This is a genomic window from Dyella subtropica, assembly GCF_026283965.1.
GTDB classification, from domain to species: Bacteria; Pseudomonadota; Gammaproteobacteria; order Xanthomonadales; family Rhodanobacteraceae; genus Dyella_D; species Dyella_D subtropica.
Genome location: NZ_JAPDPD010000024.1, coordinates 1 through 54,275 on the forward strand (window position 1 = coordinate 1; position 54,275 = coordinate 54,275).

At 63.4% G+C, this 54,275-nt stretch carries 61 protein-coding genes, 6 tRNA genes and 1 pseudogene (1 of these 68 running past the window's edge); 28 read left to right on the top strand and 40 right to left on the bottom strand.

Annotated features, from left to right (window positions below):
* Positions 1-164: 164 nt before the first annotated feature.
* Entirely contained in the window at positions 165-923 is a 759-nt protein-coding gene (locus OUZ45_RS17910) for an MBL fold metallo-hydrolase (protein ID WP_266171663.1), read from the bottom strand.
* A 48-nt stretch (positions 924-971) separates the two neighbouring features.
* A complete protein-coding gene (locus OUZ45_RS17915; protein ID WP_266171547.1) occupies positions 972-1,721 on the bottom strand; it encodes a 3-deoxy-D-manno-octulosonic acid kinase in 750 nt (249 codons plus the stop codon).
* A gap of 58 nt (positions 1,722-1,779) precedes the next feature.
* Here OUZ45_RS17915 and OUZ45_RS17920 point away from each other — a divergent pair, with 58 nt between their 5' ends.
* The gene (locus tag OUZ45_RS17920; RefSeq protein WP_266171548.1) at positions 1,780-2,820 is read left to right on the top strand and encodes a glycosyltransferase family 9 protein; all 1,041 of its coding nucleotides are present in this window, start codon (positions 1,780-1,782) and stop codon (positions 2,818-2,820) included.
* Here the strand turns inward: OUZ45_RS17920 and OUZ45_RS17925 are convergent.
* Positions 2,805-3,203 (bottom strand): DUF6165 family protein, encoded by a 399-nt coding sequence (locus tag OUZ45_RS17925; RefSeq protein WP_266171549.1) that lies wholly within the window; start codon positions 3,201-3,203, stop codon positions 2,805-2,807. The genes OUZ45_RS17920 and OUZ45_RS17925 overlap by 16 nt on opposite strands.
* Before the next feature lie 129 nt (positions 3,204-3,332).
* Between OUZ45_RS17925 and OUZ45_RS17930 the strand changes: the two genes are divergently transcribed.
* The gene (locus OUZ45_RS17930) at positions 3,333-3,842 is read left to right on the top strand and encodes a glycine zipper 2TM domain-containing protein (protein ID WP_266171550.1); all 510 of its coding nucleotides are present in this window, start codon (positions 3,333-3,335) and stop codon (positions 3,840-3,842) included.
* An 82-nt stretch (positions 3,843-3,924) separates the two neighbouring features.
* Here OUZ45_RS17930 and lpxK read toward each other — a convergent pair whose 3' ends face one another.
* The 14 genes from lpxK to OUZ45_RS18000 form a co-directional block, all read right to left on the bottom strand.
* On the bottom strand, positions 3,925-4,914 hold the full coding sequence (gene lpxK / locus OUZ45_RS17935) for a tetraacyldisaccharide 4'-kinase (protein ID WP_266171551.1): 990 nt from the start codon (positions 4,912-4,914) through the stop codon (positions 3,925-3,927).
* 9 nt (positions 4,915-4,923) lie between these two features.
* Positions 4,924-6,699 (bottom strand): lipid A export permease/ATP-binding protein MsbA, encoded by a 1,776-nt coding sequence (gene msbA / locus OUZ45_RS17940; protein ID WP_266171552.1) that lies wholly within the window; start codon positions 6,697-6,699, stop codon positions 4,924-4,926.
* Entirely contained in the window at positions 6,696-7,127 is a 432-nt protein-coding gene (locus OUZ45_RS17945; RefSeq protein ID WP_266171554.1) for an ExbD/TolR family protein, read from the bottom strand. Before OUZ45_RS17945 ends, msbA begins: the two co-directional genes overlap by 4 nt.
* 6 nt (positions 7,128-7,133) lie before the next feature.
* Positions 7,134-7,784 (bottom strand): MotA/TolQ/ExbB proton channel family protein, encoded by a 651-nt coding sequence (locus OUZ45_RS17950; protein ID WP_266171665.1) that lies wholly within the window; start codon positions 7,782-7,784, stop codon positions 7,134-7,136.
* A gap of 153 nt (positions 7,785-7,937) precedes the next feature.
* On the bottom strand, positions 7,938-10,259 hold the full coding sequence (locus OUZ45_RS17955; RefSeq protein ID WP_266171556.1) for a DNA internalization-related competence protein ComEC/Rec2: 2,322 nt from the start codon (positions 10,257-10,259) through the stop codon (positions 7,938-7,940).
* Positions 10,260-10,402: 143 nt separating this feature from the next.
* Complete coding sequence (lolD, locus tag OUZ45_RS17960; protein ID WP_266171558.1) at positions 10,403-11,113, bottom strand: lipoprotein-releasing ABC transporter ATP-binding protein LolD; 711 nt, start codon at positions 11,111-11,113, stop codon at positions 10,403-10,405.
* Positions 11,106-12,350, bottom strand: a complete 1,245-nt coding sequence (locus OUZ45_RS17965) for a lipoprotein-releasing ABC transporter permease subunit (RefSeq protein WP_266171560.1) — start codon at positions 12,348-12,350, stop codon at positions 11,106-11,108. Before OUZ45_RS17965 ends, lolD begins: the two co-directional genes overlap by 8 nt.
* A gap of 105 nt (positions 12,351-12,455) precedes the next feature.
* Positions 12,456-12,893 carry a protein YgfX gene (locus OUZ45_RS17970; RefSeq protein ID WP_266171561.1) on the bottom strand — a complete coding sequence of 146 codons (438 nt, stop codon included), beginning with the start codon at positions 12,891-12,893 and terminating at the stop codon, positions 12,456-12,458.
* Complete coding sequence (locus tag OUZ45_RS17975; protein WP_266171562.1) at positions 12,865-13,113, bottom strand: FAD assembly factor SdhE; 249 nt, start codon at positions 13,111-13,113, stop codon at positions 12,865-12,867. Before OUZ45_RS17975 ends, OUZ45_RS17970 begins: the two co-directional genes overlap by 29 nt.
* Positions 13,114-13,207: 94 nt before the next feature.
* Complete coding sequence (locus OUZ45_RS17980) at positions 13,208-13,993, bottom strand: succinate dehydrogenase iron-sulfur subunit (RefSeq protein ID WP_266171564.1); 786 nt, start codon at positions 13,991-13,993, stop codon at positions 13,208-13,210.
* Between the two features lie 23 nt (positions 13,994-14,016).
* A complete protein-coding gene (sdhA, locus tag OUZ45_RS17985; protein ID WP_266171566.1) occupies positions 14,017-15,804 on the bottom strand; it encodes a succinate dehydrogenase flavoprotein subunit in 1,788 nt (595 codons plus the stop codon).
* 5 nt (positions 15,805-15,809) lie between these two features.
* Complete coding sequence (sdhD, locus tag OUZ45_RS17990) at positions 15,810-16,205, bottom strand: succinate dehydrogenase, hydrophobic membrane anchor protein (protein WP_266171568.1); 396 nt, start codon at positions 16,203-16,205, stop codon at positions 15,810-15,812.
* Complete coding sequence (gene sdhC / locus OUZ45_RS17995; protein WP_266171570.1) at positions 16,202-16,597, bottom strand: succinate dehydrogenase, cytochrome b556 subunit; 396 nt, start codon at positions 16,595-16,597, stop codon at positions 16,202-16,204. The genes sdhD and sdhC overlap by 4 nt, the downstream gene beginning before the upstream one ends.
* A gap of 81 nt (positions 16,598-16,678) precedes the next feature.
* Positions 16,679-16,846, bottom strand: a complete 168-nt coding sequence (locus OUZ45_RS18000; RefSeq protein WP_266171572.1) for a DUF1674 domain-containing protein — start codon at positions 16,844-16,846, stop codon at positions 16,679-16,681.
* Positions 16,847-16,985: 139 nt separating this feature from the next.
* On the opposite strand from OUZ45_RS18000, the gene ygfZ reads away from it, so the two are divergent.
* Both ygfZ and OUZ45_RS18010 read left to right on the top strand, forming a co-directional pair.
* Complete coding sequence (gene ygfZ, locus OUZ45_RS18005) at positions 16,986-17,780, top strand: CAF17-like 4Fe-4S cluster assembly/insertion protein YgfZ (RefSeq protein ID WP_266171574.1); 795 nt, start codon at positions 16,986-16,988, stop codon at positions 17,778-17,780.
* A 461-nt stretch (positions 17,781-18,241) separates the two neighbouring features.
* Complete coding sequence (locus OUZ45_RS18010) at positions 18,242-18,676, top strand: cell wall hydrolase (RefSeq protein ID WP_266171575.1); 435 nt, start codon at positions 18,242-18,244, stop codon at positions 18,674-18,676.
* An 83-nt stretch (positions 18,677-18,759) separates the two neighbouring features.
* On the opposite strand, the gene OUZ45_RS18015 is transcribed toward OUZ45_RS18010, so the two are convergent.
* Positions 18,760-19,248, bottom strand: a complete 489-nt coding sequence (locus tag OUZ45_RS18015; RefSeq protein WP_266171576.1) for an outer membrane lipoprotein — start codon at positions 19,246-19,248, stop codon at positions 18,760-18,762.
* 35 nt (positions 19,249-19,283) lie between these two features.
* Positions 19,284-19,865 (bottom strand): glycine zipper 2TM domain-containing protein, encoded by a 582-nt coding sequence (locus OUZ45_RS18020; RefSeq protein ID WP_266171577.1) that lies wholly within the window; start codon positions 19,863-19,865, stop codon positions 19,284-19,286.
* A 137-nt stretch (positions 19,866-20,002) separates the two neighbouring features.
* Here OUZ45_RS18020 and OUZ45_RS18025 point away from each other — a divergent pair, with 137 nt between their 5' ends.
* From OUZ45_RS18025 to OUZ45_RS18125, 21 genes and pseudogenes are all read left to right on the top strand, one after another.
* Positions 20,003-20,770, top strand: a complete 768-nt coding sequence (locus OUZ45_RS18025) for a TatD family hydrolase (protein WP_266171579.1) — start codon at positions 20,003-20,005, stop codon at positions 20,768-20,770.
* Between the two features lie 114 nt (positions 20,771-20,884).
* Positions 20,885-21,412, top strand: coding sequence for a MarR family winged helix-turn-helix transcriptional regulator (locus OUZ45_RS18030; RefSeq protein WP_266171580.1), 528 nt, complete (start codon positions 20,885-20,887; stop codon positions 21,410-21,412).
* Complete coding sequence (locus OUZ45_RS18035; protein WP_266171581.1) at positions 21,409-22,926, top strand: efflux transporter outer membrane subunit; 1,518 nt, start codon at positions 21,409-21,411, stop codon at positions 22,924-22,926. Before OUZ45_RS18030 ends, OUZ45_RS18035 begins: the two co-directional genes overlap by 4 nt.
* Positions 22,913-24,115 carry an HlyD/EmrA/EmrK family protein gene (locus OUZ45_RS18040; RefSeq protein WP_266171583.1) on the top strand — a complete coding sequence of 401 codons (1,203 nt, stop codon included), beginning with the start codon at positions 22,913-22,915 and terminating at the stop codon, positions 24,113-24,115. The genes OUZ45_RS18035 and OUZ45_RS18040 overlap by 14 nt, the downstream gene beginning before the upstream one ends.
* A 13-nt stretch (positions 24,116-24,128) precedes the next feature.
* On the top strand, positions 24,129-25,682 hold the full coding sequence (locus OUZ45_RS18045) for a DHA2 family efflux MFS transporter permease subunit (protein ID WP_266171585.1): 1,554 nt from the start codon (positions 24,129-24,131) through the stop codon (positions 25,680-25,682).
* A gap of 101 nt (positions 25,683-25,783) precedes the next feature.
* Positions 25,784-26,281 carry a polyhydroxyalkanoate synthesis repressor PhaR gene (gene phaR / locus OUZ45_RS18050; protein WP_266171587.1) on the top strand — a complete coding sequence of 166 codons (498 nt, stop codon included), beginning with the start codon at positions 25,784-25,786 and terminating at the stop codon, positions 26,279-26,281.
* Positions 26,282-26,474: 193 nt separating this feature from the next.
* Positions 26,475-26,603, top strand: a pseudogene (locus tag OUZ45_RS18055) (acetoacetyl-CoA reductase); the annotation flags it as partial.
* A gap of 85 nt (positions 26,604-26,688) precedes the next feature.
* On the top strand, positions 26,689-28,101 hold the full coding sequence (locus OUZ45_RS18060; protein WP_425601713.1) for an FAD-dependent oxidoreductase: 1,413 nt from the start codon (positions 26,689-26,691) through the stop codon (positions 28,099-28,101).
* Positions 28,094-28,537 (top strand): DUF3293 domain-containing protein, encoded by a 444-nt coding sequence (locus tag OUZ45_RS18065; protein ID WP_266171589.1) that lies wholly within the window; start codon positions 28,094-28,096, stop codon positions 28,535-28,537. The genes OUZ45_RS18060 and OUZ45_RS18065 overlap by 8 nt, the downstream gene beginning before the upstream one ends.
* The gene (gene ccmA, locus OUZ45_RS18070; protein ID WP_266171591.1) at positions 28,534-29,172 is read left to right on the top strand and encodes a cytochrome c biogenesis heme-transporting ATPase CcmA; all 639 of its coding nucleotides are present in this window, start codon (positions 28,534-28,536) and stop codon (positions 29,170-29,172) included. The genes OUZ45_RS18065 and ccmA overlap by 4 nt, the downstream gene beginning before the upstream one ends.
* Complete coding sequence (ccmB, locus tag OUZ45_RS18075) at positions 29,169-29,855, top strand: heme exporter protein CcmB (protein WP_266171593.1); 687 nt, start codon at positions 29,169-29,171, stop codon at positions 29,853-29,855. Before ccmA ends, ccmB begins: the two co-directional genes overlap by 4 nt.
* A gap of 6 nt (positions 29,856-29,861) precedes the next feature.
* Positions 29,862-30,620: a heme ABC transporter permease gene (locus OUZ45_RS18080; RefSeq protein ID WP_266171595.1), complete on the top strand. Its 759-nt coding sequence runs from the start codon at positions 29,862-29,864 to the stop codon at positions 30,618-30,620.
* The gene (gene ccmD, locus OUZ45_RS18085; protein WP_266171597.1) at positions 30,617-30,805 is read left to right on the top strand and encodes a heme exporter protein CcmD; all 189 of its coding nucleotides are present in this window, start codon (positions 30,617-30,619) and stop codon (positions 30,803-30,805) included. Before OUZ45_RS18080 ends, ccmD begins: the two co-directional genes overlap by 4 nt.
* A gap of 21 nt (positions 30,806-30,826) precedes the next feature.
* Positions 30,827-31,294 (top strand): cytochrome c maturation protein CcmE, encoded by a 468-nt coding sequence (gene ccmE, locus OUZ45_RS18090; RefSeq protein ID WP_266171599.1) that lies wholly within the window; start codon positions 30,827-30,829, stop codon positions 31,292-31,294.
* Positions 31,291-33,267, top strand: coding sequence for a heme lyase CcmF/NrfE family subunit (locus OUZ45_RS18095; RefSeq protein ID WP_266171601.1), 1,977 nt, complete (start codon positions 31,291-31,293; stop codon positions 33,265-33,267). Before ccmE ends, OUZ45_RS18095 begins: the two co-directional genes overlap by 4 nt.
* Positions 33,264-33,806, top strand: a complete 543-nt coding sequence (locus tag OUZ45_RS18100) for a DsbE family thiol:disulfide interchange protein (protein WP_266171603.1) — start codon at positions 33,264-33,266, stop codon at positions 33,804-33,806. The genes OUZ45_RS18095 and OUZ45_RS18100 overlap by 4 nt, the downstream gene beginning before the upstream one ends.
* A gap of 29 nt (positions 33,807-33,835) precedes the next feature.
* Positions 33,836-34,315 (top strand): cytochrome c-type biogenesis protein, encoded by a 480-nt coding sequence (locus OUZ45_RS18105; protein ID WP_425601714.1) that lies wholly within the window; start codon positions 33,836-33,838, stop codon positions 34,313-34,315.
* On the top strand, positions 34,312-35,358 hold the full coding sequence (locus tag OUZ45_RS18110) for a tetratricopeptide repeat protein (protein ID WP_266171605.1): 1,047 nt from the start codon (positions 34,312-34,314) through the stop codon (positions 35,356-35,358). The genes OUZ45_RS18105 and OUZ45_RS18110 overlap by 4 nt, the downstream gene beginning before the upstream one ends.
* Positions 35,359-36,462, top strand: coding sequence for a homoserine O-acetyltransferase MetX (gene metX / locus OUZ45_RS18115; RefSeq protein ID WP_266171607.1), 1,104 nt, complete (start codon positions 35,359-35,361; stop codon positions 36,460-36,462).
* Between the two features lie 384 nt (positions 36,463-36,846).
* Positions 36,847-37,428 carry a cysteine dioxygenase family protein gene (locus OUZ45_RS18120; protein WP_266171608.1) on the top strand — a complete coding sequence of 194 codons (582 nt, stop codon included), beginning with the start codon at positions 36,847-36,849 and terminating at the stop codon, positions 37,426-37,428.
* 25 nt (positions 37,429-37,453) lie between these two features.
* Positions 37,454-37,539: transfer RNA gene (locus OUZ45_RS18125), tRNA-Leu, on the top strand.
* 175 nt (positions 37,540-37,714) lie between these two features.
* On the opposite strand, the gene OUZ45_RS18130 is transcribed toward OUZ45_RS18125, so the two are convergent.
* The 9 genes from OUZ45_RS18130 to rlmE all read right to left on the bottom strand — a co-directional run bounded on the left by OUZ45_RS18130 (position 37,715) and on the right by rlmE (position 42,360).
* Positions 37,715-38,065, bottom strand: a complete 351-nt coding sequence (locus OUZ45_RS18130; protein WP_266171610.1) for a YfeK family protein — start codon at positions 38,063-38,065, stop codon at positions 37,715-37,717.
* 189 nt (positions 38,066-38,254) lie between these two features.
* Positions 38,255-38,686, bottom strand: coding sequence for a YybH family protein (locus OUZ45_RS18135; RefSeq protein ID WP_266171612.1), 432 nt, complete (start codon positions 38,684-38,686; stop codon positions 38,255-38,257).
* Between the two features lie 141 nt (positions 38,687-38,827).
* A tRNA-Lys gene (locus tag OUZ45_RS18140) sits at positions 38,828-38,903 on the bottom strand.
* Positions 38,904-38,918: 15 nt separating this feature from the next.
* Positions 38,919-38,995: transfer RNA gene (locus OUZ45_RS18145), tRNA-His, on the bottom strand.
* A gap of 17 nt (positions 38,996-39,012) precedes the next feature.
* A tRNA-Arg gene (locus OUZ45_RS18150) sits at positions 39,013-39,089 on the bottom strand.
* A 26-nt stretch (positions 39,090-39,115) separates the two neighbouring features.
* Positions 39,116-39,192, bottom strand: a tRNA-Pro gene (locus tag OUZ45_RS18155).
* A gap of 172 nt (positions 39,193-39,364) precedes the next feature.
* A tRNA-Arg gene (locus OUZ45_RS18160) sits at positions 39,365-39,441 on the bottom strand.
* A 322-nt stretch (positions 39,442-39,763) separates the two neighbouring features.
* Positions 39,764-41,713 carry an ATP-dependent zinc metalloprotease FtsH gene (ftsH, locus tag OUZ45_RS18165; RefSeq protein WP_266171614.1) on the bottom strand — a complete coding sequence of 650 codons (1,950 nt, stop codon included), beginning with the start codon at positions 41,711-41,713 and terminating at the stop codon, positions 39,764-39,766.
* On the bottom strand, positions 41,710-42,360 hold the full coding sequence (gene rlmE, locus OUZ45_RS18170) for a 23S rRNA (uridine(2552)-2'-O)-methyltransferase RlmE (RefSeq protein ID WP_266171616.1): 651 nt from the start codon (positions 42,358-42,360) through the stop codon (positions 41,710-41,712). The genes ftsH and rlmE overlap by 4 nt, the downstream gene beginning before the upstream one ends.
* 82 nt (positions 42,361-42,442) lie before the next feature.
* Between rlmE and yhbY the strand changes: the two genes are divergently transcribed.
* Together yhbY and OUZ45_RS18180 are read left to right on the top strand one after the other, a co-directional pair.
* Entirely contained in the window at positions 42,443-42,739 is a 297-nt protein-coding gene (yhbY, locus tag OUZ45_RS18175; RefSeq protein ID WP_266171618.1) for a ribosome assembly RNA-binding protein YhbY, read from the top strand.
* Between the two features lie 10 nt (positions 42,740-42,749).
* Positions 42,750-43,127 carry an Mth938-like domain-containing protein gene (locus OUZ45_RS18180; RefSeq protein ID WP_266171620.1) on the top strand — a complete coding sequence of 126 codons (378 nt, stop codon included), beginning with the start codon at positions 42,750-42,752 and terminating at the stop codon, positions 43,125-43,127.
* A 100-nt stretch (positions 43,128-43,227) separates the two neighbouring features.
* Here OUZ45_RS18180 and OUZ45_RS18185 read toward each other — a convergent pair whose 3' ends face one another.
* The 5 genes from OUZ45_RS18185 to OUZ45_RS18205 all read right to left on the bottom strand — a co-directional run bounded on the left by OUZ45_RS18185 (position 43,228) and on the right by OUZ45_RS18205 (position 47,239).
* A complete protein-coding gene (locus OUZ45_RS18185; protein ID WP_425601715.1) occupies positions 43,228-44,289 on the bottom strand; it encodes a peptidoglycan DD-metalloendopeptidase family protein in 1,062 nt (353 codons plus the stop codon).
* Between the two features lie 41 nt (positions 44,290-44,330).
* A complete protein-coding gene (locus OUZ45_RS18190) occupies positions 44,331-44,939 on the bottom strand; it encodes a YqaA family protein (protein ID WP_266171622.1) in 609 nt (202 codons plus the stop codon).
* 28 nt (positions 44,940-44,967) lie between these two features.
* Positions 44,968-45,618 carry a protein-L-isoaspartate(D-aspartate) O-methyltransferase gene (locus OUZ45_RS18195; protein ID WP_425601716.1) on the bottom strand — a complete coding sequence of 217 codons (651 nt, stop codon included), beginning with the start codon at positions 45,616-45,618 and terminating at the stop codon, positions 44,968-44,970.
* Between the two features lie 46 nt (positions 45,619-45,664).
* Positions 45,665-46,456 (bottom strand): 5'/3'-nucleotidase SurE, encoded by a 792-nt coding sequence (surE, locus tag OUZ45_RS18200; RefSeq protein ID WP_266171671.1) that lies wholly within the window; start codon positions 46,454-46,456, stop codon positions 45,665-45,667.
* A 108-nt stretch (positions 46,457-46,564) separates the two neighbouring features.
* Positions 46,565-47,239, bottom strand: coding sequence for an NADPH-dependent F420 reductase (locus OUZ45_RS18205; RefSeq protein WP_425601719.1), 675 nt, complete (start codon positions 47,237-47,239; stop codon positions 46,565-46,567).
* Between the two features lie 144 nt (positions 47,240-47,383).
* On the opposite strand from OUZ45_RS18205, the gene OUZ45_RS18210 reads away from it, so the two are divergent.
* On the top strand, positions 47,384-47,929 hold the full coding sequence (locus tag OUZ45_RS18210; protein WP_266171628.1) for a Smr/MutS family protein: 546 nt from the start codon (positions 47,384-47,386) through the stop codon (positions 47,927-47,929).
* Between the two features lie 136 nt (positions 47,930-48,065).
* On the opposite strand, the gene truD is transcribed toward OUZ45_RS18210, so the two are convergent.
* From truD to pyrG, 7 genes are all read right to left on the bottom strand, one after another.
* Positions 48,066-49,073 (bottom strand): tRNA pseudouridine(13) synthase TruD, encoded by a 1,008-nt coding sequence (truD, locus tag OUZ45_RS18215; RefSeq protein ID WP_266171630.1) that lies wholly within the window; start codon positions 49,071-49,073, stop codon positions 48,066-48,068.
* Between the two features lie 112 nt (positions 49,074-49,185).
* Complete coding sequence (gene ispF, locus OUZ45_RS18220; protein WP_323137577.1) at positions 49,186-49,659, bottom strand: 2-C-methyl-D-erythritol 2,4-cyclodiphosphate synthase; 474 nt, start codon at positions 49,657-49,659, stop codon at positions 49,186-49,188.
* Positions 49,660-49,666: 7 nt separating this feature from the next.
* Complete coding sequence (ispD, locus tag OUZ45_RS18225; protein ID WP_425601717.1) at positions 49,667-50,371, bottom strand: 2-C-methyl-D-erythritol 4-phosphate cytidylyltransferase; 705 nt, start codon at positions 50,369-50,371, stop codon at positions 49,667-49,669.
* Positions 50,368-50,697: a cell division protein FtsB gene (gene ftsB, locus OUZ45_RS18230; protein ID WP_266171634.1), complete on the bottom strand. Its 330-nt coding sequence runs from the start codon at positions 50,695-50,697 to the stop codon at positions 50,368-50,370. The genes ispD and ftsB overlap by 4 nt, the downstream gene beginning before the upstream one ends.
* Before the next feature lie 18 nt (positions 50,698-50,715).
* Positions 50,716-52,014, bottom strand: coding sequence for a phosphopyruvate hydratase (gene eno / locus OUZ45_RS18235; RefSeq protein WP_266171635.1), 1,299 nt, complete (start codon positions 52,012-52,014; stop codon positions 50,716-50,718).
* A 74-nt stretch (positions 52,015-52,088) separates the two neighbouring features.
* On the bottom strand, positions 52,089-52,922 hold the full coding sequence (kdsA, locus tag OUZ45_RS18240) for a 3-deoxy-8-phosphooctulonate synthase (protein WP_266171637.1): 834 nt from the start codon (positions 52,920-52,922) through the stop codon (positions 52,089-52,091).
* On the bottom strand, positions 52,919-54,275 hold the 3' portion of the coding sequence (pyrG, locus tag OUZ45_RS18245; RefSeq protein WP_266171639.1) for a CTP synthase. It continues 314 nt past the right edge of the window; 1,357 of the gene's 1,671 nt are visible here — the last part of the coding sequence; its start codon lies beyond the right edge, outside the window; its stop codon occupies positions 52,919-52,921. Before pyrG ends, kdsA begins: the two co-directional genes overlap by 4 nt.

Consider the following 54,275-nt stretch of genomic DNA (forward strand, 5'->3'; position numbering starts at 1 on the left):
TGTGTCAGCTCGCCTGCGGCCCGGGCGACGGCGAAGGCAGACTGGCTGTCTGTCGAGGCGGCGCCCGGGCCGCAGGCGAGCTGACACAGCGGCCCCCACAGGTTGAGTCTAGAAGACGGGGTGATGCCTGCGTTGAATAGACCAGAGCATCCCAAGCTCTCGGCTCAGCCCGCATCCGCCCTGGGCGGCAACGGCGCCGAAAGCGCTATCCGAGCACCGGCACCCGCAATCGCATACCCGCGAGCCGTCAAGGCGGCACCATCCTCGACGCTGCCGTAGTGATAGAGCCTCAGCCGCGAGCGCAAAGCGTCGGGATACTCGCGTTCGATATCGTCGATGCCGGTATGCGAAGGGTTGCCGACCAGACCGCAATCGTGCGCAATGATCTCGGTGCCGCCAGCGTATCGCCCCAGCATCTCCGGCACCGGCCGGGTATCGCCGGTATAGGCAAAGCTGCCCGCCAACGCGATGCCGAAGGACGTTCCCGGCATGTGGTGCCGGGTGGCGAACACGTCGAACCACAAGCCATCGAGCCAGAAACCCCGGCTGCATGGCAGCAAGCGGAAGGCCTCCCAGAAATTGATGCCGCCCTCGGCCAGCACATTCGGATAGTCGGCCACCCTTCCCTGCAGCCACGGCATCAATCCAGCTTGCAAAAACAGCTTGGTCTGCCCACGCAGACGCTCATCGAACCACAGGCGGAAGAACAAGCGCTCCAGCCCGCCGACATGATCCATGTGCGTATGCGTGATGAAGAGCGCGCGCGGCGGTTCGCCGTACGCTGCGAGATAACGGTCCAGTGTGTCGGGGCCGCAATCGATCAACAACACCGGCTTGCCATCGCGCTCCAGCACCGCCGACGACGAGCCGAGCTCCACCGCATGCGCCGCGCCGACACCAAGGAAATGCAGGGTCCAGTTCATGGGCTTAGCGGCCTGTTCAATGTCGTGGGGTGGCATGGACAACCTCGCTCACAGCAGGCCGCTCGCGCTCGTGCCGAGACTTAGCTCGTAGCGATATAGCAAAGGCTTCCACAGTGTCTCTTCGAAAATCGCCTCGCCTTGCGCCGCGGCGCCAAGTTTCACCAGCGAGCGGCGCAGGCGCTGCAAGTTGGCCAGCCGCCACCCCTCAGCCGGTTGACGCCGTTCGCCGCGGTCGAAGTCGATCAGATACAGATCGCTGTTCGTCACCAGAATATTGTGTGCGTTGAGATCCGCATGCCAGATACCCACGCGATGGAAGCGTCCCACCAGGGCGCCGACCAGTTCGGCCAACTCCCCATCCAGCCTTCCCGCAGCCAGGCATTCGGCCAAGGTCGGCGCGTTGGGAATACGGCGAGTGATCAAGTCCGCGGTGTAGAACAAACCATGACGCTGGTAGCGCGCCGCAACCACGCCTGGCACAGGCAAGCCTTGTTCGGCCATGTCGGCGAGCAAGCGGAATTCCGCGAAACTGCGGCTACGCCCGGCGCCTATCCAGAGATAGCGGTCGCCCATCCACTTCGCCACCAAACCGCCGCGTCGGTAGTGGCGCAGCACGCATTCGCCGGCCGGCGTCTCGATGATGGCCACGCCACCGCGCCCACCCGTTTGCATGCGCAAAGCACCGCGAGCGCGCCAATAGTCGGGCGCGAACCAGTCGTCATCGACTTGTGGCGAGAGCGCGGCGTCGAACAGAATCGCTCCGGCAGCGCCCTCACGGACTTGCTCTTGCCTCATCATGTCCGGCTTCACGACGCCTTGCTTCCGCCCAATGACCCGCGATTCTAGCCCAAGCCACATGTCCGCTCCCGCCTCGATCTGCCTGCTGCGCACCTCCGCCATCGGTGACGTCACCCACGTCGTGCCGCTGGTGCGCACGCTGCAGCAGGCGTGGCCGCAAACCCGGCTCACCTGGGTCGTCGGCAAGCTGGAGCGACGTCTGGTAGGCGACCTGCCTGGCGTGGAATTCATCACGTTCGACAAAGCTGCCGGCTGGGCCGGCATACGGGCCGTGCGCGATGCACTGCGCGGACAACGCTTCGATGCGCTGCTGCAGATGCAGGTGGCCATGCGCTCCAACCTGCTCAGCCTCGGCATCAAGGCAAAGCGCCGGATCGGCTACGACCACGCCCGCGCGAAGGACCTGCACGGCCTGGTGGTCAACGAGCGTATTCCGGCGCGCACCGGCGAACACGTGCTCGAAGCCATTGGCAGCTTCTGCGAACCACTGGGCCTGAAGCAAACGGCAGTGCGCTGGGACATCCCGATCCCGGAGGAAGCCCACGCCTGGGCCGCCGAACAACTGCCGGGCGACACACCCACCCTGCTGGTCAGCCCCACCTCGAGCCATGCCCTGCGCAACTGGCGCCCCGAACGCTACGCCGCCGTGATGGACCATGCCGCCCAGCGCGGCTGGCGCGTGGCCCTGATCGGCGGCCCTTCGTCAGACGAACGCAACATGGCCGACGCTGTACTCGCCGCCTGCCGCCACGCACCGATGGATCTGACCGGTAAGGACACCCTCAAGCGCCTGATGGCCATGCTCACACGTGCGCAGCTTGTACTCACGCCGGATTCGGGCCCGATGCATATGGCCAATGCCGTAGGTTGCAAGGTGCTGGGCCTGCACGCGGCCAGCAATCCGGACCGCTCCGGCCCTTATTCCGATCGTCGCTGGTGCGTGAACAAGTACGACCAAGCCTCGCGAAAGTATTTAGGCAAGCCCGCCAGTGACATTCCGTGGGGTAGCAAGATCGAGAAACCTGGCGTGATGGACCTCATCGAAATCGATGAGGTCATCGAACGATTCGAGGCGGCGAGCGCTTACTTGCTCTTGTAGTCCTGGTACGACTTCTCTTCCACCAGCTGCGAGCCGAGCTTCAGATTGATCTCGCGCTTCACCGCGGCGCGGTCGTCATTCTGGAAATACACCGCACGAGCCAGATCGATGAATTCCTGATCGAAAGCCTGCGCCTTTTCCTTCAGGCGAATGCGGTCTTCGATGTCCCACAGCGCTTCGTTCACGGCCAGCAGGCGGGCGCGCTCGTCGGCAATATCGGTCTGTGAAGCGGCGTGCTTGGACCAGGTGCCGTTGAGCTGCTCCAGCTCGTTGCGCACATTGGCCAGCTTGGCCGGGTCGGTCATCTGGCGCGACTTGATCTCCAGGATGGTGATCTTGTCGATCAACTCACCGTAGGACACCGGAACTTGGATCAGGCTCATGGAAACTCCAGGTCGAAAACAGGCAGAGTATCCATAGACGCTCTGCGGGCTGTCCATGATAAAGAATTGCCTGCCTTTGGTTCAGCCTTGCCGATTAGACTCAACACGCCCATCCACCCTGGAGAACCCATGAGTACCAAGCGCCTTCTCACCCTGCCCGTCGCCGTGGCGCTAGCCCTCGTTACTGTCACGGCAACGGCCGCCACTGGCAGCAAATCCGTCGCTCCGAGCCGCGCCAGCGTCGACGCCGGCACGCTCAACGGCAACGTGCTGATCCGCAACGACGGCATCTTCCTGCGCTGCACCGAGTGCGGCACGGTGGAGTCGATCGAACACAACGTCACCCAGGGCCGCGACCACGGCACCGCGGGCGCGATCATCGGCGCCGTCGCCGGTGGCGTGCTGGGCAACCAGGTAGGCCGAGGCAACGGCCGTAAGTTGGCCACGGTGGCCGGTGCCGTCGGCGGCGGATTCGCCGGCAACAAGATCGGTACCGGCGGCGGCAGCGAGAGCTGGACGCTGCGTCTGCGCATGGGAAACGGTGACTACAGCAATGTCACCGTGCAGGACGCCAGCGCCATCCGCGAAGGCGACTTGGTGCAGGTCGACCGCGAAGGAAACGTGTCGCGCATCCAGTAAGCCGGACTTCCGCGCAACGGCCGGCGAAAACCGGCCGTTGCCGTTTCAGCGCGTTGGCCGGCGAAAGCCGGCCATTGTCGTTTCAGCGTTTCGCCCGGCGAATCTCCGCCAACCGCGCACAGAGCGCAACGACAAAGGCTTCGGGCAGCACGGCCCGAACTGGCACGGCCCACCAGTGCGGCAAGGCCAGGCGCTGGCATTTCACCGCATCCTTCTCCGTCATCAGCAGCGGCGCGCCATCCCCAAACGCCAGGTCGCCAGACGTATAGGCGTGATGATCGGGAAACGCATGGGGGATCACGTCCAGCCCCTGCGCACGCAGGCTGTCGAAGAAACGCTCCGGATGACCGATGCCTGCCACGGCATGCACGCGCTGACCACGGAAGACCTCCAGGCTGCACAGCTGCTCATCGACCAGAGCCCTCGCCAAGCCGCCCTCCAACTGCATCGGCACTTCACCTTGCTGTGCCTGAGTTCCGTTGCAGATGCGGAAATCGACCTGGCTCAGGCGAGCCAACGGTTCGCGCAACGGACCGAGCGGCAGCAATCGCCCGTTGCCGAAACGGCGCACGCCATCGATCACGCAGATCTCGATATCCCGTTGCAGGCGATAGTGCTGCAAGCCGTCATCGGCCATGACCACGTCGCACCCGGCATCGATCAATAGCTGCGCCGCCATCGGCCGATCCCGTCCCACCGCCACAGGAACGCCACTGGCACGAATCAGGCAGGGCTCGTCGCCCACTTGCGCCGGATCGGGTAGCTCGCCAAGCAGCAGCGGCCCGCGCTCCGTCCCACCATAGCCGCGGCTGACCACGCCAGGTCGATAGCCGCGTTGGCGCAAAGCTTCGGCGAGCGCGATCGTGAGCGGTGTCTTGCCGGTACCGCCGACGCTGATGTTGCCGATCACGATCACTGGCACGGGCAACCGCACGCTGGACAGCCATCCCCGCCGGTACATCACCCTGCGCAGGCGACTCACACCGCCATACAACGCCGCCAGCGGATAGCTCCACCACGGCGCACGTCCCTTGCCGTACCAGGCCGCTTCTAACGTGTCGGCCAGCGCCATGAGCCAGCCTCAGTCGGTGGTGGGCTTGTCGTGGAACTGCATGCGGTGCAGCGCCGCGTAATGACCGCTCAGCGCTATCAACTCCGCGTGGGTACCGCGTTCGACGATGCGCCCCTGATCCATCACCGCGATCTGGTCTGCGTGCTCAACGGTGGACAGGCGATGCGCAATCACCAGCGTCGTGCGATCGCGCATCAGTCGCTGCAGGGCCTGCTGGATCAGGCGCTCGGATTCGGTGTCGAGCGCACTGGTCGCCTCGTCCAATACCAGGATCGGCGCATTCTTCAGAATGGCGCGGGCAATCGCCAGGCGCTGGCGCTGGCCGCCCGACAGAAGATTGCCGCCCTGCCCGATGGGGCTGTGGATGCCTTGCGGCAGGCGCTCGATGAACTCCAGCGCATTGGCCGCCTCTGCCGCGGCCAAAATCTCCGTTTCACTGGCTCCGGCCAGTTCGCCATAGGCGATGTTCTCTGCCACCGTTCCGTCGAACAACACCACGTTCTGGCCCACCCAGGCGATCTGGCGGCGCAACGAAGGCAGCGTGAACGACTCGTAATCCAGACCATCCACCAGGATGCGCCCGGTCGTCGGCGCATTGAAGCGCGGCAGCAGGCTGACGAGGCTGCTCTTGCCGCTGCCTGAGCGGCCTACCAGAGCGGTCACCGTGCCCGGTGCGCAATGCAGGTCGACACCGCGCAAGGCCTCGAAGTCACCGCGTGGATAAACCAAACCCGCGCCTTCGAAGCGAATGTCGCCGCGCGTCCGCTCCAGCACACGCGTGCCGGCATCCACTTCGGGTGGAAGATCGATGATCTCGAACAGATTCTCAGCCGCCGAAATGCCGCTCTGGATATTCGACTGGACGTTGGCCAGACGCTTGAGCGAAGGCAGCATGCCGCCCATCGCCGTCAGCACGGCAATGAATACACCCGCAGATATCCGCTCGATCTCGTCTGGGCGGGTCGCCAGGAACACCATCACCGCGAGCGCGAGTGCCGCGACCGTCTGAATAGCCGTACTCGACTGCGCATTCGTCGCGGCGATCTTCAGGTTGAGGCGACGCGTGCGACTGGTGACCTCGTCGAAACGCTCAGCCGCTTGCGGCTGGCCGCCATAGATGCGTATTTCACGGTTAGCCCCGACCGACTCCTCGACTGTGCCGGTGACCGAACCCATCATGCCCTGGATGCGGCGGCTGATGGCTCGGTAGCGACGGCTCACGATGGCGGCGATCAGCATGATCAGGGGCACCATGATGAACAACGCCAGTGTGAGATACGCGCTGGTGCTGAGCATCACGTACAGCATGCCGAGCACGGTCATGCCTTCGGTCACCACCACTTTCACCGCATCGGTGGAAGCCGAAGCCACCTGCTCGCTGGTGTAGGTGATGCGCGAAACCTGGTGCCCCGAGTGCTCCTGCCCGAAGAAAGCCGCGGGCAGACGCAGATAGGCAGCGAATACATCGCGCTGCATGGCATTCACCACGTTGCGGCCGATATAGGCCACGCCATAACTGCTGGCGAAGGTACCAATGCCGCGCACGAGGAAGATCAGCACGATCCAGATCGGCATCCAGAAGATCAGCACCTGATCCTTCTCGGCGAACAGCTTGTCGATCATCGGCACCAGCAGTTTGGTGAAAACCGCCAGGCCGCCGCCGTCGATCGCCATGCCAATCACGGCAATGACGCCCACCGCCCAGAAACGCCGCGTATAGCCCAGCAGGCGCTTGTAGGTCTGCCGCGTGTGGGCGTCCCATAGCGCGACCTTCTTGCCGCTCATTGCCCCTTGTCCGCCTGGCTCGGCGTGGTGGCAATCGATAGCTTGGTGAAGCCGAGCTGGCCCAGCGCATCCATCGCTATCACCACGTTCTGATGCGACGTCATCGCGTCGGCGCGGATGGTGACCTGACGCTCGCGGTCGTCACCGGCGACATTGGCGATGGCCTGCTTGAGCGGCTCGACGCCCTGCCCCAGCACCTCATCGCTGCCCACGTAGTAGTGCCCGTCGCGATCCACTACCACGGTGAGCGCGGGCGCCTGCATATCGCGTTCTTCGGCGCTTGCCTTGGGCAAGGTCACCTGCATCCGCGAGTGCTGGATGAAGGTGGTGGTGAGCACGAAAAACATCAGCAGGGTAAGCAGTACGTCGATCAGGGAGATCACATTGATCTCGAAGTCGTCGTGCCGACGGTCGTTGCCGATACGCATGCGGGGTCAGCCTGCGCTCGACTCGGTGGAAACAGTACTGGCCGTGTGGCGCGCACGTGCCGTTGCCAGCGCGGACATGGTCAGCTCGTCCAGCAGGACGGTGGCCTGCTTTTCCATCTCCACGCAATAGCCGGCGACCCGCGAGCGGAAGTAGCGATGCAGGACATAGGCGGGAATGGCCACGATCAGGCCGGTGGCCGTGCAGATCAGCGCTTCGCCGATGCCGCCGGCCATCTTCATGGGGTCGCCCACGCCACCCTTCATCACGTCCAGGAACATGCGAATCAGGCCGATCACCGTACCCAGCAGACCGAGCAGCGGGCCAATCAGCGCGATGGTGCCGAGCGTATTCAGATAGCGCTCCATGTTGTGCACCACATGACGGCCGGTGTCTTCGATGCGCTCCTTGATGAGCTCACGCGGACGGTTGCGCACAGCCAGCGCCGAGGCCAGCAGCTCACCCAGCGGCGAGCCGTTCGCCAGTGTGGCGAGATGGGCGGGGTCGAGCTGGCCGGAGCGGGCCCAGGTGCGCACCTCGTCGCCCAAACCGGGCGGCAGCACCGACTTGCGGCGCAAGGTCCAGCAACGCTCGAGAACGATCGCCAACGCGACCGCGGAACAAATCAGGATGGGCAGCATTGCCCAACCGCCAGCCATCAGGATTTCAAGCACGACTACCCACCCATGCGATCACATGCAGGGGCGCATCATAGCAGTCCCTTCCAGCGGTTCCGCGGCGTCCGTGGCAATTGCGCAAAGTGGCTTTACGTGCCACGAAAACCCTGAGAGCCAGACCTCACTGGGCAGCGCTCATTCGCGCCAATAGCGTGCCCGATAAGTGCGCCAGGTCAGGGCGACTGCCGGCGGGCCATCGGCCGGGAAATCCATTCGAATCGCACCGCTGTCGGCCGTATTCAGCAAAGGCACCCCGAGTTGGGCGTAGCGCGCCACTACCGTCGGATGAGGATGGCCGAAGCGGTTGCGCCAGCCGGCCGAAACCAGGCCCCAGTCGGGATCTAGAGCACGAATGAACGGTTCGCCCGACGATGTACGGCTGCCATGATGCGGAACTTGCAGCACCAGCGGGGCCCCATCCGTTGCTTCGGCAGCTAACTGGGATTCAATCCGGCTGCCTATATCCCCCGTGAGCAGCACGCGCCCCGCAGCCCCCTCGACCAGCACGACGCATGAGCGATCGTTGCCTTTGTCGCCGGGCCGCACCTGGCTTGGGCTCAAGACGCGGAAGTGCACGCCATCCCAATCCCACGTTTGCCCGGCTTCGCAGCCCTCCATGGGCAGAGGCATGCGCTCTGACTCACCGGCCAGGCGCTTGGCATCGGGAAAAGCAGCAGCCACCACTTGAGTGCCACCCGCGTGGTCATTGTCGGCATGGCTCACCATCAGCATGTCCAACCGATCGATACCGAGCGCGCGCAGGGAAGGAAGCACCGCCGCCTCGCCCAGATCGAAGTCCGACGGATAACGTGCCCCAGTGTCGTAGACCAGCGCATGGTTTCGCGTACGAAGAACCATCGAAAGCCCCTGCCCCACATCCAGCATCCACAGCTGAAACGCCCCTTGAGCAGGCAAGGCAAGTGGCGGCCAAACCAACGGCAGGAACAGCAATCCGCCAAGCCCCCGCAGCGGAACACCACGCGGAAGAAACAGCCACCACGCACCCAGCGTCGCCAGCACCAACACCCATGGCTTCACTTCGGGCAGATACCAATGCGCGCCGGGCCAGCCCGCCATCCGCTCGAGCAGCCACCACTGCCCATGCGCCAACCAGGCGGCCAGTCGGAACACGGGCGTCGCCAGTGGCGGGCAAAGGCCGAGCATGAGGGTGCCAAGCAAGGCGAATGGCACCACGACAAAACTGACGAAGGGCACCGCAACCAAGTTGGACAAGGCCCCAACCAGCGACGCTTCGCCAAAGAACCACAAGGTCAACGGCAGCAACGACAAGGTCATCACCAGCTGCCCTGCCGTGAGCTCGCGCAGGAAACCCCGAAGACCGCGCCCATGTGCCGTGAGGCAAAGCATCAGGAAGGCTACGCCGACAAAGGAGAGCCAGAACCCGGCGGAAAGCACGGCGAGTGGGTCCACCAGCAAGATGACCAACAGAGCAAGCGCAAGTGACTGCGCCCCGCTGCCATGACGTCGCGTGCATCGCGAAAACGCCACCACGGCGATCATCAGCAGGGTGCGCACCGTCGGCAGTCCGAAGCCAGCCAATGCGCTGTAGAGCGTGGCGACCAACAACGCCGCCGTCGCTTGTGCTTGCAAACGCGGCACCCGGAGACCGAACCCAGGCCAACAGCTGTAGATGAACTGAAGCAGCCAGAGGCCGGCGACGGCCGCCACGCCCACATGAAAACCAGAGATCGCAATGAGGTGCGATATGCCATTGGCGCGCGCGATCTCCCAGTCGCGCTGGCTGAGGTCGCGAATGTCGCCGACCGTGAAGGCTTTCAGCAAAGCGGCATCATGTGGATCACCAACGCGTTCGGCGATATCGCGGGCGATCGCATCGCGAACGCGGTTGATACAAGGCCGTGGCGATCCAAGCGAGGTATTGGCCGGGTCTTCGCGCACGTAGCCCGTTGCGACGATACCGTGCTCCAGCGATGTGCGCTCACTGTCGCCGCCACCAGGATTAACCAAACCGCGCGGCCGTTTCAGACGAAGGTTCAACCGCCATTGTGCACATGGCACCAGTGCCGGAACGGCATTTTTTTCGGTGGCGTACCACGCCACGCGAAGCCGTCCGCGAAGGTCTATCGGACGGCCATCCACCGATACCTGTTCCGCTGTCAGGACAAACCGCGTGGCGTCCTTCCGCACCTGCGGCAGATCGCTGACGGTGCCGGTGACGACAAAATCGCGCCCCTCCAGCTCACGCGGCAGCCGCGCCTCCATGCCTCGACTACCGCACCAGCATGCCCAGGCCATGCCTAGACATACCCATGCAAGCCATCGCAGCCGTGGCCAGCGCCATGCTGAAACAAGCGACACCACACCAAACGCCGCGGAGAACCAAAGTGGTGGCAGGCTCGGCAGCCACTGCACCACAACCACGCCGAACAACAGAGCCGCTGCCGTCGCCACCAGGCCTTGAACGCGCACCGCCATATCCCATCCCTACGGATGGCTCCAGCCTATCGTGTCGACACCGACACGATGGATGAATCATGCGTAGGTGATGGCCGGTAATCTTGTCGGCCGCACTGCCATGGTTCTGCGTCAGCGCTGCCGGCTCTCCGATCAAAAAGCGATCAGGTTCGTGGCTTCTCTTGCAAGCTGCCGCTGTGCAACTCCAGCGTGCGATCCATGCGTGCAGCCAGACGGCTGTCATGCGTGACCAGGATGAAGCTGGTGCCGATTTCACGATTGAGCTCCAGCATCAGCTCATAAACGTGCTCGGCATTGCCTTCATCGAGGTTCCCGGTGGGCTCATCGCCCAACACGCAGGCCGGCTTGGTCACCAGCGCGCGTGCCACCGCACAACGTTGGCGCTCGCCGCCGGAGAGTTCAGACGGCTTGTGTTCCAGGCGCTTACCCAGACCCACGCGCGCAAGCAGTTCATTAGCCTGCTTTTGCGCTTCCGCCATCGGCGTGCCGCGAATCAGCAACGGCATGCAGACGTTCTCCAGCGCGGTGAACTCGGGCAGGAGATGATGGAACTGATAGATGAAGCCGAGCGAACGATTGCGCACACGGCCACGCTCGGCGTCGGAAAGCTTGGAAAGAGTGCGCCCTTCCACTTCCACTTCGCCGCGGGTCAACGTGTCCAACCCGCCAATGATGTGCAGCAGCGTGCTCTTGCCGGAACCAGAGGCGCCCACGATGGCCAGCGTCTCGCCGCGCTTCAGGGTGAAGTTCACATCGCTCAGCACATCAGTGTGCAGGCCGCCCTCTTCGTAGGTCTTGGCGATATGGCTGGCGCGCAGCACGATGTTGTTGTCGGCAGTCATCACATTACTCATAGCGCAGCGCCTGCGCCGGCTGCGTACGCGAAGCGCGCCACGCGGGATAAAGGGTAGCCAGCAGCGAGAACAGGAAGGTGACGAGAGCCACCCAACCCACGTCACTACCCTGCAATTTGCTGGGCAACTCACTGATGTAATAGACGTCCGGCGAGAGGAACGTCACGCCAAAAGTGTGCTCGATCCACTTGACGATTTGCGGCAGTCGCCACGACAGCAGCGAACCCAGCCCCACACCAAATCCGATACCGAAAAAACCCACCAGCACACCCTGGACCATGAACATGCCCATGATGCTTCGCGGCGTGGAACCGAGCGTGCGCAGAATGGCGATGTCCGCCTGCTTGTCGGTCACCAGCATCATCAGCATCGAGATCAGGTTGATCACCGCGACGAGGATGATCAGCGAGAGAATGATGAACATCACTTTCTTCTCCATCGAAATGGCGGAGAAGAAATTCGCGTGGCTGTCCATCCAGGTATCCACCTTGTAGACCTGGCCTAGTTCATTCGCCAGCTCACGCGCTACCGGCCGCGCGTTGAAAAGATCGTCCAGGCGCAGTCGGATGCCGGTGGGGCCATCAAGGCCGTTGAGTTTCTCCGCATCGCTCATGTTGACCAGCGCCAAGCCGGAATCGAACTCCTGCATACCTAGCTCGAAAATGCCGGTGACCTTGAAACCGCGCAGGCGCGGCACGCTGCCCATCGGTGTAGCGCGAAATTCCGGCACCGCCATCGTCACCTTGTCGCCCACGTTGACGCCCAGCGTCATCGCCAGCTCACGGCCGAGCACGATGTTCCATTCACCCGGCACCAGGTCGGTGAGCTTGCCCTCGACCATGTGCTTGTCGATGTCGGAAACCTTGGGCTCCATCGCGGGCTCGATGCCCCGCACCAGAGCCCCGCTCGGACGGCGTGCCTGCAGGAAGGCTTGGCTTTCCACATACGGAGCGGCACCCTGCACATGCGGATTGGCTTCAGCGATCTGCACAGCCCTCGACCAGTCCTGCACGTTCTCACCTGGCAGGCCGGAAACCGTCGCATGAGAAATGGCACCGAGAATGCGCGTGCGCAGCTCGTTGTCGAAGCCGTTCATCACCGACATCACGGTAATCAGCGCGGTTACGCTGATCGCGATGCAGACGATCGAGACGGTGGAGATGAAGGAAATGAACTGATTGCGCCGCTTGGCTCGCGTGTAGCGCAAGCCGACGAAGAGCTCTAAAGGTCGAAACATGGACGGGTCGCTTGTAGGTTCGCTGGGCTCGCCGCCCGGACATCGCGTAGGACCGCGACGCCGCGGCAGAGTGCCCCAAGCCTTGCGGTTCGGCAAGCCGACAGCTCAGAAACGGGGTGTAGCCTCTTCAGGTGCGGCAATGGCCAGGCGCATGCGCAAACGTCGGCGAAGGTCGGCATCGCTATTGTCCGGCGCCAGCAGGAGCACGATTTCACCCCCGCCAACAGGCCGCAAGCGCAGCAACACAAAAGCGCCCAGCGCCCGGAACGATGCCAGCGTCGCCATGGCATCTTCGCCCTGATGGAGGCGCAGGCTCCAGCTACCATCGGCCGCCCAACCTGCCGCCCGAACCGGGTGTTGCCCAAGCACCATGAGCGTGCGCAGCAGCGACAGACCGATACATGCCAGCAGTGCGACTTTCAGCCAGAACGTCAGGCCGGCCAACATCACGGCCAGCCCTGCCAAGCCGGCCACCGCCATCAACAAGCGGCCGAACAGGCGGGATGGACGATACTCAAAGCCGATGGCGGGCGCGGATGTCATCGATGATCACCTGCCAATCCGCGCGCTGTGGCCGGGCGTGACCCATCACCCAATCCCACAGGTCAGGATCCTGCACGTCGAGCAGTTCGTCGAAGGCTTGGCGCTGCGCTTCGTCGGCAGCGGCGAAGCGTTCGTCCAGCCACCCGCCGAACAGCGCGTCCAGTTCACGGGTGCCGCGACGGGTGCGCCAGCGCAGGCGTTTGATACGTGCCTCTTCCATGGGTTCCACCGAGCTTCGCGTCTCCTGAGACCCACACCCGCATCACGGGTAAAGTGAAGAGGCCGGCGTGGCGCCGGCCTCTTCTATCCATCGATCAAGGAGCGCGACGCTCGACGATCAGTTTCTTGATTTCCGCGATCGCCTTGGCCGGATTCAACCCCTTCGGGCAAGTGCGCGCGCAGTTCATGATGGTGTGGCAGCGGTACAGCTTGAACGGATCTTCCAGATCGTCCAGGCGAGCACCGGTGTCTTCGTCGCGCGTGTCGACGATCCAGCGGTAGGCCTGCAACAGAATGGCCGGGCCGAGGTACTTGTCGCCATTCCACCAGTAGCTCGGGCAGCTGGTTGAGCAACAAGCGCACAGGATGCACTCGTACAGACCGTCGAGCTTCTTGCGGTCCTCCGGCGACTGCAGGCGCTCCTTGTCCGCCGGGGCCGGGCTCTGCGTGCGCAGCCACGGCTTGATCGAGGCGAACTGGGCGTAGAAGTGCGTCAGGTCCGGCACCAGATCCTTCACCACCGGCATGTGCGGCAGCGGATAGATCTTGACGTCGCCCGAGGCGCAGTCGCTGATCGCCTTGGTGCAGGCCAGCGTGTTGGTGCCGTCGATGTTCATCGCGCACGAACCACAGATGCCTTCGCGGCAGGAGCGGCGCAGGGTGAGCGTCGGATCGATCTCGTTCTTGATCTTCAGCAGGGCGTCCAGAACCATCGGGCCGCACGCGGCCATGTCGACTTCATAGGTGTCGATGCGCGGGTTCTTGCCGTCGTCCGGCGTCCAGCGATAGATGCTGAATTTACGCGGCTTCTTGGCGTCCTTGGCCGGATAGTGCTTGCCCGGCTGGACCTTGGAATTCTTGGGTAGCGAAAACTCTGCCACAGTAATGTCTCCAGTCCGGGTACTTAGTAAACGCGCTTCTTCGGCGGCACCACTTCGACCTCATCGGTCAAGGTGTACATGTGCACCGGACGGAAATCGAAGCTGGTCTTGCCGGCTTCGTCCACCTTCACCAGCGTGTGCTTCATCCACTCGGTATCGTTGCGGTCGGGGAAATCCTCGCGCGCATGACCGCCACGGCTCTCCGGACGCTGCTCGGCCGAATGCATGGTGGCGACAGCCTGATCCAGCAGGTTGGCCAGCTCCAGCGTTTCGATCAGGTCGGAGTTCCACACCATCGAGCGGTCGCTGACGTGGACGTCCTTGAACGATTCGCGCACGGCCGAGATCTTCTCGGAGCCTTCCTTCAACGTGCTGCCGGTGCGGAACACCGCCGCGTCACTCTGCATGATGCGCTGCATTTCCAGGCGAATCTGCGCGGTCGGCTTGCTGCCCTTGGCGTTGCGCAGTCCATCAAAACGGGCCAGTGCCTTGTCGAGAATGTTCGCCGGCAAATCCCTATGTGCCGTATCCGGCTTGATCAACTCGGCGCAGCGATGCGAGACCGCGCGGCCGAACACGACCAAGTCGAGCAGCGAGTTGGAGCCGAGGCGGTTCGCGCCGTGCACCGATACGCAAGCCGCTTCGCCGATGGCGAACAGACCGGGCACGATCGCGTCGACATCGTCACCCTTCTTCTGCACGACTTCGCCGTGGTAGTTGGTCGGGATGCCACCCATGTTGTAGTGCACGGTCGGAATGACCGGGATCGGTTCCTTGGTCACATCTACGCCAGCAAAGATGCGCGCCGACTCGGCGATGCCCGGCAGGCGTTCGTGGATCACGTCCGCACCCAGGTGCATCAGGTTGATGTGGATGTGGTCCTTGTGCTCGCCGACGCCGCGGCCTTCGCGAATTTCCATCGTCATCGCACGGCTGACCACGTCGCGCGAGGCCAGATCCTTCGCGTTCGGGGCATAGCGCTCCATGAAGCGCTCGCCATTCGAGTTGGTCAGGTAACCACCCTCGCCACGCACGCCTTCGGTAATCAGGCAGCCCGCGCCGTAGATACCCGTCGGGTGGAACTGCACGAACTCCATGTCCTGCAGCGCGAGACCCGCGCGCAGCACCATGCCGCCGCCATCGCCGGTGCAGGTATGCGCCGAGGTTGCGCTGAAGTAGGCGCGGCCGTACCCGCCCGTGGCCATCACCACCGCGTGACCGCGGAAGAAATGCAGCGTGCCTTCGTTCATGTCGAGCGCGAGCACGCCACGGCAAACACCTTCGGCGTCGAAGATCAGGTCGATCGCGAAGTATTCGATGAAGAACGTGGCGTCATGCGCCAGCGCCTGCTGATACAGCGTATGCAGGATGGCGTGGCCGGTACGGTCGGCCGCAGCGCAGGTACGCTGCGCGGTGCCTTTGCCGTAGTGCGTGGTCATGCCGCCGAACGGGCGCTGGTAGATCTTGCCTTCCTCGGTACGCGAGAACGGCACGCCGTAGTGTTCCAGCTCGATGATCGAGGGAATGGCCTCGCGGCACATGTATTCGATCGCGTCCTGGTCGCCGAGCCAGTCGGAACCCTTGACGGTGTCGTAGAAGTGGAAGCGCCAGTCGTCCTCGCCCATGTTGCCGAGCGCGGCGGAGATACCGCCCTGCGCCGCCACGGTATGCGAACGGGTCGGGAACACCTTGGTGATGCAGGCGGCCTTGAGGCCCTTCTCGGCCAGACCAAAGGTGGCGCGCAGGCCCGCGCCGCCGGCGCCGACCACGATCACGTCGTATTTATGCTGTTGGATTTTGTAGCTTTCCACGATCTTTACGCCCCCAGCGCAACGCGCAGCACGGCCAGCACGCTCGCCAGTGCGCCTAGCACCGCGAGAAACTTGATCAACGCCATCGACACCACTTCTTTCCAGCGGGTGTGGACGTAATCCTCGATCACCACCTGCAGGCCGAGCACGGCATGCCAAAACACCGTGATCGAGAAGGCGATCAACAGCAGGGCATTCCACGGCTTGGCTACAGTGGCCTTGGCAACAGCGTAGTCGGCATGCAGCAGGCCCAGCACCGTGACCACGAACCACAGGCCGAGCACGACCAGAGCCGCCGCCGTGAGGCGCTGAGTCCACCAATGACCGACACCGGATTGCGCCGAACCCAGACCTCGGGCGCGCTTGAGGGGATTACGCAGATCCTTCGCGTTCGCGCTCATGCCGCACCTCCCGCCGTCAGCACATAGGCCCAGACGATCACGGTCAACACGATGCTGCCGATCACCGACAGCCAGCTCGAACGCACGAACTGCGGGATGCTGTAGCCGGCGCCGGTATCCTGGATCAGATGTCGGATGCCGTTGCACAGGTGATAGAACAGTGCCCAACTCCAGCCGAACAGCAGCGCCAAGCCGATGGGGCTACCGATGCATATCTTGAACTGATGGAAGCTCGCCTCGCCGCTCGCGAGGGAAAGCAGGCCCCACAGCACCAGCAAGGTGCCGACCGCGAGGGCGATGCCGGTGGCGCGATGCAGGATGGAGGTCACCATCTGCACTTGCCACTTATATATCTGTAGATGCGGAGAGAGCGGTCGTCGCGTGTCTGCCATGGCGGCTATCCTGTGTGGAATCGCTGATGCCCGAGACGTCCCCTGTAACCACCATGCCGACGCCTTCGTCGACGCGGCGGATCAGAAGTCGATACAGCGCCCATTCTTTTCCCAGTCGCCATAGCGCGTGGGATCGGGGGCCGGCCGCTCCTCCGGAACCTTGTCGACCGCCCCGTCCTTGGGCACGGCTGCACGCTCCGCCGGAACGGATACAGGCTTGGATTCGGTATGAGAGGACGTATTGGACATGGTTTAGTAAGCCGCCGAAGGTTAATACTTGCGTTAAGACGGCACAACCTTGACGACTGCCGCATCGTTTGACCAAGGGGTACTCTGAACCCCGCCCTGCGACTTGCAGACCGCCCTCATCGCCCCCATCCCGCGCCTCATGCCCCAACACTATCCCGCCGAAACGCTCCTGCTCGAAGGCCCCGACGCCATTTCGTTTGCGCAGTCCCAATTCAGCAGCCAGGTCGACACGCTCGCCGATGGACAATGGCAGTTCAGTGCCTGGCTCGATGCTCAGGGACGGGTACGCGCGCTGTTTCACCTTGCGCGACTGGCGCCAGATCGATTACTGCTTTTGCTACGTGGTGGAGATGCCGCTTCGATAGCGGATGCACTGCGACGCTTCGTGTTCCGTTCGAAAGTGACGGTGCAAGCATTGCCTCCGCGCACACTCGGCACCAGTCCCGCACGAGATGCTTATGTCGTCGATGAAACCCAGACGCCGACCTTCGGTTGCGGCACACACAGTCTGATCGTCGGTGCGCACGAAGATGATGCATGGCGTGTGCAACAGATCCGCATGGGCTGGCCTTGGCTGCCCGACAATGCGTTGAGTGCATTGCTTCCACCCGCGTTGTCACTGGAACGACTGCAAGGCGTTGCATTCGATAAAGGCTGTTACCCCGGCCAGGAAATTGTTGCGCGACTGCACTATCGCGGCGGACATAAGCGGCATATGCATTGCGTCGTATTGTCGCAACCCGTAAGCGCTGGCAGTGTGCTGCGCGAAGGCGATCAAGAGATCGCCATCGTGCTCGATGCAGTCACAACAGACGCGCATGGCGAAGCGCTTGCAGTGATCAACGATGCGATTGAAGCGCAGGCAACACAGCGTCTTCTTCACGCCAACGATGGCAACATAGAAATGCAACTGCGAGAACGTTGGCCTGCGTAATGACAAACTGCTCACGCTTACTGATCATCAATGCTTGCGATTGTGAGCAACGCGTGAACTCGAACGACCCGGCACTTGCCAGAAGCGAAACTCGCCACTAGGCTCCGCCGATCAAATTCGCTGACACCCCCTGCCCATGGGTGTCGATGTACGCGACGAACCGGAAGGGTCCGGATCGGCGCGACCCGGCAGAGATGCCGGAGGAACAACCGCCAAGTGTGCGGAACAGAGTTGCAGGCCATTGGGTTCATTGCGCACCCAAGCAACGCCTAAGCAGCAGTATCGAACGGCACCGGATCAGCCGTTCAAACGCCACAATCCCGTGGCAAACCACCTCGGCCACAAGTTTCGGCCACGGTGTGTTCAATCCAGGTGGAACGGCCTGCCCGCCCGTCCACCGCAACGGCGCGCTCGGTTCAGCAGTAACGACCTTGTCGCGTACAGCACGTTGGAGGCAGACAATGAAACTTTCCATGCTGTTGTGGCTTGCGTCCGTGCTGCCTCAACCCATCGCCGACCAGACCTGCCTGGCGACGACGGTGTATCTCGAAGCCCGCAGCGAGTCGACCATCGGCCAATTCGCCGTGGCCGAAGTCGCTCTTCGTCGCCGCGATCGCGGCAGCTGGGGCAAGAATGTGTGCGAAGTCGTCACCTCGCCACGCCAGTTCGCTACCACCACCACCGCACGCAGCTTTGAGGTGACTGACCTCAATGCCTGGACCAAGGCGTGGAAGATCGCTGGCGACTCTATCGTCAACTGGAGCCTGCCGACGAACGAACGCATGGTCTATGTACCTCGCGCCGATCACTTCGCCACCACCTCCGTCTCACCCGCATGGAGTTCGAGTCGAGTGGTGCGCACTATCGGCGAACACGCTTTCTACGCGGTCAACTAGTCCGCAAAAAAAGGCAAAAGAAAAGGCCCTCTCACGAGGGCCTTTTTTTGTTTCATTGAAAAGACGTCTAGACGTCCAATCAATCATTGGCGATACACTCGATTGTTACGGATCTCGACATAGTCGCCGCGACGCACCTGAGGGTCGTCGGCCTGGGTCACCGTCGCATAGCGGCCATCGTCGAGACGGACGCTGATCTGATACGCCGTATCCGGCCCACTATTGCGCTTGCCGACCTCGTTGCCGACAGCACCACCGGCTACAGCACCCACCACGGTCGCCGCCGTTCGGCCATTGCCCTTACCTACCGTGTTGCCGAGCAGACCGCCCGCCACCGCGCCAATGACCATGCCCAGCGGCGAGGCGCTCTTGTCGACGTTGATCACCTGTACGTCATTCACCACGCCACACTGCATGCAGCGATTGGAACCGTAACCGCCATTGCCATAGCCGCCGTTGTCGTAGCCACCGCCGCCATAGCTTCTCGGCGGCGGCGTGGCGCATGCCGCCAGCAGCGCAAAACAGGTAGCCAAAGCTGCACCGGCCAGACGCTTGTTAAACAATGTCCTCATGGCGAGATCCTCGATGAAGGTCAACGTGCGTCAGGTCAATGTGCATCAGAGACGGCGACCACACCTTCCTGAATCTGCACGCGATCGCCTGGATCGTGATCCATGCGGATCGTGCGCGTCACACCGTTGTATTCATAGGCCACATCGTAGCCAACCACTCGGTCGCCGCCCTTGCCCGCCACCGTCGTACAACGACGCTGCGTGCTGGAGACCATGTTGTTCTCCTGACGGTTCTTCTGGATTTCATGACCGGCATAACCGCCGCCAACGGCACCTGCCACCGTGGCCAACGTACGGCCCTTGCCGCCGCCGATCTGATTGCCCAACAAGCCACCGGCCACCGCGCCGATGGCGGTACCCGCGATCTGATGCTCATCCTTCACCGGCGCACGGTGGGTCACCACCTCATCGTGACATTCCTGGCGAGGGGCGCTGGCCTCCTCACGCACCGGCGTCACACTGACCACGCGGGCGAATTTGGCACCAGCCGGCGCCGACTGCGAAGCCATCCCGCCCACGCCACCATCGGCGTTCGCCTCCCGGTTACAGGCCGTCAGGCCGACCGCAAGGACGGCGCCGAGACCCAAATTCAGCGCGGAAATGACTAACCTGCTCATAATGCTCTCCTGTATGGATCACTGGCGCACCCCGCACCATTTAAGGCGATCCGTAGTGAATTCATTGAACTCTCGGCCGACTGAATGCTTGCTTAGACCGAGCCGAGCCATGCTAGCCCGTTCATCCGGCAATTCCTGTGATCGACCTAACCGATAGCCACGCTCATATCGACGACCCCAGTTTCGACGGCGACCGCGACGCCACCTTCCAGCGTGCGCGCGACGCTGGCGTGCGGACGGTCATCGTGCCAGCCATCCACCAGGCCTCCTGGCCAGGGATCGCCAGGCTCTGCGAAGCCCATCCGGAGGCGCACCCCGCCTACGGACTTCATCCCATGTATCTCGACCAGCACCGTCCCGAGCATGTGGACGATCTTGTCCACTGGCTGAATGACCATCGCGCTGTGGCCGTCGGCGAGATCGGCCTGGATTTCTTTCTTGAGGATCTCGACCCCGGACGCCAGCGCGACTATTTCCAGCAGCAACTCCGCATTGCACGGGATGTCGATCTCCCAGTCATCGTGCACGCCCGCCGGGCGCTCGACGAGGTAACTTCCACCCTGCGCCGCATCGGCGGCCTGCGCGGCGTCGTGCACAGCTTCTCCGGCAGCGAGCAGCAGGCGGAACAGCTCTGGCAGCTTGGCTTTCACATAGGTATAGGCGGTCCCGTCACCTATGAGCGCGCCCAGCGGCTACGCCGCATTGTCGCGACCATGCCGATCGATCATCTCTTGCTGGAAACGGACGCCCCCGACCAACCGGGCGCATGCCATCGCGGACTGCGCAACGAACCGGCGCACGTGACCGAAGTGTTGCGGATCGTCGCGCAGTTGCGTGGCGTCACGGAGGATGAGATCGCGACGCGCACCACCGCCAACGCGCGCGACCTGTTCCGTCTGGCCTAGCGTTCCTCGCCACTATTTCTTCTGCAAACTGATGACAAGGAACACTGGACACTTGCGGGGATGCTGAACCGACTGTTAGCTTAATAGTTCACTGGTGAACTATTTCTTGGTGAAATGTCCAGTCTGCAAGAATGCATCACCCATATGGATGCCGGCATTACGCGGGTCAGCGAGACTATGCCCGGGCTTCCGGTGCGCGAGGTCGTCCTGCTCCGCCTGCTCCTGATGACCAGCAGCTCGGTGGTCGCGCACATTGACCAGCTGCTCAAGCCCTACGGCATGAGCGACAGCGACTTCCGTACGCTGATGATGATTTACAGCGCCCCCGATGGGCGTGCCTCGCCAAGCGAACTGTGCGACGCGGCGCAGCAAGGCGCCACCAACATGACGCGCATCGCCAACGTCCTGGTGAAGCTCGGCTTCATTACTCGCGCCGCCAGCGCCGAAGATCGCCGCCGGATCGAACTGAGCATCACGCCAGCGGGCAAGCGCTTCGCGCGCAAACTGCTGCCCACCCTGTATCCGCGCGTACACGGCGCCTTCGCCAGCCTGAGCGCCGGCGAAAAGAAGACGCTCGACCACCTGCTGCGCCGGGTGGCCGCCAACATCGACAACCTCACCGCTTCGGACCCCCGTCCATGACTGCCCTTCCCCCGCAACGCCGCACCATCGGTCGTCGCGCAGCCATCGTCGCGGCGATCGCCGTGGCGCTGGCCGGCTGCGCCATTCCCGCCAAGTTGCAACACCCCGCCTTGCGCGACGACGTGCCGCTGGCTGGCATCGAAGCCCCCGCTCGCGCCGGCTGGCCCGAGACCGAATGGTGGCGCCAGTACAACGATCCGCAGCTGGACGATCTGATCGCGCGCGCCATGAAAGGCTCGCCGGATTTGGCCCAGGCGATGTCGCGCGTGGATTCGGCGCAACAGTCGATCCGCATCGCCGCCGCGCAGGCCGGCCTCAGCGTCAACGGCAGCGCGGAAGTCACTCGCCAGCGCCTGAGTGAACACGGCCTGATTCCTTCGCGCTTCCTCGGTTTCACCTGGTACAACCAGGCCGACCTTGGCGTGCAGCTGCAGTACGACTTCGACTGGTGGGGCAAAAAGCGCTCGGCCATCGAGTCCGCGGTTGACCAGGCGCACGCCGCCGAAGCGCAACGTAGCGCGGCCGCGCTCGCCATCCAGAACGCGGTAGCCGACACCTATTTCGGTTGGCTCGCCGATCAGGCTCGCATCGATGTCGCACGCCTACAGGTGGAAACGCAGGATCAGTTCGCCCGCGTCACCGATCTGCGTGTGCGCCAAGGCGTCGATCTACCCGACGACGCCCAGAAGGCCAAGGCCCAACAGGCCGCCGCCCGCGAAATGCTCGTGGCCCTGGAAAGTTCGGCCAAGATCCGTCAGGCGGCGCTGGCCAGCCTCATCGGTGTCGCACCTGCCGATATGCCGGCGCTGCAGCCGCGCCCCCTTCCGGCGATCGATGGCGGCCTGCCGGCCCACGTCGGCATGGACCTGATCGCGCGCCGCCCGGATATCGCCGCCAGCCGCTGGCAGGTCGAGGCCGCACTGAAACAGACCGATCTGGTCCGCGCGCAATTTTTCCCCGACATCAGCATCTCGGCCATGGCCGGGCTGTCCAGCATCGATCTGGACAAGCTGTTCAATGCGTCCAGCCGCGTCTTTGCGCTGAGCCCTGCCCTGCATTTGCCGATCTTCAACAGTGGGCTGCTGCAGGCGAACTTCCGCGCGAGCAAAGCACAGCTGGAATCCGCGGTGGCGCAGTACAACAGCACAGTGCTGTCCGCCGCACGCGACGTCTCGGTGCAAAGTCTCACCGCCCAGCAGTTGGTGGCGCGACGCAAGGAACAATTTGTGCAGATCGACGCTAACGAGCGTCTAGTGGCAAATGCGCAGGCGCGGGCACGACAAGGTGTGCGCGATATCCGCGAGACCCTTGGCGCCAAGTCGCAACTGCTGCAACAACGCGATGACGCACTCACTCTGCAGGCACAGGCACTGTCGACCGATCTCTCGCTGATCAAGGCGCTCGGCGGCGGCTACCACGTCGCTGGCGACGGTGCTGCTCAGCGCGACAACGACACACCCGCCTCTTCTACTTCTTCATCTTCTTCCGGAGCCGCCGATCATGAGCGCCACTGAATCCACCACGCGCAAAGACGCCAATGACAACGGCATGGCCGCGAAGAATCCGGGCAAGCGCCGTCGCGCCCTGCTGATCGTCACGTTTATTTTCGTCGCGCTCGGCCTGGGCTGGTTCCTGTTGTGGTTGTTTGTGTTTTCCACCCGCGAGACCACCGACAACGCGTATGTCGGCGGCAACCAGGTCGCCATTTCCGCACAGGTGCCGGGCACGGTGGTGGCGATCCTCGCCGACGACACGCAGCGCGTGGAAGCCGGCCAGGTGCTGGTGAAGTTGGACAGCACTGACGCCGATGTGCGTCTGCGCCAGGCCAGCAGTGCATTGGCCCAGGCTGTGCGCCAGGTGCGCCAGCAGACGGATACGGCAACGGGTGCCGATGCCGCCGTTGCGGCTCGACGCATCGACCTGAAGAAGGCCCAGGCGGACCTCAAGCGTCGCCTGCCGCTGATCGCCGAGCAAGCCGAAGCCCCGGAAACTGTGCAGCACCTGCGCGATGGCGTGGAACAGGCACAGGCTGCGCTCGACTCGGCCGTGGCGCAGGCCAATGCAGCACATGCCGCTATCGAAGGCACGGAGGTCGCACAGAACCCGGCCGTGGAACAGGCCCGCGCCAACTTCCGCGCCGCCTGGGTCGCCGCCCAGCGCAACGCGATCTTCGCGCCGGTGACCGGCTACGTCGCGCAGCGCAGCGTGCAATTGGGCAATAGCGTGCAACCCGGCCAGCAGTTGATGACGGTGGTGCCGCTGCACGATCTATGGATAGATGCCAACTTCAAGGAAAACCAGCTGCGCCACATCCGCATCGGCCAGCCGGCCGAGATCGTCGCTGACGTCTACGGTAGTGGCGTGAAGTACCGCGGCAAGGTGATTGGCCTCGGTGCCGGTACCGGTAGCGTGTTTTCGCTGCTGCCTGCGCAAAACGCCACCGGCAACTGGATCAAGGTGGTGCAGCGCGTGCCCGTGCGCATCGCCATCGACAACAAGGATATTGAGCAGCATCCGCTGCGCATCGGCCTGTCCACCGACACCACCGTGAACATCACCGACGACAAGGGGCCCGTATTGGCTCAGGCACCAGCACAGCAACCGGCCGCAGAAACCAAGGTGTATGAGCAGATGGCGAGCAAGGCCGACGCAGAGGCCGATCGCATCATCGGCGAAAACCTGAGCAGCCGCAGCACTCACTGAGCCCGAGCAGACCATGGCCGCCACGCCCAACGACGCTGCACCCCTGAAGCCACTGCAAGGCGGTGCACTGGTCCTTCTGACCATCGCCGTCGCGTTCAGCACCTTCATGGAGGTGCTGGACATGACCATCGTCAACGTGGCCGTGCCGCACATCGCCGGCAGCCTCGGCGTGAGTCCCAACGAGGGCACGTGGACGATTAGCTCCTACGCACTCGCCAGCGCGATCATGCAACCGCTCACCGGTTGGCTGGCACGGCGATTCGGCGAGGTGAAAACCTTCATCGGATCGGTGTTGCTGTTCGTGGTGTTCTCGATGCTGTGCGGCCTTGCCAACAGCATGCCGCTGCTGGTGATTGGCCGCCTGCTGCAGGGCGCCGGCTCCGGCCCGATGGTGGCGTTGTCGCTAACCCTGCTGCTATCCAGCTACCCCAAGGCAAAGCAGGGCATCGCGTTGGCGTTGTGGGCGATGACCGTGGTGGTGGCGCCGATCTTCGGCCCTATCCTCGGCGGCTGGATCACCGACAACTTCTCCTGGCCGTGGATCTTCTATATCAACGTGCCGGTGGGCATGCTGGCCGCGGTCATCACGTGGACTCTGTTGCACAAACGCGAGACCAAGACTTACCAGACACCGATCGACGTGATTGGCCTGGTGCTGCTCGTCGTCGGCGTGGGCGCCCTGCAGTTCATGCTCGACAACGGCAACGACCACGACTGGTTCGCCTCGCCGATGATCACGGTGCTGGGCATTACCGCACTGGTGTGCATCGTTTTCCTGATTGTGTGGGAGCTGCATGCCAAGCATCCCGTCGTGGATCTGTCGCTGTTCAAGCGGCGCAACTTTACCGTGGGTGTGATCGCGCTATCGCTTGGTATGATGGCGTTCTTCGGCATCAACGTGGTGTTCCCACTGTGGCTACAGACCACGCTGGGCTACACCGCCACCTGGGCCGGCCTGGCGACCGCGCCGGTGGGCATTCTCGCCTTCCTGATGGCGCCGGTGATCGGCGCGAATATCAACCGGCTGGATCTACGTGCCGTGGTGACGGTGGCGTTCCTGATCTTCGCCGGCACCTCGCTCTGGTTTTCGACCTTCGACAGTTCGGCCTCGTTCGCCACGCTGGTACTGCCCCGCTTCATCATGGGCGCCGGTATCGCCTGCTTCTTCATCCCGTTGAACCAGGTGTACCTGTCGGGCCTGCCAGGCGACCAGATTGCCAGCGCCTCGGGTCTGGCCAACTTCTGCCGCACCATGGGTTCCAGCGTGTCCACTGCGGTCAGCGTGACGCTGTGGCAGCATCGCGGCGAGTTCCACCACGCGGTGCTGACCGAAAGCGTGACACCAGACCATCCCGCGACCACGCAGTTTCTGCAGGGACTGAGCCACGCCGGCCTGACCGGCACCAAGGGCCTGAGCCTGGTCGATCAGCTATTGACGCGCGAAGCGCTGACGTTGGCCGTGAACGACGTGTTCTGGCTATGCGCGATGCTGTTCCTTGCGATGATTCCCGTGCTGTGGTTCGCCAAACCGCCCTTCGGCAACGCGGGTGGGGCCGTAGGCCATTGATCACAAAGATTGAATGACTTTTTTGCTGCATCTTTCGGGTGCAGCAAAAAAGTGCCCCAGGCGACTGGTGCGGCGCAATACGATCTGGTAGCTTCCGCCGCATGGCACAAACGATCCGCACCATCAAGAAGTATCCGAACCGTCGGCTTTACGACACGGAAATCTCCAGCTACATCACGCTGGAAGAGGTCCGTCAGCTCGTGCTGGACGGCGAAACCTTCGAGGTCCGCGACGCCAAGAGCGGTGAGGACCTGACCCGCTCCGTGCTGCTGCAGATCATCTCCGAGCACGAGGAGAAGGGTCAGCCGATGCTGTCCCCGCAGCTGTTGAGCCAGATCATCCGCTTCTACGGCGACTCGCTGCAGGGCTTCATGGGTCCGTACCTGGAGCGCAGCCTGCAGGTCTTCCTCGACCAGCAGCAACAGTTCCGCACCCAGTTGAACAGCATGCTGGGCCAGACCCCGTGGACGATGCTCAACGAGCTGACCGAGCGCAACATGGAAGCGTGGAAATCCATGCAGCGCGGCTTGGTCGATGCTGCCACCCAGGCTAACCCGGCGAATCCAGCCAATCCGGCCAACCGCGGCACCAAGAAGTAAGGCAGCACACCGCTGCTGCCTGTCCAGCCGGTGGCGACTGTCCACCGGCGCCTTCCTGTGAACCCAACCGTTGCGGTACAGCATGTGCTGCCGTGCGGCATGGCCGAGCCTGCATCCATGAAAAAGCGCGTCGCCACCGTCACCGGCGGCATTGGCGATCTCGGCGCGGAGATTTGCCAGCGACTTGCTCAGGGTTGCGGACATTCCCGTCGGCTCGCCGGCCGACATCGCACGTGCGGTGCGTTTCCTCAGCTCTGACAACGCCGACTACATCACCGGCGCCAACTTGCCAGTGAACGGTAGGTACTTCATGAGCTTCTAGGAGCCCGTCCCCTATCTCAGCGTGGCCCGCGCCGGGAGACGCAGCCGCCTGATAAAGTGCGGCGATTCGATCGACGGAATGCGCCATGCCGCAGTTGATGCAGTCCCCCATTACCCTCATCGGCGGCGGCCTGGTAGGCGCCCTGCTCGCCCAGCAGCTGGCCCGGAGAGGATTTACCGTCGATGTTTACGAGAAGCGCCCCGACCCGCGCCAAGCGGGCTTTCTCGGTGGACGCTCGATCAACCTGGCGCTGGCCGAACGCGGCTTGCAGGCTCTGCGCACCGCAGGGCTCGCCGAAGATGTGCTGCAACGCGCCGTGATGATGCGCGGGCGCATGGTGCACACGCGCGATGGCCGCTCCGGGCTGCAGCGGTATGGCGTGGACGATAGCGAAGTGATCTGGTCCGTTTCGCGCGGCGCCTTGAACATGCTGCTGCTGGATGCTGCCGAGGCGGCCGGCGTGCGCTTCCATTTCGGCCAATCGCTGGTCGACGCGGATTTCGACGCGCGGCGTATCCGCCTGGCCGATGAGCAAGGTACCGAGCGTAGTGTCGACGCCCACGTGCTGATCGGCGCCGATGGTGCCGGCTCGGCGCTGCGTTCGGCCATGCATGCCTATGCGCCGCTTGGCGAACGGGTGGAGCCGCTTGGGCACGCCTACAAGGAACTCGAGATTCCGCCTGCCGGCGAGCTTCCAATCGCGCTGCTGGGCGAAAGCGGCGGACACGACCAGTTCGCTCTGGAGCCGCACGCCCTGCATATCTGGCCGCGCGGCGGCTATATGTGCATCGCGCTGCCCAACACCGAGGGCAGCTTTACCGTCACGCTGTTCCTGCCTGGCCAGGGGGCGCATCCGAGTTTCGCTACCTTGCCGAACACCGCGGCGGCCGAAGCGTTTTTCCGCGACGACTTTCCCGACCTGCTGCCGTTGATCCCCAACTTCGCAGAGGATTACGGCAGCCATCCCGTCGGCACACTGTCCACGCTTTATCTGGATCGCTGGCACCTGGATGGCCGCGCCCTGCTGATCGGTGATGCCGCGCACGCCATCGTGCCCTTCCACGGCCAGGGCATGAACTGCGGATTCGAGGACACCGTGGTGCTCGCATCACTACTGGCCGAAGCGCCGGAGGACACGGCTGGCGTCTTTGCCGAGTTCCAGCGCATCCGTCAGCCGAATGCCGACGCGATCGCCGCCATGGCGCTGGAAAACTACGTCGAGATGCGCGACTCCGTAGCCGACCCTCATTACCTGGCCAAGCGTGAACTAGGCGCCCTGCTGGCCGAGCGAGCGCCGGACCATTTCATGGCGCGCTATCGCATGGTCACCTTCACCCACTTGCCGTACGCCTACGCGTTCGAGCGCGGTCGCGCGCAGGACCAGTTGCTGCAGCAATTGCTGCGAGGTTCGAGCGACGCGCACAGCGTGAACCTCGATGCCGCCGTCAGCGCGCTGAAAGCCACCCTCCCGCCCTTACCCCATCTGCGGCATGGATGACACCCTGCTCGCCGCCTACCGTGCCGCCGAATATCGGGTGCGCCTGCGGGAGGGTGGCTGGGCCGTCATCCGAATCGACCAGCCTTTGCCGGCTGCTTTGGCTTCTCTCATTGGACCTCGCCCCTGGGGGTTCATCACGGCGTGGAATCCCTTTTCCCAGCCCCGTGCGCGCGAGTTGAACCGCAAAACCCAGCGCCGGCTTCTGACTGTGCTGCAGGGACTTCCCGAAACCCGTGCCATCCATGCCGGTCTCGGGGTAGGCGCTGATTGGCGAGAAGAAAGCCTGCTGGTCGTCGGGCCCGATGCCGCCACGCTGGACGCCGTGGCCAGGACGTTCGAACAAAACGCTTACGTGTACGGCCACGCCAACGACATCGCGGCGGCACTGCGCCACATGGACAAGCCCGGCAGCCATTGCGGACAATCGCAGGAATGACTGCCTCGTCTACCCAGGCTCCGCTTCTACTCGAAGCGAGGGCGCTGTCCTTCTATCGCCAGGACGAACCCGTGTTCGGCCCGCTGGACTTTCGCCTGCGTGAGGGTGAAGTGGCGCTGGTGGAGGGTGACAACGGCAGCGGCAAAACCACCCTGCTGCGCATTCTCGCCGGCCTGCTGCACGTCGACGAAGGCGAGCTGCTGTGGCGCGGCGAACGCTGGCAGCGCGACGCCCATCTGGGCGACATCGTGTTCCTGGCACACCACCTCGGGCTGAAAGCCGATCTCAGTGCGCGAGAGAACCTGGCCATAGCGGCGGGTCTCTACGGCGCGCGTGACAACATGGCTGCAGACGGGGTATGGGTCGACATCGGCCTATCCGGCTACGAAGACGAACCCGTGCGCCGCCTCTCCGCCGGCCAGAAGAAGCGCGCCGCATTGGCCCGCTTGCTGCTGCTGCCGGCCACGCTCTGGCTGCTGGACGAACCCTACGCCAACCTCGATCGCGTTGGCATCGAGCTGGTCAACCGCCTGCTCGAACAGCACGCGGCGCGCGGTGGCGGCGCGCTGGTCACCAGCCATGGCGCGGTGAGTTTTCTGGGTGGCGAGCCCCGGCGCATCCGGATGCACGCATGAGCCACGCGCCACTTGGCCCCGCCTGCGCCGCTCTGCTGCGACGCGACCTCACCCTGGCCTGGCGCCGGCGCGGCGACATCGCCATGCCGGTGCTATACGCGCTGATCGTCGTCACCCTGTTCCCTTTTTCCCTCGGCCCGGAAGATGCGTTACTGCAGCGGATCGCGGGTGGCGTGGTGCTGGTGACCGTGCTGCTGGCCATGCTGCTGGCGCTGGATGCGATGTTCCGCAGCGACATCGAAGATGGCTCGCTGGAGCAACTGGTACTGGCTCCGCAGCCGCTGGCGCTGATGCTAGGCATGAAGATCCTTGCGCACTGGCTGACCACCGCCCTGCCCTTGATCGTGATCGCGCCGCTGCTCGCCGGCATGCTGCACCTGCCGACCGCCGTGATGCCGGTACTGCTTCTAGCCTTGCTGCTGGCGACGCCGCTGCTCAGTCTGCTCGGCGCCATCCTGGTCGCGCTAACGGCCGGCACACGCCGCTCTGGTATGCTGCTGGCCCTGATGCTGCTGCCGCTTTGCGTGCCCGTAGTCATCTTTGCCGCCGGCGCGATTGCCGCGGCTCAACAAGGGTTGCCCTGGCTTGCACCCATCGCCTGGTTGGGTGCTGCATTGGCCCTGGCCCTGGTGTTGGCACCGCTGGCTTGCGCCGCTGCTCTCCGCATTGCCCTGGATGCCTGAATAGTTATGGCGAACTGGATCCCGCTCTGGTTGCACAAGCTCGGCTCGCCGCCGATGTTCTACCGCTTCGCCGGCACGCTGCGGCCGTGGGCCATGGCGTTTGCCGTGCTACTCGGCGCAACCGCGCTTTACGGCGGCTTGGTGCTGGCGCCGGCCGATTACCAGCAGGGCGACGCCTATCGCATCATCTTCATCCACGTGCCCAGCGCGTGGATGAGCTTGTTTATCTACGCCGTGATGGCGGTGGCCTCGATCATCGCACTGGTGTGGCGACTCAAGCTGGCCGAAGTGGTGGCGATGGAATCGGCGCCCATCGGCGCGGCCTTCACCTTCATTACCCTGGTCACCGGCTCGCTGTGGGGCAAGCCGATGTGGGGCACGTGGTGGACCTGGGATGCGCGCCTTACTTCCGAGCTGGTATTGCTGTTCCTGTACCTGGGTGTGATCGGCCTGTACCACTCGTTCGAGGATCGCCGGCAGGGCGCGCGTGCGGCGGCATTCCTCGCCATCATCGGCATCATCAACGTGCCGATCGTGCATTTCTCGGTGAACTGGTGGAACACCCTGCACCAGGGTTCCACGGTGCGCATCCTCGGCCCCTCGAAAATGAGCGGCGACATGCTGTGGCCGTTGCTGACGATGATGGGGGCGACCAAGCTCTACTACATCGCCAGCCTGTTCGGCCGCGTGCGCACCGATCTGCTGGCAATGGAAAGCGGCAAGGACTGGGTGCGCCAGATCGCGGAGCAGGAGGCACGCAAGTGAGCAGTTTTTTCGCCATGGGTGGCTACGCCGCCTACGTGTGGCCGGCCTACGCCGTGTTCTTCACGGTGCTGATCGCCGACTACCTCTCGCCTGGTCTGCGCCGCCGCCGTAACTTGCGCGAACTTCGCGCGCGCCTTGCGCGTCAGAGCGCAAGGCAGCAACGCAACCCGACGACATCGCCGTAAACGATCGCCGCAGAGTGACTCATGAATCCCACCCGTAAACGTCGGCTCACCATTGTGCTTCTGGTCATCGCGGCCGCGGCCGTTGCCATCGGCCTGACCGTGTTCGCCTTGCAGCAGAACATGAACTATCTGCTCACTCCGAGCCAGGTGCAGTCGGGCGAGGCGACCCGTTATAAAACCTTCCGCCTCGGCGGCATGGTCAAGGCCGGCTCGATCCAGCGCAGTAGCGATTCGCTCAAGGTTACGTTCACCGTGATCGACGCCGGCGGTGCGATGCCAGTCGAATACATCGGCATTCTTCCCGACCTGTTTCGCGACAACCAGTCGGTGATCGCGACCGGTCACATGGACAACGCGCGCTTCATCGCGACCGAGGTACTGGCCAAGCATGACGAAACCTACATGCCGAAAGAACTGAAAGACGCCATGGCCAAGGCGCACGAAGGCAAGCAAGTGAATGAAGCCGCGCTGCAGGACAAACCACAATGACCCCAGAACTGGGCCAACTCGCGCTGATCCTCGCCCTGCTGCTGGCGCTGGCGCAAGGCATGCTTCCGCTCATCGGGGCATGGCGCGGCAACCGTGCGCTGATGGCCGTGGCGCGCCCGGCGGCAGCGGGGCAAGCGGTGTTCGTCGCGCTCGCCTTCGGTGTGTTGAGCTGGGCCTTCCTGCACTTCGATTTCTCGGTGCGCTACGTCGCCGACAATTCCAACCTCGCCTTGCCCTGGTACTACCGTCTAGCTGCGGTGTGGGGCGCACACGAAGGTTCGCTGCTGTTGTGGATCTTCATCCTCAACCTGTGGACGGTGGCGCTGGCCGCACTGAGCCGTAACCTCCCCGAAGTCTTCGTCTCGCGCGTGCTGGGGGTGCTCGGCCTGATCGCGGTGGGCTTCCTCGCCTTCATCATCTTCACCTCCAATCCGTTCGAACGGCTGCTGCCGATGCCGCCTGACGGCGGTGATCTGAACCCGGTGCTGCAAGACCCGGGCATGACTTTCCATCCGCCTGTGTTGTACATGGGTTACGTCGGTTTCTCGGTGGCGTTCGCGTTCTCCATCGCCGCGCTGCTCGGTGGCGAACTGGAACAAGCCTGGGTGCGCTGGGCGCGGCCGTGGACCAATGTGGCTTGGGGTTTCCTTTCCGCCGGCATCGTTGCGGGCAGTTGGTGGGCCTATGCCGAGCTGGGCTGGGGCGGCTGGTGGTTCTGGGATCCGGTTGAGAATGCGAGCTTCATGCCGTGGCTGGTCGGCGCGGCGCTGATCCACGCACAAGCCGTGACGGAGAAGCGCGGCTCGCTGCGCGCCTGGACCATCCTGCTGTCGATCTTCGCGTTCTCGCTCTCGCTGCTGGGCACCTTCCTGGTGCGCTCGGGTGTGTTGACCTCGGTGCATGCGTTCGCGTCCGATCCGCGGCGCGGCTTGTTCATTCTGTGCTTCCTCGCGGTGGTCGTCGGCGGTTCGCTGCTGTTGTATGCGCTGCGCGCACCCAAGGTTGCCGGCGGCAAGCCGTTCGCAGTGGTATCGCGCGAAACCGCCATCCTCATCGGCAACCTGATGCTCACCGTCGCTGCAGCGATGGTGCTGCTGGGCACGCTGTTTCCGCTGGTCGGCGATGCACTGAATCTGGGCAAGATTTCAGTGGGCCCGCCTTACTTCGGTTTCCTGTTCACCCTGCTGATGCTGCCGATCGTGCTGTTGCTGCCGTTTGGCCCGTACCTTCGCTGGGGCAATAAGGGCGAGACCTCGCTGCTGAAGAACGTGCTGTATCGCGCGGGCTTCGCCGCCGTGGCCTGCGCCATCGTGGCGGCCTTCGTGACGGGCGGCCAGCTGAAAGCGATCGCCGGCACGGCAGCGGCAGTGTGGTGCGGCGTCGGCACTCTGCTTTATGTACTCAAGCGCTGGCGCGAGATGCCTGCCGGACGCCGCTATCCGGCGGAAATGGCCGGCATGCTCTTGGCGCATATCGGAGTGGGCGTGTTCCTCGCTGGCGTGCTGCTCACCGAAGCGTTGAGCGTAGAGCGCGATGTGCGCATGGCACCCGGTCAAACGCAGAGTATTGGCGGCTACGAATTCCGCTTCGACGGCGTGCACGTCACGGAAGGTCCGAACTGGCACGGCGACCAGGGTACGGTCACGGTGTCGCGCAACGGCCGTGAAGTGGCGGTGATGCATCCGCAGAAGCGCACCTATACCCGCGGCCAGGTACAAACCGAATCGGCCATCGATCCGGGCGTCACTCGCGACCTGTACGTCGCCTTGGGCGAGCCGATGGACAAGAAAGATCCGGAAGGCGCCTGGGCGCTTCGCCTGTATCACAAGCCGTTCGTGCGCTGGATCTGGGCCGGTGGTCTGCTGATGATGCTGGGCGGTTTCTTCAGCGCCGCCGATCGTCGCTTCCGCACGCAGCGTGCTGCGGCTACCGAGCCTGCCGTGGCTACTACCGCTCAGGAGTCGCGTGCATGAGCCGGCTCGTTCCGTTCTTCGGCTTTATGCTGCTGGTAGTGCTGTTCGGCTTCGGTATCTGGTGGAACACCCAGCATGATCAGCGCGAAGTACCTTCGCCGCTGATCAACAAGCCTGCACCGGCATATGTCCTGCCGAAGTTGGATGACCCGGCGCAGACAGTCAGCCGCGAATCGATGCTGGGCAAGCCCTATCTCATCAACGTGTTCGCCAGCTGGTGCATCGCCTGCGGCGAGGAACACCCGGTACTGATGATCGAAGGCCAGAACATCGGCGTGCCGCTGGTTGGCTACAACTACAAAGACGAGCCCGACGACGCCAAGGCGTGGCTGGCCCGCCATGGCAATCCGTACGGCTTGATCATCGCCGACCGCGACGGGCGCACGGCCATCGACTTCGGCGTCTACGGCGCACCGGAGAGTTTCCTGGTCGATGCCAAGGGCGTGATTCGCTACAAGCGCATCGGCCCGCTGACACCCGCTGTGATCGAGAAGGAACTGAAACCGGCGATCGCCGCCCTGGCGAAGGAAACGCCCTGATGAGCCCTCTCTCTGTAGGAGCCCACCCTGTGGGCGACCGACCTGCAAAACGCCGCTTCCGGCATCGCGCACAGGGTGCGCTCCTACTGCTGTTCTTCGCGGGCGCGCTGTTCGCCCAGGCCATCGACCCGCTTCCGTTCAAGAACCACGCCGAGGAAGTGCGTTTCCAGCAGCTCACTCGCCAGCTGCGCTGCTTGGTTTGTCAGAACGAGAACCTGGCCGACTCCAATGCCGACCTCGCGCGCGACCTGCGCCGCGAAGTGTTCCAGTTGATGCAATCGGGCAAGAGCGACGATGAGATCAAGCAATACCTGGTCGATCGTTACTCCGATTTCGTTTTGTACGACCCGCCGGTGCAGCCCAGCACCTGGCTGCTCTGGTTCGGCCCGCTGCTGATTCTGTTGGCCGGTGCCGGCGTGGTGGTGGTGACTATCCGTAAGCGCAGCCGCAGCAGCGCGCCGCCAGCATCGAATGGCGCAAGCGCGAATGATGAAGGGGACGATTGGTGAAGCTCGCTTTTTACCTTGCCGCCGCGGCGATGATTGCCGTGGCGCTGGCCCTGCTGTTGCTGCCGCTGATAAGGCAGGGACGCAACATGGGCCGTCCACGCGGCATCTTCGCGCTGGCACTGACAGTGGCCTTCGTGCTGCCGCTCGCCGCGGTGGGCATCTATCTTTGGGTGGGCACGCCGATGGCGCTGAATGGCGTGAAGGCACAGGCCGAATCCCCGCTCACCATCGACCAGGCCGTTACCGAACTACGCGCACACCTTGAACAGAAACCGGACGATGCACAGGGCTGGCTGCTGCTGGCGCAAACCTACGGTGCCATGCATAAGCCCAGCGAAGCGCGCGACGCTTACGACCAAGTGCTACGTCTCGACGCCAACAACACTGCGGCGATGGTCGGCTGGGCCGAGACCGACTCCATGGTCCGCCCCGACCACCGCATCGACGGCCGCGCGCTTGAGCTGCTCGAACGCGCAGTGAAGCAGGAGCCGGACAGCCAACGCGGCCTGTGGCTGCTCGGCATCAGCGACTTTCAACATGATCGCTACGCCGAAGCCGCCGCTACCTGGCGCAAACTGCAGCCCCTGCTCGACCCTGGTTCCAGCGTCGCCCAGGCGGTATCCGAGCAGATCGCCGTGGCCGATGCGCGCGCGGGTGGCAAGACATCGTCCACGCCCACCGCACAAGTCGCCACCGAAGGCCCGGCCTTGCAGGTGCAAGTGGCGCTATCGCCCTCATTGAAAAGCAAGCTTGCCGCTGGCGATACGCTGTTCGTCTACGCTCGCGCCGAACAAGGACCGCCGATGCCGCTGGCTGTGGCGAAACTCGATGCGAACGCCTTGCCAGCCGCGGTCACCCTGACCGACGCGATGGGCATGACGCCGCAGCTCAAATTGTCCTCCGTGTCGCGGGTTTTCATCGGCGCCCGTATCAGCAAAAGTGGCCAGGCCGCTGCCCAGCCGGGCGACTTGGAAGGCGATGCCGGCGTGGTCGACGTGAGCACGCGCACACCGATAAAAATCAGCATCGACAAGGTCCATTGAATGAGCCACGACGCGCGCCGTTACTTCGACCTACCCTCCCCCTTCCCGATGAAGCGAGGCGGCGAACTGCACGGCGCCCGCGTCTCCTACGAGACCTGGGGCAAGCTGAGCGAAGCGCGCGATAACGCGGTACTGATTCTCACCGGCCTATCGCCCAGCGCGCATGCGGCCTCCAATGAAGTCGATCCGTCACCCGGCTGGTGGGAGGCGATGATCGGCCCTGGCAAAGCGATTGATACGGATCACTGGTTTGTGATCTGCGTGAACTCGCTGGGCAGTGATAAGGGTTCTACTTGCCCTGCTTCACTCGACCCCGCCACCGGCGAACCTTATCGCCTAAGTTTTCCCGAACTCGCCCTGGAAGACGTGGCCAACGCCGCCCATGCGGCCGTCGGCGGACTAGGCATTAAGCAACTGGCCTGCCTGATCGGTTGCTCCATGGGAGGCATGAGTGCGCTCGCCTACATGCTGCTGCACCCCGGTAGCGTGCACGCCCACATCAGCGTGGATACCGCTCCTCAGGCGCAGCCCTTCGCCATTGCCATTCGCTCGCTGCAACGCGAAGCGATCCGCCTCGACCCGCACTGGAACAACGGTCAGTACGACAACGAGCATTACCCCGATACCGGCATGAGCATCGCGCGCAAGCTTGGCGTCATCACCTATCGCTCGGCGATGGAGTGGAACGGCCGCTTCGCCCGCATCCGGCTCGAAGCCGAGCAGCGCGACGACAATCCATTCGGCTTTGAATTCGAGGTGGAATCGTACCTGGAGGGGCACGCACAACGCTTCGTGCGCACCTTCGACCCCAACAGCTATCTTTACCTGTCGCGCGCCAGCGACTGGTTCGACATCGCCGAATACGGCGACGGCAGCATCATGGAAGGCCTCAAGCGCATCCGCATCAAGCAGGCGATGGTCATCGGCGTCAGCACCGACATTCTGTTTCCGCTGGAGCAGCAGGAGCAGATCGCCGAAGGACTGCAAGCCGCAGGCGCCGCCGTGGAGTTCGTCGCGCTGGATTCACCCCAGGGCCACGACGCCTTCTTGGTCGATATTGAGAACTACAGCCGGGCCATCGGCGGCTTCCTCGCCCGACTCTGAACGCATAGGGATGCTCTGATCTATTCCACGTACCCGGCATGACGTCCAGAAGGTCCGCAGGCTGTGGTGCGTGGCGCAGGGCAGACTGGCCGCGGCGCAGCCTGCGGGCCTTCTGGACGTCACCCCAATTCCTATTCAACACGTGGGGGCCGCCCTGTATGCGCGCAGCGCTTCGCCCCAGCGTCTCGACAGACAGCCAGTCTGCCTTCCTCGCTCCTCAAAGCCGAGTCCATCCATGGACTCTCCCCGCGTGCGCCGCTGCAACAAACCGCTGCGCGCATACAGGGCGGTGACGGGTACATGGAATAGATCAGAGCATCCCTAGCCCCCCCCTTCCCGCCGCGCTGCTAAGATGGCGCAGCAATACCGTCATCCGAGAACGTCATGCTCACTATGGAATTCCCAGGCTGTCGCAAGCTCATCGATGCCATCGACAGCGCCGTCAGCAAACCTTCCACGCCCGAGATCACCGACAGCCTGCGCAACAGCCTGTGCAAGCTGATCCGCGGCAACGAAGTAAAGCTGCCCGACTGCGTGTTCGAAACCGCCGAAGGCCGCTACGCGCGCCGCGAGCTGTACCACAGCGATGAGCACGGTTATTGCGTCGTAGCGATGACCTGGGGCCCGGGCCAAGGCACGCCGATCCACGACCACTGCGGCATGTGGTGCGTCGAAGGCGTGTGGAGCGGCGCGCTGGAAGTAGTGCAGTACGAGCGCCTCGGCGAGGCGGATGGCCAGTGGCGCTTCCAACCCGTCGGCTCCATCCAGGCAGGCCCCGGCTCTGCCGGCAGTCTGATCCCGCCGCACGAATACCACACCATCCGCAACCCCAGCGAAGACGCTGTAGCGGTCAGCCTGCACATCTATTCCGGACAGATGACCCACTGCGCCGTCTTCAAGCCGGTGGGCGAGAATCACTGCTACGAGCGCAGCGATCGTCAATTGGGTCTCGACCCGGTGAACTGAACCCGGCATAATGTGCCGCTGCAATGCCGGTGTGGCGGAATGGTAGACGCGGCGGACTCAAAATCCGCTGGCAGAGATGTCGTGTAGGTTCGAGTCCTATCACCGGTACCAATGACTTAGGCCCCTTTTGGGGCCTTTGTTTTTTCCGCCATTCGGAAATTGTTCCGCCATTCCACAGAATGGACCGAGCCGGGCCTCCCCAGTAGCAGGCATGAGCGCTCAACAGTCCGCTAGATCCCTGCTTCCTCGGGGATAACGAGCTTGATGCAGGCTTTTCGAGGCGGCCTTAAGGTGGCCCTTGCCGCAGATGCTGCAGCTCCTCCGTCAACCAGTCCGCCGACAGGCGTTCCCTACCGTCGCAGCTCACCTTGTAAGGTTTGCCGCTGAAATTGCTTTGGCTGGCGGCTCGCTCGATGAATTCCTCAGCGGAGTTCACTAGGTCCTTGCGCACCAGGTAATCCAGCTTGGATTGCAAGTGTGCCTGCGCCTCTACGGCACTATACGAGCTGCCATTGCGGATGAATGTGCAATGGCTGCTGCCGACGAAAACCAGCAGCGCCTGTACTTCTCGCTGCCCAGTCGCATCCAATGCCGCATAGGCGTTCATAGCCTGCAGGCAAACCGCACTGACTAACATCAGGATCACCCCAAGGCGTCTGACAGAAGGGCGTCCGACAGAATGCATAAGTCCCTCCACGGACTTTCGTTCAATCGCATGCATGCGAGAAGAAGTGCTCCTATCAGGCTGGAATGGTGCTCTGTAGCAACTCGCAAAACCAGCTACCACGCAAGGCAGGCGATGCGAGAACAACCTCGCAAAGATTCCTCAGTTGCGCTCAAGAATGGCCTTCAGATCGTCAAAATCTATGGGCGCTGACGTGTGCTCGTGAACGATCCCCCAGCTGTCGCCCATGCGCGACATGGCCCAAGTTAGGCGATTCTGCATCGCCCGAACTCTTTCGCCCGTCGAAGATATGCCGGCATAAGTCACCATGGCGCTGATCACCGCCATGTCCTTCGCACCAGTGACATGGACGTCCTCCATGCTCACCGCCACCGACTCCTCGCCTAACGAGGCGAACCACTGCTGGACGATCTGCCGCCAAGCCGCTGCGCCCTGATACGACCAAGTTCCCCAGGCGTCGAACACCCGGACATCCTGGTCATAAAGCTTGATGAAGGCGTCGACGTCCTTGGCGAGAACGGCGGCTTTGTAGCCTTCGAGAACCTGCATGATCTGGCTATCGAAATCACTCATGGCGCGCTCCTGGAATCCGTTCGCAGTTTCAGGCAGTAACCTCGAAGTCGACAAGATCCAGTTGGCCTATTGCGCAAAACGCGCTGACTTTTCATGGCACAAAGAAAAGGCGCCTAGGTTTCCCTAAGCGCCTGTTCGTTTTGGTGGGCCGTGAAGGATTCGAACCTTCGACCAATTGATTAAGAGTCAACTGCTCTACCAGCTGAGCTAACGGCCCTTCTAACATTTTAACTGGGGTGGACGATGGGACTCGAACCCACGACAACCGGAATCACAATCCGGTACTCTAACCAGCTGAGCTACGCCCACCGTAAACCTTGATGAACTGGCGCGCCCGACAGGAATCGAACCTGCAACCGTCGGCTTAGAAGGCCGATGCTCTATCCGGTTGAGCTACAGGCGCAATGCACTTGGTGCAGAGCAACTGCTTGGTCGGGGCAGAGGGATTCGAACCCACGACATCCAGCTCCCAAAGCTGGCGCTCTACCAGGCTGAGCTATACCCCGATTTCGAACCTTCGATCGCTCGCGCAAGCCGAAGCTTTGAAATGCTACGGGTGACGCTTCGCCTAGTCAATCCGTATCGAAGCACACCGAACACATCTTTCGTCCGGTCCGCATGACGATGACCTGTCATCCGGTGCAAATCATGATGCAAGCACCACACTTTGCGTTGTAATGGCGCGCCCGGAGAGATTCGAACTCCCGACCACCAAGTTCGTAGCCTGGTACTCTATCCAACTGAGCTACGGGCGCGCTGTAAACCTTTGCTTTGCCGCTAAACCACCGAGGTGGAAAGCGCCGAAGCCAGAAGCGGAATTATTCAGATTCGAAGCGTTGCCGTCAATACTTTTTTCAGATTTTTTTCATCGAGAGCCAAGAATATTCATTCTCGATGACGACCGGCTGCGTCGAGGTTGCGGATTCTAGCCGTCCAAATCTGGATCGCCTAGGGACGCTCTGAACAAGTCGACGTAGCCGTCGTTTGCACTCGAACAACCGAACGATGCGCAAGGCGCCACAAACAGAGAGGGCGGCCTTAGCCGCCCTCTCTATCGATACTGCCAAACAACCCCGCTCAAGAATGCGGATGACGGCTCTGCGTCGCAGGGTCACCCACCTTGGCTCCTGCATCGCCACGCGGCGGCGGAGGCGGTGGCGTGGAGCCTGACGAGGCGGTCTTGGACCAATCCGCCGGCGGACCCGGCACACGGCCATTCATGATGTCGTCGATCTGATGCGCGTCGATGGTCTCGTACTGCAGCAGCGCATCGGCCATCACATGCAACTTGTCGATGTTGTCGGTCAACAGCTGCTTGGTGCGGGCGTAGGCGCGATCGAGAATGTCCCGCACTTCTTCGTCGATCTTGCGCGCGGTCTCGTTGGAGACGTTCTTGTGCTGCGTCACGGCGCGGCCGAGGAATACTTCGTCCTCTTCTTCACCGTAGGTCATCGGGCCGAGCTTGTCGGACAGACCCCACTTGGTCGCCATATTGCGAGCCATCTTGGTGGCGCGCTCGATGTCGTTGGACGCGCCGGTGGTGACCTTGTCCTCACCGAAGATCAGCGCCTCGGCCACGCGACCGCCGTACAGCGAGCACAGCTGCGACTCGATGGCAACGCGGTTCATGCTGTACTTGTCGCCTTCCGGCAGGTACATGGTGACGCCCAGCGCACGACCGCGAGGAATGATGGTGACCTTGTAAACCGGATCATGCTCGGGCACGAGGCGGCCCACGATGGCGTGACCGGCCTCGTGATAAGCGGTGAGCTTCTTCTCGTCCTCGCTCATGGCCATTGAGCGACGCTCGGTACCCATCAAGATCTTGTCGCGCGCCTTATCCAGGTGGTTCATACGCACGTCGCGCGCGTTCTCGCGGGCAGCGAACAACGCGGCCTCGTTGACGAGGTTGGCGAGATCGGCACCCGAGAAACCCGGGGTGCCGCGCGCAATCGTCATCGGATCGACGTCGGCCGCCGTCGGCACCTTGCGCAGATGCACTTTGAGGATCTGTTCGCGCCCCTTCACGTCCGGCAAGCCGACCACCACCTGACGATCGAAGCGGCCCGGACGCAGCAGCGCAGGGTCCAGCACATCCGGACGGTTGGTAGCGGCGATGACGATGACACCCTCGGTGCCTTCGAAACCGTCCATCTCGACCAGCAACTGGTTCAGGGTCTGCTCGCGCTCATCATGACCGCCACCAAGGCCGGCGCCGCGATGGCGGCCGACGGCGTCGATTTCGTCAATGAAAATGATGCATGGCGCGTGCTTCTTGGCCTGCTCGAACATGTCGCGCACGCGGCTGGCGCCAACGCCGACGAACATCTCGACGAAGTCGGAGCCCGAGATGGAGAAGAACGGCACCTTGGCCTCGCCAGCAATGGCCCTGGCGAGCAAGGTCTTGCCGGTACCGGGCGGGCCGACCATCAGCACGCCACGCGGAATCTTGCCGCCCAGCTTCTGGAACTTGCCCGGATCGCGGAGGAACTCTACGAGCTCACCCACCTCCTCCTTCGCTTCATCGCAGCCCGCGACGTCGCTGAAGTTGACCTTGATCTGGTCCTCGCCTTGCAGCTTGGCGCGCGAGCGGCCGAAGCTCATGGCGCCGCGACCGCCGGCACCGGCCTGCATCTGACGCATGAACCAGATGAACACGCCCACGATCAGGATGATGGGCAGCCAATTGATCAGCAGCCCAAGCAGCGAGAAGCCATTGTTGGACGGCTCCTGGCGAACCTCCACGCCCTTGTCCTGCATCTGCTTGACCACCGAGTTGGTGGAAAAGCCGAGTACGGGGGCGACGGTGTGAAACGTGCTGCCGTCCTTCAGCTTGCCGCTGATGGAGGCCGGCTGGTCGGCGCTGATCATGGCGGTGGCAACGTTGCCGTTGTCCACGCTCTGCACGAAGCTGCTGTAAGGCAGATCGGACGACGATGCGCCACGCGGATTGAAGCTCTGAAACACCGTCAGCAGGACTACTGCGATGATCAGCCAGAGCAACAGGTTTTTAGCCATTTCATTCATGCGCGGTTCTCGCCCGGTTGACCGTCACTGACCTTTCTTCCTGTGGCCAGTGCATACACCTCACGCGAACGGGCGCGAGAGGCCTTTGGTTTACGCATAGTTACGCGCGAAAACTCCACGCGCAAGCTACGCAGGTAATCATCGAAGCCAGCTCCCTGGAACAGCTTGATCAGGAACGAACCGCCCGGTTTCAGCCATTGGCGGCTGAAATCCAGCGCCAGCTCGGCCAGATCCATCGCGCGGATCTGGTCGGCCAGTGCGACACCACTCATATTGGGGGCCATGTCGGACAGCACAAGATCGACCTTCTGACCATCCAGGTGGGCTTCCAACTCGCGCAGCACGGACTCCTCGCGGAAATCGCCCTGCAGGAAATCGACCCCCGCAATGCCCTGCATCGGGAGGATATCCAACGCCACCACGGTGCCGTTATCCCCCAGCCGCTGGCGCACCAGCTGCGACCAGCCACCCGGGGCAGCACCCAGATCGACCACGCGCATACCCGGCTTGAGCAGGCGGTCGCGCTCGATCAGCTCTTCCAGCTTGAACACTGCACGCGAGCGCAGACCTTCAGCCTGCGCCCTCTTCACATAGACGTCATCGAAATGCTCCCGCAGCCAGCGGGAACTGCTTTTGCTGCGAGTCATGATCGGCAACGGCCACAGATACGGGGAATGGCCCGCATGATACCCTTTACGGTCCATTCGCCGCGAATCCGAGACTGAACGCATGGCCCTTTCCCCCTCGCAGCACCGTTACCTGCGCAGCCTCGCCCACGACCTGAAGCCGGTGATCCTGCTGGGCGCCAAGGGCGCGACCGACGCCGTGCTCAAGGAGCTGGACCTGGCACTCTCCCACCACGAGCTGGTCAAAGTGAAGCTGTCCGGCGGCGACAAGGATGAGCGCCAAGCACAGATCGACTTCCTCGCCGGCGGCACCCATTCGGAAAACGTGCAGCAGATCGGCCACATCGTGGTGCTGTTCCGCCGCAACGAAGACGAACCCAAGCTGGCCCTGCCCCGCTGACATCCGCCCCATGGATCTCTCGCTCGACCGCCCTGACGACTACCTGTTTGTACGCCGCGTAGGCGCACGCAGCATCACCGTCGTCGATCGCGAATTCACTCACAGCCTGCTGCTGGCGCCAGACCGCGCCATCGAAAACTGGCCGGTGACACATGCCGGCGCGCTCGATGCCGAACACGTCGACACCATCCTCGAGCTGAAGCCCGAAGTGGTGATCCTGGGCACCGGCGAGCGTCAAGTATTTCCCGCCGCCGCCTTCATGGCCGGCTTCCTGCGCCAAGGCGTGGGCATTGAGGTGATGGACAACGCCGCTGCGGCGCGCACCTACGATCTGCTAGCCGGCGAACGCCGCCGCGTGGTCGCCGCCTTCATCCTGCCCGAGGGCTGAGCTTTTAGTAGGAGCCCACCCTGTGGGCGACAAACCTACGAAGCCATTATGGTGCGAGGTCGCCCACAGGGTGGGCTCCTACAAAAAACGGCACCGCTTGTCAGCGCGACGGCAAATAAGCCATGGGATCGACCGGGTTGCCATCACGGCGAATCTGGAACTGCAGCTCGTCGCGCGTGGAGCCCGTGGAACCCATCTCAGCGATCTGCTGGCCGGCGCCGACGCGCTGACCTTCCTTCACCAGGCGCTTGCTGTTGTGGCCATAAGCCGACAGGAAGCTGTCGTTATGCTTGATGATGACTAGCTCACCGTAACCCACCAAGCCATTGCCGCTGTACACCACGACGCCATCGGCAGCCGCACGCACGGGGTCGCCCGACTTGCCCAGGATCTCGATGCCGGGGATGGCATCGCCACTTTGAAAACGCTTGCCTAGGCCACCCTCGGCCGGCCAACGCCACAGAACGCCGCCATTCGAGCGTGTGGCGCCCGCGGCCACCGGCGCGGCGGGCGCAGGCTGCGGCACTGTCGGCGCAGTGTGTGCTGTTGCAGGCACGCCGGCGACCGGTACAACGGCAGTGGCGCTTGATGGCGTCGAGGCAGCTGCCGCTGTCGCCTGTCCCGTCGTAGCCGCCGCAGCCGTCACGGAAGGAGTGCTGACCGCAGCCGCCGTGCTGTGTGAACTCGCAGGCGGCACAGCCTGAAAGCCAGGCGCCGAGCTGGCCGCCGCGACTGGCGGATGCGAAGCAGCCTGAGTTTGCGCGGCCGATGCTGCAGCATGTGTTGCCGTTGCCGCTACCGTCGTGCGACTCGCACCGGACGCCGGAGCCGCCCCGGAAGGCGACAGCTTCAGCATCTGCCCTGGCCAAATCGTGTAAGGCGCGGCGATACCGTTCCAACTGGCCAGGTCGCGGAAATCCACGTTCTTGCGGAAGGCGATGGAGTAGAGCGTGTCGCCCTTCACCACCTGATACGAACCGCCTGGCGCGCCGGCGCGCGCCGGGGCCACGGTCTGTCCTTTCGCGCCGCCGGCAGGTTCGACCACCACCGAACTGCGTGGCGATACGCAAGCGGCAAGCATGAGGGTGAGTGCAGCGGGAGCGAGGTAGCGGCAATGTCCGTTCATAGGAATGAGCATACCGAGGCGTAACGGCATTTTCATGCTGGCATTCTTTCCCGTTGGCATCTCGCGCCGGCAGCCATTCAGCGCAGCCAGATCCACCACGTCAGCAACCCGGCCAGGATCACGATGGCCGCCCAGCCGATCCACTCGATATGCTTGTGCAGGATGCGCTCCGCCCTCTCACCAAACAGGCGGATCAGCAGGGCCAGCAGCCATACGCGCTTGCCGCGCCCGACCGCCATGCAGACCAGGAACGGGACGATCGGCACGCCGACAATACCCGACGCCCAGGTGACGAACTTCATCGGCACCACCGGCTGCAACGCGGCCAGTGCCAACACCACCAGCAAGCCCAGCCAATGCTGGTTCATCTGGGTGCGCAGGCTCTCCACCCCCTGCTCGATCGGCGCGAGCAGGTGCAATGTTTCGAGCACCGGATGCAGTGCCTGGAATGCCCAGTGGCCCAGCGCATAACCCACCAGCGAACCGAGCAGCGAAAACAACAGGCTGATGTTGGCGTAGAAGAAGGCTTTATGACGCTTGCCGAGCATCATCGGTGCCAGCATCACTTCCGGCATGATCGGGAAGATAAAGGCTTCGACGAAACTCAGGCCACACAGGTAGTACACGGCCTTGGGGTGACGCGCCCAGATGAGTGCGCGGGCATACAGCGTTCCAAACAGGCGCATCAGGCGCTTCCTTGATGAATGCGGCGTATCAACCGATACCGCCGAGCAGCGGCACGAAACTCACCGCAGCGAGTTCTTCCTGGATAAAGTCGCCCTCCCCGTCGCCGCGCATGCGAATGAGTATCTGGTGGCTCGGCGAGCCCACCGGCGCCACCAGCACGCCCGTGGGACTGAGCTGGTCGAGCAATGCAGATGGAATGGCATCGCCAGCCGCCGTAAGCATGATGGCGTCGAACGGCGCTTCATCCGCCCAACCCAGCTTGCCGTCGTCATGGCGCGAGCGAATGTTGGTCAGGCCCAGCTGACGGAAGCGCCGGCGTGCCTGGCGCAGCAATTCCTCGATGCGCTCCACCGTAAACACCTGCGGCACCAGCGAAGCCAGTACCACCGCCTGGTAGCCGGAGCCGGTACCGATCTCCAGCACCTTCTGCGGCATGCCCTGCTTGGCGTCGAAATGTTCCAGCAGCGCCTCGGTCATGCGCGCCACCACCCATGGCTGGGAAATGGTCTGGCCATGGCCGATCGGCAGCGCCGTATTCTCATAGGCACGCGAGTGCAATGCCTGATCGATGAAGTGGTGGCGCGGCAGACTGCGAATCACGTCGATCACGCGCTCGTCGCGGATCCCTTCGTCTTTCAACTTGGCGGCAAGACGATCGCGCGCACGCTGCGAGGTCATGCCCTCGCCCTTCAATGCAGATGGCGGCAACGGATGCACGTTCACCTCACGCTACCTTGTCGCCGGCGGACGCGGTCATGCCGTCGGTGAGGGCATTCACCCAGCTGCTGACCTTCTCCAGCGCCTGGAAACGGGTCAGGTCGACGTGGATGGGTGTGACCGACACATAGCCACGCTGCACAGCGTGGAAATCGGTGCCTGGACCTGCATCGTCAACATCGCCAGCCGGGCCGATCCACCAGATGGTCTTGCCGCGCGGGTCGGTCTGTTTGATGCAGGGTGCGGAACGGTGCCGCTTGCCCAGCCGAGTCACTTCAAAGCCGTGGATTTGGTCCCACGGCCGATCCGGCACGTTGACGTTGAGGATGGTGTCGGCCGGCAACGGATCGACCAGCAAACGTTCCATCAACAGCAGCACAGCCGTGGCCGCCGAGTCGTAGTGCTCGCCCTTGTGATCCTTGCTGACCAGCGACACGGCAATCGCCGGCAAGCCGAGAAAGCGCCCTTCCATCGCCGCCGAGACCGTGCCCGAATAGATCACGTCGTCGCCGAGATTGGCGGAGTTGTTGATACCGGAAACTACGATGTCCGGCTCATAGTCCAGCATGCCGGCCAGCGCCAGATGCACGCAGTCGGTCGGCGTGCCAGCGACTCGGTAGTAACCGTTCTCCATCTGCAAAGCGCGGATCGGCGCGTCGAGCGTGAGCGAGTTGCTCGCGCCGGAGCGATCACGGTCGGGGGCCACCACAGTGACCTGGCCGACCGCGGCAAGGCGCTCGGCGAGCACGCGGATGCCCGGTGCATCCACGCCATCGTCATTGCTAACCAGAACTCGCATCATGATCCGTTCAAAGCCGTATTCGGCGCGCCGCCCTTAGGCTCCCCGGCACGCTCCGTAGACCCCTGAGTCTACCTGAGCGGGCCTATGGTTTCACACGATGATCGCTCAAGCGTGCAGCACTTTGAACGCGTGCGACCACTCGTTGCGCAGAAGGCCCGGAATACACCACAGCATGCATAGCGGCTCGATGGCACGGGCGGCTTCGATCTTGCCCATGTCCTCCGTATCCCAGCCAAACTGGTCGAGAATGCCGCGCACTTGCTGCTTCGCCGCGTCGTCGTTGCCGCAGATGAACATGCTGGGCCGCCCACCCGGCAAGGCCGGGTTGACCATCTGCCCGTTCCCGACCGAATTGAACGCTTTGACGAAGCGTACCGCCGGGAATGCCTTCTGCAGCTGCTCCATCAACGACTCATCCATCGAGGTAAAGAAGCGCAACACGCCGTTGACGGGCGGCAGGTCGGCAATCGGATTGGTGGCGTCGATGACCACCTTGCCCGCCAGATTCCCGGCACCGGCCAGAGTCAGTGCATCCTTCGTCGCGCCGCCCTTCACCGCCAGCACCACGACTTCACCGAAAGCGGCAGCCTCCGCCATGCTGCCCACCTGGCTGTCTGGATTCGCCTTGACCCAAGCAGCCAGCTTATCCGCCGACCGGGTCCCCAACACTACCTGGTGACCATGTTTGAGAAACCCGCTGGCTAGCGCCTCCGCCACCACACCAGAGCCGATGATGCCGACTTTCATCCCCATCTCCCGTTGGTCTGTGCAAGCGCGCAGCTTGCACCTACGCCCGGCCGCCCGCCATAACCGTCATCACGGAACCGAACCGAGCTAGCAACAGTCGATTTGGAGTCTTCTCAATATCTCTATCTCTGCGTGCCCTCCAGAGATATTGAGCAGGCTCTTAGTTAGGATGCCGCCATGAAACACCAGCCACCGTCACCCGTCAGCGACGACGACACCCGCCTGTTTCGCGAGGCGATCGGCGAAGTGCGCCGCCTCGACCCGGTGGAACCGGCACCATCCACGCCCAAGCCAGAGCCACACCCGCATATGCTGGAAGCCGACGAAGCGGCGGTGCCGGGCGAATTGCTGGACATGGCCTTCGACCCTGGCCTGTTGGAAGTGGGCGAGGAGCTGAGCTATCTGCGCGACGGCTATCCGCCAAAGCTGCTCAAGCAACTCAAGCGCGGTCAGTTCAGCGTGCAGGACGATATCGATCTGCATCAGATGAACGCTGCCGCGGCGCAGGCAACCATCGCCGACTTTCTCGCCGAGGCCCACCACCACGGCCTGCGCTGCGTGCGCATCGTGCACGGCAAGGGCTTGCGCTCCAAAGCCAGTGGGCCGGTATTGAAAGTGCTGACCGACCGATTGCTAAGACGGCGTGATGACGTGATCGCGTTTGCTTCAGCACGGCCGATGCAGGGCGGCACCGGCGCGGTGGTCGTACTGTTGAAAGCGTAGCTCCCTGTGCGCGACAAACCGGCAGGATTGCCGGTTTTGCACGGCGCAAGCCGTCCGCAAGGGGAGCGCCAGGGATGGCCCGAATGAAAAACCTACGGCGTGCGTACGTCGTGATGGTCGCCCACAGGATGGGCTCCTACACCTGTGCTAGTTCACGCACGATCACCGTGGCATAGGCACCGGCGGGCAGCTCGAACGTAAGCTCCAGCGCATCCTCTTCCAGCCAGCGCCACTTCAGATCCTTGGGAATCAGGCGCAGCGGGCGGCGCTCCTGATCCATGCGTGCGGCAGCGAGACCCTCTGCGAGATCGGTGTTGGCGATGGCAACCTCATTCTCCAGGGCACCCGCCACGTCCTTGGCGGGCGTCTCGCCTTGCCCCCACATGGGTCCGGACGGATGGATGTCTGCACGCGCAAGGCGATCCGCGAGAGTGGCATCGAACGGCTCCGGCCCAAACCAGGAGCGCGTTCCGCTCAGCGACCAGATCTCGCCATCCAGCGGCGCGTCCCAAGCCCCGCGCTCCACACGCGCCGCCAGCACCGCATTGAAAATATGCGAGCGCGCCGCCGACAACAGGAACGACCGCTTGTCGCGATCGACCCGGCGGCCGGCGAACATCGCCCGCGCCTGCGCCACGTTGCCGCCTTCACGGCCAAAACGCTGCTCGCCGAAATAGTTCGGCACGCCGCGCACCGCGATCTGCCGCAACACCTGCTCAGCCGCTTCGCGCTCACCCTGCACCTGCCGCAACACCAGCACGAAGCGGTTACCGCGCAACGCGCCGCGCTTGAGCTTGCGTTTGTGGCGGGTGGCGGCCAGCACCTTCACGTCAGCATGCGGAAACGCCGACCAGTCCGGATCCGGCTTGCCGGCCAGCTGCACGGAAAACGTCTGCCGGGTGACGGCATGGCGATCCTTCAATCCGGCGTAACCCACGTTGAGGGGAGGCACCTCAGCGAAGCGTGCCAATTCACGCGCCACCCAATCGGTATTGGCACCGCGCTTCTCAACCCATAACAGGGCGTGTTCGCCTTCGCCATCGGCGTCGTAACCCAGAATTTCTTCCACCTGGAAGTCTTCCGGCGTGCTACGCAGTTGCGCCATGAGCGGCGGATGGCCGTAAGCGTAAGGAAGTTCGGACATGGATGAAGAAAGCCTTGGCGAAGATGAAGAGAGCGTGGCGAGCCCGATAGAAATGAAATCGCCTCCAGTGGTTCGTGCTGGCGTCTTAGGGAGACGAGAACCGACGCCTAGCTTAGGCCAATGCCAGCAACACGCAGGCCTGCGCAGCGATGCCCTCGCCGCGGCCAGTGAAGCCCAGCTTCTCGGTAGTGGTGGCCTTGATACTGATGCGCCCGACCTCGCAACCCAGCTCCCTAGCCATGCACTCGCGCATCGCCAGTGCGTGTGGGCCGACCTTCGGCAGTTCGCAGATCACCGTGACATCGGCATTGCCGATGGCATAACCCTGCTCGCGCATCAGCGTAGCGGCGTGGCGCAGAAAGACCCGGCTTTCGGCGTTGCGCCAGCGCTCCTGAGAGGGCGGAAAGTGCTGGCCGATATCGCCCAACGCCAGCGCGCCGAAGATCGCATCACACAATGCATGGATAACCACGTCGCCATCCGAGTGCGCTTCCACGCCGTGACTATGCGGTACGCGCACGCCACCCAGCATGATGTGGTCGCCCTCGCCGAAGGCATGCACGTCGAAACCCTGGCCGATTCGCATCATGCGGCTACCCTTCCCCATCCGTTTTGCCCAACAGGAACTCGGCCAACGCGAAATCGGCGGCCGTGGTGACCTTGATATTGTCCTCGGCGCCCTCGACGAGCAATGGAGCGAAGTCCGAGGACTCCATCGCCATCGCCTCGTCGCTGACCTTCAAGCCTCGCGCCGCCGCGGCGCGCAGCGCGGCAGCCAATTCGGCGCGCCGAAACATTTGTGGCGTGAAAGCGCGCCAACGCTCGTCGCGCGGCTCGGTCAGCCGGCTCCGCCCCGCTGCATCGGCACGCTTGAGCGTGTCGCGCAACGGCGCACCCAGCAGGCCACCGCCAGCCGCCGAACCGAGTTCGATAAGGCGGGTGATATCCACCGCACGCACGCAGGGGCGTGCCGCATCGTGCACCAGCACGAAATCGTCGTCGCGCACACTCGAGGGCAGTGCTTCGACACCGGCGAGCACCGAGTCGCAACGCTCAGCGCCACCGATCGCGAGGCGCACCGGCTTGTCGCCAAGCTGATCGATGCCGGGCCACCAGGCATCCTGCGCACCCAGCACCACCATCAACCCGGCAATGCGCGGATGCGCAGCGAGCCTTTCCAGCGTGTGCTGAATCAGCGGTTTGCCGGCCAGCGGCAAATACTGCTTGGGAATATCGCCACCAACCCGCGCACCGCGCCCGGCGGCCGGAACCACGCACCACAGGGACGTCATGCTCACTGCCCGCTATCGCTGGCGGTGGCCGGCAGCGGCGCGCTGCTGGCAGCGCCGGGTTTCTCGACCACCTGGTAGAACGTTTCACCTGGCTTGATCAAGCCCAGTTCGGCGCGCGCGCGCGCTTCCACCGCTTGTTCGCCGTGCTTCAGATCGTCCACATCGGCAGCCAGCGCCTGATTGCGCTGGAGCAATCGCTGATTGTCCTCGCCCTGCTTTTTCACGGCGGTGCGCAGCGTTTCTACTTCGTGCACGCCACCGTTGCCGGTCCACAGTTTCACCTGCAGACCGATGAGGGCCAGGAGCAAGATCAGGGCGATCCAGCGCAGCATGGTCGTCCGCTACCTCAATCAGCCCGGCAGGCTGCTCAGGTTCGGGAAGGCCTGGCGACCGGCGTAACGCGCGGCCGCGCCCAGCTGCTCTTCAATGCGCAGCAGCTGGTTGTACTTGGCCACGCGGTCGGTGCGGCACAGCGAACCGGTCTTGATCTGGGTCGCCGTGGTCGCCACCGCGATGTCGGAGATGGTGGTGTCCTCCGTCTCGCCCGAGCGGTGCGACACGATGGCGGCGTACTTGGCGGCATCCGCCATGGCGATCGCTTCCAGCGTCTCGGACAGCGTACCGATCTGATTCACCTTGATCAGGATGGCGTTGGCGATCTTCTTGTCGATGCCTTCGCGGAAGATGGCCGGGTTGGTCACGAACAGGTCATCGCCGACCAACTGCACCTTGTTGCCGATGGCCTCGGTGAGCAGCTTCCAGCCGTCCCAGTCGCCTTCGGCCATGCCGTCCTCGATGGTGACGATCGGGTACTGCTTGCTCCAGCTTGCCAGCAGATCGACGAACTGCGCCGGGGTGTAGACCTTGCCCTCGCCTTCCAGGTCGTACTGGCCGCCCTTGAAGAACTCCGAACTGGCGACGTCGAGACCCAGCAGAATCTCGCTACCGATCTTGTAGCCGGTCTTGTTCACCGCTTCGAGGATGGTGTCCAGCGCCTCGATGTTGGAGCGCAGGTTTGGCGCAAAGCCGCCTTCGTCACCCACTGCGGTGTTCAGACCCTTGCCCTTCAGCACGCTCTTCAGCGCGTGGAAGATTTCGGTGCCGGCGCGCAGCGACTCCGCAAAGCTCGGCAGGCCGACCGGCAGCACCATGAACTCCTGCACATCGACATTGTTATCGGCATGCGCACCGCCGTTGATGATGTTCATCATCGGCACCGGCAGCGCACCCGGCTTGCCGTTGGAGAGGTACTTCCACAGCGGCTCACTGCGCGAAGCCGCAACAGCATGCGCGGCTGCCATGGAGACGCCGAGCAGCGCATTGGCGCCCAGTCGGCCCTTGTTCGAGGTGCCGTCCAGCGCGATCAGCTTGCTGTCCAGGCCCTTCTGGTCAGCCGCATCGAAACCCTTGAGCGCACCGGCGATCTCGCCGTTGACGTTCGCCACCGCGTTCTTCACGCCTTTGCCGAGGTAACGCGACTTGTCGCCGTCGCGCAGCTCGACCGCCTCACGGGCGCCGGTCGAGGCACCGCTCGGCACCGCCGCGCGACCGAAGCCACCGCCGGCAAGGGTCACTTCGGCTTCGAGCGTGGGGTTGCCACGGGAGTCGAGGATTTCACGGGCGTGAATACGGGTGATTTCGGTGCTCATGCAATTCCAGTCCAAAAGGTGATGAAGCGAAAAGACAGGCCGATCCGTGCGGCGGGAAGACCCGCGTTACGCGATCAAAGAGTTTGTTCGAGGAAGCCGTGGCGTTTGGTGACCGCATCCAGCTCCAACAGGGTTTCCAGCAAGGCCTCCATCTTGCCCAGCGGCCACGCATTGGGGCCGTCGCTGAGCGCCTTGTCCGGATCCGGATGGGTTTCGGCGAACAGGCCGGCCACACCGACCGCGATCGCGGCGCGCGCCAGCACCGGCACGAACTCGCGCTGGCCGCCCGAGCTGGCGCCCTGGCCACCTGGCAACTGCACGGAGTGAGTCGCGTCGAACACCACCGGGCAACCGGTTTCGCGCATCGCCGCGAGCGAGCGCATATCCGATACCAGGTTGTTGTAGCCGAAGCTGGCGCCGCGCTCGCACACCAGGATGTTGTCGTTACCAACATCCTTGGCCTTGGCGACCACGTGCTTCATGTCCCACGGCGCGAGGAACTGGCCTTTCTTGATGTTCACCGGCTTGCCCGCGCGGGCCACGGCCTGGATGAAATCGGTCTGGCGGCACAGGAAGGCCGGCGTCTGCAGCACGTCCACCACGGAGGCGACTTCGCCAAACGGAGTGTATTCATGCACGTCAGTCAGCACCGGCACGCCGATCTGGCGCTTTACTTCGCCCAGGATGCGTAGCCCTTCCTCCATGCCCGGCCCGCGAAAGCTGGTGCCGGAGGAACGGTTGGCCTTGTCGAAGCTGGATTTGAAGATGAAGTTGATACCGAGCTTGCCGGTGATTTCCTTGAGCTTGCCGGCGGTATCGAGCTGCAGCTGTTCGGACTCGACCACACAAGGGCCGGCAATCACGAACAGCGGTTGATCCAGGCCTACCTCAAAGCCGCACAACTTCATGCGACGTGCTCCTTGGCCAGACGCTCGCCCTCGCGCACGGCTTTGAACTCGCGCGCAGCGCGCACGAAGCCGATAAACAGCGGATGGCCATCGCGCGGCGTGGAGGTGAATTCCGGATGCGCCTGGCAGCCGAGGAACCATGGGTGCTTCTGCTGCGGCAGTTCGACGATCTCCACCAGCAGGTCATCCATCGACTTGCCGGAGACCACCATGCCCAGGTCTTCAAACGGCTGGCGGTAACGGTTGTTGAACTCGTAACGGTGGCGATGGCGTTCGCGCACCACTTCCTGGCCGTACATCTCGCGCGCCAGCGTGCCGGCCTTGAGGCGGCACTCTTGTGCACCGAGACGCATGGTGCCGCCGAGATCGGAACGCTCGCTGCGTTGCTCGATTTCACCCGTGGCCGTGGTCCACTCGGTGATCAGCGCGATCACCGGGTTGCCGGTGTTGCGATCGTTCTCGCTGGAGTCGGCGTCGGTCAGGCCGGCCACGTTACGGGCGAAATCCACCACCGCCGCATGCATGCCGTAGCAGATGCCGAAGTACGGCACGCCGTGCTCACGGGCATATTTGGCCGCCAGCACCTTGCCTTCGAAACCGCGCTTGCCGAAGCCGCCCGGCACCAGGATCGCATCGACGCTGCTAAGCGCCTTGGCCGCACCCTCGGCTTCCACTTGTTCGGAGTCGACCCACTGCAGATTCACGCGGGTCAGCTGCTTGATGCCGCCGTGGCGCAGCGCTTCACCCAACGACTTGTAGGCGTCCTTGTGCTCGACATATTTGCCGACGATGGCAATGTTGATCTCGTCCTTCGGATGCTCCACCGCATCGACCGTGCGCTGCCAGGCGGAGAGATCGGCCGGGCCGGCTTCGAGGCCGAGCTTCTTGACCACGATCTCGTCCAGCCCCTGCTTGTGTAGCCACAGCGGCTGCTTGTAGATGATGTCGACGTCGGCGGCGCTGATCACCGCCTGCTCCGGCACATTGGTGAACAACGCGATCTTGCGGCGCTCGCCTTCCGGCAACTGCTGTTCGCAACGGCACAGCAACACGTCCGGCTGGATACCGATGGAGCGCAGCTCCTTCACGGAATGCTGGGTCGGCTTGGTTTTGATCTCGCCAGCGGCCTTGATGTACGGCACCAGGGTCAGGTGCATGAACAGCACCTTCTCCGGGCCATGTTCGATGCGCAGCTGGCGAATGGCCTCGAGGAACGGCAGCGATTCGATATCACCCACCGTACCGCCGATCTCCACCAGCGCCACGTCGAAACCGCGGGTGGCCTCGTGGATGCAGTGCTTGATCTCGTCGGTGATATGCGGGATCACCTGCACGGTGGCGCCGAGATAGTCA

What these genes read in the sequence shown, in the direction of transcription:
- OUZ45_RS18035 (WP_266171581.1), top strand. Translation starts at nt 21,409, where the DNA reads ATGACTGCCCTTCCCCCGCAACGCCGCACCATCGGTCGTCGCGCAGCC.
- sdhD (WP_266171568.1), bottom strand. Translation starts at nt 16,205, where the DNA reads ATGAGCGCGAACGCGAAGGATCTGCGTAATCCCCTCAAGCGCGCCCGA.
- OUZ45_RS18100 (WP_266171603.1), top strand. Translation starts at nt 33,264, where the DNA reads ATGAGCCGGCTCGTTCCGTTCTTCGGCTTTATGCTGCTGGTAGTGCTG.
- sdhC (WP_266171570.1), bottom strand. Translation starts at nt 16,597, where the DNA reads ATGGCAGACACGCGACGACCGCTCTCTCCGCATCTACAGATATATAAG.
- OUZ45_RS18030 (WP_266171580.1), top strand. Translation starts at nt 20,885, where the DNA reads ATGTCCAGTCTGCAAGAATGCATCACCCATATGGATGCCGGCATTACG.
- lolD (WP_266171558.1), bottom strand. Translation starts at nt 11,113, where the DNA reads ATGAGTAATGTGATGACTGCCGACAACAACATCGTGCTGCGCGCCAGC.
- OUZ45_RS18010 (WP_266171575.1), top strand. Translation starts at nt 18,242, where the DNA reads ATGAAACTTTCCATGCTGTTGTGGCTTGCGTCCGTGCTGCCTCAACCC.
- eno (WP_266171635.1), bottom strand. Translation starts at nt 52,014, where the DNA reads ATGAGCACCGAAATCACCCGTATTCACGCCCGTGAAATCCTCGACTCC.
- OUZ45_RS18080 (WP_266171595.1), top strand. Translation starts at nt 29,862, where the DNA reads ATGGCGAACTGGATCCCGCTCTGGTTGCACAAGCTCGGCTCGCCGCCG.
- OUZ45_RS17945 (WP_266171554.1), bottom strand. Translation starts at nt 7,127, where the DNA reads ATGCGTATCGGCAACGACCGTCGGCACGACGACTTCGAGATCAATGTG.
- yhbY (WP_266171618.1), top strand. Translation starts at nt 42,443, where the DNA reads ATGGCCCTTTCCCCCTCGCAGCACCGTTACCTGCGCAGCCTCGCCCAC.
- OUZ45_RS17930 (WP_266171550.1), top strand. Translation starts at nt 3,333, where the DNA reads ATGAGTACCAAGCGCCTTCTCACCCTGCCCGTCGCCGTGGCGCTAGCC.
- OUZ45_RS18060 (WP_425601713.1), top strand. Translation starts at nt 26,689, where the DNA reads ATGCCGCAGTTGATGCAGTCCCCCATTACCCTCATCGGCGGCGGCCTG.
- OUZ45_RS17950 (WP_266171665.1), bottom strand. Translation starts at nt 7,784, where the DNA reads ATGGCTGGCGGTTGGGCAATGCTGCCCATCCTGATTTGTTCCGCGGTC.
- OUZ45_RS17955 (WP_266171556.1), bottom strand. Translation starts at nt 10,259, where the DNA reads ATGGCGGTGCGCGTTCAAGGCCTGGTGGCGACGGCAGCGGCTCTGTTG.
- OUZ45_RS18130 (WP_266171610.1), bottom strand. Translation starts at nt 38,065, where the DNA reads ATGTTAGTCAGTGCGGTTTGCCTGCAGGCTATGAACGCCTATGCGGCA.
- msbA (WP_266171552.1), bottom strand. Translation starts at nt 6,699, where the DNA reads ATGAGCGGCAAGAAGGTCGCGCTATGGGACGCCCACACGCGGCAGACC.
- OUZ45_RS18040 (WP_266171583.1), top strand. Translation starts at nt 22,913, where the DNA reads ATGAGCGCCACTGAATCCACCACGCGCAAAGACGCCAATGACAACGGC.
- ccmE (WP_266171599.1), top strand. Translation starts at nt 30,827, where the DNA reads ATGAATCCCACCCGTAAACGTCGGCTCACCATTGTGCTTCTGGTCATC.
- OUZ45_RS18065 (WP_266171589.1), top strand. Translation starts at nt 28,094, where the DNA reads ATGGATGACACCCTGCTCGCCGCCTACCGTGCCGCCGAATATCGGGTG.
- ccmA (WP_266171591.1), top strand. Translation starts at nt 28,534, where the DNA reads ATGACTGCCTCGTCTACCCAGGCTCCGCTTCTACTCGAAGCGAGGGCG.
- OUZ45_RS17920 (WP_266171548.1), top strand. Translation starts at nt 1,780, where the DNA reads ATGTCCGCTCCCGCCTCGATCTGCCTGCTGCGCACCTCCGCCATCGGT.
- ispF (WP_323137577.1), bottom strand. Translation starts at nt 49,659, where the DNA reads ATGCGAATCGGCCAGGGTTTCGACGTGCATGCCTTCGGCGAGGGCGAC.
- OUZ45_RS17965 (WP_266171560.1), bottom strand. Translation starts at nt 12,350, where the DNA reads ATGTTTCGACCTTTAGAGCTCTTCGTCGGCTTGCGCTACACGCGAGCC.
- lpxK (WP_266171551.1), bottom strand. Translation starts at nt 4,914, where the DNA reads ATGGCGCTGGCCGACACGTTAGAAGCGGCCTGGTACGGCAAGGGACGT.
- OUZ45_RS18000 (WP_266171572.1), bottom strand. Translation starts at nt 16,846, where the DNA reads ATGTCCAATACGTCCTCTCATACCGAATCCAAGCCTGTATCCGTTCCG.
- OUZ45_RS18120 (WP_266171608.1), top strand. Translation starts at nt 36,847, where the DNA reads ATGCTCACTATGGAATTCCCAGGCTGTCGCAAGCTCATCGATGCCATC.
- OUZ45_RS18195 (WP_425601716.1), bottom strand. Translation starts at nt 45,618, where the DNA reads ATGACCTCGCAGCGTGCGCGCGATCGTCTTGCCGCCAAGTTGAAAGAC.
- OUZ45_RS18185 (WP_425601715.1), bottom strand. Translation starts at nt 44,289, where the DNA reads ATGAAAATGCCGTTACGCCTCGGTATGCTCATTCCTATGAACGGACAT.
- OUZ45_RS18190 (WP_266171622.1), bottom strand. Translation starts at nt 44,939, where the DNA reads ATGCGCCTGTTTGGAACGCTGTATGCCCGCGCACTCATCTGGGCGCGT.
- OUZ45_RS17910 (WP_266171663.1), bottom strand. Translation starts at nt 923, where the DNA reads ATGAACTGGACCCTGCATTTCCTTGGTGTCGGCGCGGCGCATGCGGTG.
- phaR (WP_266171587.1), top strand. Translation starts at nt 25,784, where the DNA reads ATGGCACAAACGATCCGCACCATCAAGAAGTATCCGAACCGTCGGCTT.
- OUZ45_RS18210 (WP_266171628.1), top strand. Translation starts at nt 47,384, where the DNA reads ATGAAACACCAGCCACCGTCACCCGTCAGCGACGACGACACCCGCCTG.
- ccmB (WP_266171593.1), top strand. Translation starts at nt 29,169, where the DNA reads ATGAGCCACGCGCCACTTGGCCCCGCCTGCGCCGCTCTGCTGCGACGC.
- ftsH (WP_266171614.1), bottom strand. Translation starts at nt 41,713, where the DNA reads ATGAATGAAATGGCTAAAAACCTGTTGCTCTGGCTGATCATCGCAGTA.
- ygfZ (WP_266171574.1), top strand. Translation starts at nt 16,986, where the DNA reads ATGCCCCAACACTATCCCGCCGAAACGCTCCTGCTCGAAGGCCCCGAC.
- OUZ45_RS18180 (WP_266171620.1), top strand. Translation starts at nt 42,750, where the DNA reads ATGGATCTCTCGCTCGACCGCCCTGACGACTACCTGTTTGTACGCCGC.
- metX (WP_266171607.1), top strand. Translation starts at nt 35,359, where the DNA reads ATGAGCCACGACGCGCGCCGTTACTTCGACCTACCCTCCCCCTTCCCG.
- OUZ45_RS18095 (WP_266171601.1), top strand. Translation starts at nt 31,291, where the DNA reads ATGACCCCAGAACTGGGCCAACTCGCGCTGATCCTCGCCCTGCTGCTG.
- OUZ45_RS18135 (WP_266171612.1), bottom strand. Translation starts at nt 38,686, where the DNA reads ATGAGTGATTTCGATAGCCAGATCATGCAGGTTCTCGAAGGCTACAAA.
- OUZ45_RS17970 (WP_266171561.1), bottom strand. Translation starts at nt 12,893, where the DNA reads ATGACATCCGCGCCCGCCATCGGCTTTGAGTATCGTCCATCCCGCCTG.
- rlmE (WP_266171616.1), bottom strand. Translation starts at nt 42,360, where the DNA reads ATGACTCGCAGCAAAAGCAGTTCCCGCTGGCTGCGGGAGCATTTCGAT.
- surE (WP_266171671.1), bottom strand. Translation starts at nt 46,456, where the DNA reads ATGCGAGTTCTGGTTAGCAATGACGATGGCGTGGATGCACCGGGCATC.
- kdsA (WP_266171637.1), bottom strand. Translation starts at nt 52,922, where the DNA reads ATGAAGTTGTGCGGCTTTGAGGTAGGCCTGGATCAACCGCTGTTCGTG.
- OUZ45_RS17925 (WP_266171549.1), bottom strand. Translation starts at nt 3,203, where the DNA reads ATGAGCCTGATCCAAGTTCCGGTGTCCTACGGTGAGTTGATCGACAAG.
- OUZ45_RS18020 (WP_266171577.1), bottom strand. Translation starts at nt 19,865, where the DNA reads ATGAGCAGGTTAGTCATTTCCGCGCTGAATTTGGGTCTCGGCGCCGTC.
- OUZ45_RS17975 (WP_266171562.1), bottom strand. Translation starts at nt 13,113, where the DNA reads ATGGAAGAGGCACGTATCAAACGCCTGCGCTGGCGCACCCGTCGCGGC.
- OUZ45_RS18045 (WP_266171585.1), top strand. Translation starts at nt 24,129, where the DNA reads ATGGCCGCCACGCCCAACGACGCTGCACCCCTGAAGCCACTGCAAGGC.
- OUZ45_RS18015 (WP_266171576.1), bottom strand. Translation starts at nt 19,248, where the DNA reads ATGAGGACATTGTTTAACAAGCGTCTGGCCGGTGCAGCTTTGGCTACC.
- OUZ45_RS17915 (WP_266171547.1), bottom strand. Translation starts at nt 1,721, where the DNA reads ATGATGAGGCAAGAGCAAGTCCGTGAGGGCGCTGCCGGAGCGATTCTG.
- ftsB (WP_266171634.1), bottom strand. Translation starts at nt 50,697, where the DNA reads ATGCTGCGCTGGATCGCCCTGATCTTGCTCCTGGCCCTCATCGGTCTG.
- truD (WP_266171630.1), bottom strand. Translation starts at nt 49,073, where the DNA reads ATGTCCGAACTTCCTTACGCTTACGGCCATCCGCCGCTCATGGCGCAA.